Annotated in this window: 38 protein-coding genes, 1 tRNA gene and 1 other RNA gene (1 of these 40 running past the window's edge); 5 read left to right on the top strand and 35 right to left on the bottom strand. The window is 41.1% G+C overall.

The window, feature by feature from the left end; translation table 11 throughout:
• The 4 genes from QZ574_RS13625 to QZ574_RS13610 all read right to left on the bottom strand — a co-directional run.
• Positions 1–1,086: the 5' portion of an FGGY family carbohydrate kinase gene (locus QZ574_RS13625; RefSeq protein ID WP_297090410.1), read on the bottom strand. It extends 276 nt beyond the left edge of the window; the window shows 1,086 of its 1,362 coding nt (coding positions 1–1,086); it begins with the start codon at positions 1,084–1,086; the stop codon falls past the left edge of the window.
• Positions 1,087–1,177: 91 nt separating this feature from the next.
• On the bottom strand, positions 1,178–2,446 hold the full coding sequence (locus QZ574_RS13620) for an L-rhamnose isomerase (protein ID WP_297090408.1): 1,269 nt from the start codon (positions 2,444–2,446) through the stop codon (positions 1,178–1,180).
• 118 nt (positions 2,447–2,564) lie between these two features.
• Complete coding sequence (gene rhaM / locus QZ574_RS13615; protein ID WP_297090406.1) at positions 2,565–2,879, bottom strand: L-rhamnose mutarotase; 315 nt, start codon at positions 2,877–2,879, stop codon at positions 2,565–2,567.
• A 25-nt stretch (positions 2,880–2,904) separates the two neighbouring features.
• Positions 2,905–4,011 carry an L-rhamnose/proton symporter RhaT gene (locus tag QZ574_RS13610; RefSeq protein ID WP_297090404.1) on the bottom strand — a complete coding sequence of 369 codons (1,107 nt, stop codon included), beginning with the start codon at positions 4,009–4,011 and terminating at the stop codon, positions 2,905–2,907.
• A 113-nt stretch (positions 4,012–4,124) separates the two neighbouring features.
• Between QZ574_RS13610 and QZ574_RS13605 the strand changes: the two genes are divergently transcribed.
• Positions 4,125–4,997, top strand: coding sequence for an AraC family transcriptional regulator (locus QZ574_RS13605; RefSeq protein WP_297090402.1), 873 nt, complete (start codon positions 4,125–4,127; stop codon positions 4,995–4,997).
• 255 nt (positions 4,998–5,252) lie between these two features.
• Here the strand turns inward: QZ574_RS13605 and QZ574_RS13600 are convergent, their stop codons facing one another.
• From QZ574_RS13600 to QZ574_RS13465, 29 genes are all read right to left on the bottom strand, one after another.
• The gene (locus tag QZ574_RS13600) at positions 5,253–5,717 is read right to left on the bottom strand and encodes a helix-turn-helix domain-containing protein (RefSeq protein WP_297090400.1); all 465 of its coding nucleotides are present in this window, start codon (positions 5,715–5,717) and stop codon (positions 5,253–5,255) included.
• The gene (locus tag QZ574_RS13595; RefSeq protein WP_297090398.1) at positions 5,707–6,018 is read right to left on the bottom strand and encodes a type II toxin-antitoxin system HigB family toxin; all 312 of its coding nucleotides are present in this window, start codon (positions 6,016–6,018) and stop codon (positions 5,707–5,709) included. Before QZ574_RS13595 ends, QZ574_RS13600 begins: the two co-directional genes overlap by 11 nt.
• A 1,361-nt stretch (positions 6,019–7,379) precedes the next feature.
• Positions 7,380–8,951: an arylsulfatase gene (locus QZ574_RS13590; protein ID WP_297090396.1), complete on the bottom strand. Its 1,572-nt coding sequence runs from the start codon at positions 8,949–8,951 to the stop codon at positions 7,380–7,382.
• Between the two features lie 50 nt (positions 8,952–9,001).
• Positions 9,002–10,219, bottom strand: a complete 1,218-nt coding sequence (locus QZ574_RS13585) for a glycoside hydrolase family 27 protein (RefSeq protein ID WP_297090394.1) — start codon at positions 10,217–10,219, stop codon at positions 9,002–9,004.
• A 2-nt stretch (positions 10,220–10,221) separates the two neighbouring features.
• A complete protein-coding gene (locus QZ574_RS13580; RefSeq protein WP_297090392.1) occupies positions 10,222–12,561 on the bottom strand; it encodes a glycoside hydrolase family 2 TIM barrel-domain containing protein in 2,340 nt (779 codons plus the stop codon).
• Positions 12,562–12,613: 52 nt separating this feature from the next.
• Complete coding sequence (locus tag QZ574_RS13575; protein WP_297090390.1) at positions 12,614–13,963, bottom strand: sulfatase; 1,350 nt, start codon at positions 13,961–13,963, stop codon at positions 12,614–12,616.
• 56 nt (positions 13,964–14,019) lie between these two features.
• The gene (locus QZ574_RS13570) at positions 14,020–15,600 is read right to left on the bottom strand and encodes a sulfatase-like hydrolase/transferase (RefSeq protein WP_297090389.1); all 1,581 of its coding nucleotides are present in this window, start codon (positions 15,598–15,600) and stop codon (positions 14,020–14,022) included.
• Between the two features lie 11 nt (positions 15,601–15,611).
• Positions 15,612–16,874, bottom strand: a complete 1,263-nt coding sequence (locus QZ574_RS13565; RefSeq protein WP_297090387.1) for an MFS transporter — start codon at positions 16,872–16,874, stop codon at positions 15,612–15,614.
• A 10-nt stretch (positions 16,875–16,884) separates the two neighbouring features.
• Positions 16,885–18,345, bottom strand: coding sequence for a sulfatase-like hydrolase/transferase (locus tag QZ574_RS13560; protein ID WP_297090385.1), 1,461 nt, complete (start codon positions 18,343–18,345; stop codon positions 16,885–16,887).
• 177 nt (positions 18,346–18,522) lie between these two features.
• Positions 18,523–20,598, bottom strand: coding sequence for a beta-L-arabinofuranosidase domain-containing protein (locus QZ574_RS13555; protein WP_297090383.1), 2,076 nt, complete (start codon positions 20,596–20,598; stop codon positions 18,523–18,525).
• Positions 20,599–20,883: 285 nt separating this feature from the next.
• A complete protein-coding gene (locus tag QZ574_RS13550; RefSeq protein WP_297090381.1) occupies positions 20,884–22,278 on the bottom strand; it encodes a sulfatase-like hydrolase/transferase in 1,395 nt (464 codons plus the stop codon).
• 352 nt (positions 22,279–22,630) lie between these two features.
• Positions 22,631–23,761 (bottom strand): hypothetical protein, encoded by a 1,131-nt coding sequence (locus QZ574_RS13545; protein ID WP_297090378.1) that lies wholly within the window; start codon positions 23,759–23,761, stop codon positions 22,631–22,633.
• A complete protein-coding gene (locus tag QZ574_RS13540; protein WP_297090376.1) occupies positions 23,761–25,689 on the bottom strand; it encodes an FAD-dependent oxidoreductase in 1,929 nt (642 codons plus the stop codon). The genes QZ574_RS13545 and QZ574_RS13540 overlap by 1 nt, the downstream gene beginning before the upstream one ends.
• An 81-nt stretch (positions 25,690–25,770) precedes the next feature.
• Positions 25,771–27,183 carry a sulfatase gene (locus tag QZ574_RS13535; protein WP_297090374.1) on the bottom strand — a complete coding sequence of 471 codons (1,413 nt, stop codon included), beginning with the start codon at positions 27,181–27,183 and terminating at the stop codon, positions 25,771–25,773.
• Between the two features lie 55 nt (positions 27,184–27,238).
• Entirely contained in the window at positions 27,239–27,358 is a 120-nt protein-coding gene (locus tag QZ574_RS19470; protein WP_363314180.1) for a hypothetical protein, read from the bottom strand.
• Positions 27,359–27,384: 26 nt separating this feature from the next.
• Positions 27,385–29,427, bottom strand: a complete 2,043-nt coding sequence (locus QZ574_RS13530) for a family 16 glycosylhydrolase (protein WP_297090372.1) — start codon at positions 29,425–29,427, stop codon at positions 27,385–27,387.
• 132 nt (positions 29,428–29,559) lie between these two features.
• On the bottom strand, positions 29,560–31,260 hold the full coding sequence (locus tag QZ574_RS13525; RefSeq protein WP_297090370.1) for a T9SS type A sorting domain-containing protein: 1,701 nt from the start codon (positions 31,258–31,260) through the stop codon (positions 29,560–29,562).
• A 124-nt stretch (positions 31,261–31,384) separates the two neighbouring features.
• A complete protein-coding gene (locus QZ574_RS13520) occupies positions 31,385–32,824 on the bottom strand; it encodes a hypothetical protein (RefSeq protein ID WP_297090368.1) in 1,440 nt (479 codons plus the stop codon).
• A 36-nt stretch (positions 32,825–32,860) separates the two neighbouring features.
• Entirely contained in the window at positions 32,861–34,573 is a 1,713-nt protein-coding gene (locus QZ574_RS13515; protein WP_297090366.1) for a RagB/SusD family nutrient uptake outer membrane protein, read from the bottom strand.
• Positions 34,574–34,597: 24 nt separating this feature from the next.
• Entirely contained in the window at positions 34,598–37,639 is a 3,042-nt protein-coding gene (locus tag QZ574_RS13510; protein WP_297090364.1) for a TonB-dependent receptor, read from the bottom strand.
• A gap of 574 nt (positions 37,640–38,213) precedes the next feature.
• Complete coding sequence (locus tag QZ574_RS13505) at positions 38,214–39,071, bottom strand: AraC family transcriptional regulator (RefSeq protein WP_297090362.1); 858 nt, start codon at positions 39,069–39,071, stop codon at positions 38,214–38,216.
• 90 nt (positions 39,072–39,161) lie between these two features.
• Complete coding sequence (locus tag QZ574_RS13500; RefSeq protein ID WP_297090360.1) at positions 39,162–42,392, bottom strand: glycoside hydrolase family 2 TIM barrel-domain containing protein; 3,231 nt, start codon at positions 42,390–42,392, stop codon at positions 39,162–39,164.
• A 166-nt stretch (positions 42,393–42,558) separates the two neighbouring features.
• Positions 42,559–43,650: a sugar kinase gene (locus QZ574_RS13495; protein ID WP_297090359.1), complete on the bottom strand. Its 1,092-nt coding sequence runs from the start codon at positions 43,648–43,650 to the stop codon at positions 42,559–42,561.
• Between the two features lie 99 nt (positions 43,651–43,749).
• Positions 43,750–44,424 (bottom strand): bifunctional 4-hydroxy-2-oxoglutarate aldolase/2-dehydro-3-deoxy-phosphogluconate aldolase, encoded by a 675-nt coding sequence (gene eda / locus QZ574_RS13490; RefSeq protein WP_297090357.1) that lies wholly within the window; start codon positions 44,422–44,424, stop codon positions 43,750–43,752.
• A 3-nt stretch (positions 44,425–44,427) separates the two neighbouring features.
• Positions 44,428–45,864 carry an NAD-dependent succinate-semialdehyde dehydrogenase gene (locus tag QZ574_RS13485; protein ID WP_297090355.1) on the bottom strand — a complete coding sequence of 479 codons (1,437 nt, stop codon included), beginning with the start codon at positions 45,862–45,864 and terminating at the stop codon, positions 44,428–44,430.
• 3 nt (positions 45,865–45,867) lie between these two features.
• Positions 45,868–47,001: a mandelate racemase/muconate lactonizing enzyme family protein gene (locus QZ574_RS13480; RefSeq protein WP_297090353.1), complete on the bottom strand. Its 1,134-nt coding sequence runs from the start codon at positions 46,999–47,001 to the stop codon at positions 45,868–45,870.
• 6 nt (positions 47,002–47,007) lie between these two features.
• Entirely contained in the window at positions 47,008–48,021 is a 1,014-nt protein-coding gene (locus tag QZ574_RS13475; protein ID WP_297090352.1) for an L-rhamnose/proton symporter RhaT, read from the bottom strand.
• Positions 48,022–48,200: 179 nt separating this feature from the next.
• Complete coding sequence (locus QZ574_RS13470; RefSeq protein ID WP_297090350.1) at positions 48,201–49,400, bottom strand: site-specific integrase; 1,200 nt, start codon at positions 49,398–49,400, stop codon at positions 48,201–48,203.
• A gap of 284 nt (positions 49,401–49,684) precedes the next feature.
• Positions 49,685–49,760: transfer RNA gene (locus tag QZ574_RS13465), tRNA-Lys, on the bottom strand.
• 321 nt (positions 49,761–50,081) lie between these two features.
• Between QZ574_RS13465 and QZ574_RS13460 the strand changes: the two genes are divergently transcribed.
• The 4 genes from QZ574_RS13460 (at position 50,082) to QZ574_RS13445 (ending at position 56,233) form a co-directional block, all read left to right on the top strand.
• Positions 50,082–51,890 (top strand): SLC13 family permease, encoded by a 1,809-nt coding sequence (locus tag QZ574_RS13460; RefSeq protein WP_297090348.1) that lies wholly within the window; start codon positions 50,082–50,084, stop codon positions 51,888–51,890.
• 346 nt (positions 51,891–52,236) lie between these two features.
• Positions 52,237–53,145 (top strand): sulfate adenylyltransferase subunit CysD, encoded by a 909-nt coding sequence (gene cysD / locus QZ574_RS13455; RefSeq protein WP_297090346.1) that lies wholly within the window; start codon positions 52,237–52,239, stop codon positions 53,143–53,145.
• A gap of 140 nt (positions 53,146–53,285) precedes the next feature.
• Complete coding sequence (cysN, locus tag QZ574_RS13450) at positions 53,286–55,205, top strand: sulfate adenylyltransferase subunit CysN (RefSeq protein WP_297090344.1); 1,920 nt, start codon at positions 53,286–53,288, stop codon at positions 55,203–55,205.
• A gap of 11 nt (positions 55,206–55,216) precedes the next feature.
• Positions 55,217–56,233 (top strand): NAD-dependent epimerase, encoded by a 1,017-nt coding sequence (locus QZ574_RS13445; protein WP_297090342.1) that lies wholly within the window; start codon positions 55,217–55,219, stop codon positions 56,231–56,233.
• A 5-nt stretch (positions 56,234–56,238) separates the two neighbouring features.
• Here the strand turns inward: QZ574_RS13445 and QZ574_RS13440 are convergent, their stop codons facing one another.
• Entirely contained in the window at positions 56,239–57,087 is an 849-nt protein-coding gene (locus QZ574_RS13440) for a thioredoxin family protein (protein ID WP_297090340.1), read from the bottom strand.
• 274 nt (positions 57,088–57,361) lie between these two features.
• An RNA gene (gene rnpB / locus QZ574_RS13435) (RNase P RNA component class A) lies at positions 57,362–57,671 on the bottom strand; the annotation flags it as partial.

Genomic DNA, 57,671 nt, shown 5'->3' with positions numbered 1-57,671 from the left:
TTTGTAACTTTCAAACTTGCTCAAATACACCGTTTCCAAGCCCTCTTCAAAACTCTCTTTTCCATTCGGGAAATAAACCGGGTTGGGGTACTTTTCTAACAGGCTGTTTAACCGTACATCATCCTTTTTTACTGTTTTAAAGGCATCATTTTCCACGCCGAAATATTTTGCCAGTTTTGCGGCCCAAACCTCGTGAAAATGGCCCATAAACAAACGCGAAGATTTTACCTGCTCTTTATTTGGGGTAAGAAAACACAAACAATCCTGTGCCAACTGGCTTTCGGTTAAAGGTTCGGTGTTGTATGGATTCATATTTATGCACCAGGTACCGGTAGAAACCAAAATAAATTTTGCAGGGCTGGCCTTTAAATAAGGTGCCAACGAGGCCGAGCTGTCGTGAATTCCGATACCAACCTTTACTTTTTCGCCATAAATTTTTACCGGAAAAACCGCATCGTTCGAAATGGGTTCGGGCAACGAAATGCCATTGTCGCCAAGCCATTGATGGTATTCCATTTTATCGAAATCCCACATAAAAGTATGGCATCCGATGGAGGTGGGTTCCGAGGTAACTTTTTTAGTAAGCGAATACGACAGGTATTGCGGAAGGTGCAGAATTGACTTTGCCTTACCAAACACTTCCGGTTTTTCTTTTTTCAACCATAAAGTTTGAATTCCTGAGTTCAGCAAAAGACCTAAGGCCGGGCTTGCCGTTTTTCGGCAAAATTCGCTTTTACCGTCGTATCTGGCAAAAAGGTCTTCCGAAATCGAATCAGGAATTTCTTTCAGATAATTGTAAACAGGTGTAAGCTGCTTGCCGTTTTCGTCCAGAAACATTAATGAAGCACCGTAAGTCGAGAAATTTACACCCACAAGCTTAAACTCCTGCTTTCTGGTAGTAATTTCGGCCAGTGTTTTTGAAATCCAGGTGTAAATTAAGTCAATATCATCACATTCAAAACCATCATCATCTAAAACCACCGGAAATTTCTCTTCGTGCTGATAAACAACCTTAAATTTATTATCAAACAACAGTATTTTTTTGTTGGTTTTTCCGATATCGAAAACAGCAATTACTTCAGTCATCTCTTTAATTTTAAAAGATTAGCCTCTCTTGCCACTTAAAACACTAACGCATTAACACCAACAAGAGAGGCCTGATCAAACTATATTTTTTTTACTGAGCTCTTTTTGAAAGAACCTCGGTTTCGTATTTCTGAATTTCGGCAATGTAATCCATACCGGTTGCAACACCTTCCTGTAAACAGTAGTAATCCCAAACTGCGGCAAACGGCATTGTTTTCAGTTCTTCGAGCATGGCCAGACGTTCGAAGTTTTTACCGGCTTCTTCCAAAGCAACCATATCTTTTGTAGGCTCAAGAGCTGCAATTAAGAAAGCTTTCATGGCCGCACGCGTACCCGTTACGTAGGCTCCAATGCGGTTAATTGAGGCATCAAAAAAGTCTAAACCAATTTTAACCCGACTAAGGAAATCGTTACGCATAATTTCGGAGGCAATCAACTGCACATCTTCATTTAATGTTACCACGTGGTCTGAGTCCCAGCGAATTGGGCGTGTGACGTGTAACAATACTTCGTCGATAAACTGAAGACAGGAAGAAATTTTATCGCCAACCTGCTCGGTTGGGTGGAAGTGTCCATTGTCTAAACAAATCATTTTGTTGCGGCTAATGGCATATCCAAGGTAGAAATCGTGCGAACCAACCGTCATCGATTCTGCGCCAATTCCAAATAATTTACTTTCAACAGCATCTTTCATGTGTTCGGTAGGGTAGTCAACGTCCATAGCCTCATCCAACGATTTTTTCAAGATTGCCCTCAATCCGTTACGGTCAATCGGCACGTCTTTCGAGCCATCCGGAATCCAGGTATTGTGTACACAAGGCGTACCCAATTGTTTACCCATTTCAGCAGAAATGGCACGACAACGTTTCAGGTGTTCTACCCAAAATTTACGGTTTTCTTCGTTTTTGCTTGAAAGTGTAAATCCATCGGCAGCGCGGTCGTGCGAGAAACACGAGGCGTTAAAATCCATTCCAATACCCTGGGTTTTACACCAGTCAATCCAGCTTTGGAAGTGTTTTACTTCAATTTGGTCGCGATCTACTTTTTCGCCCTTAAAATCGCCATAAATAGCATGAAGGTTTAAGCGCTGTGTACCCGGTAAAAGCGAAAGTACTTTTTCAAGGTCGGTACGCATTTCGGCAATCGAACGTGCTTTGCCGGGGTAGTTACCTGTAGTTTGAATACCACCACCCGAAAGCTCGGCATCAGGCGTCTCAAAACCACCTACATCATCGGTTTGCCAACAGTGCAACGAAATGTTTACATCTTTCATTTTTGCAATTGCAGCATCGGTGTCAACGCCAATTGCGGCGTATTGTTCTTTGGCTATTTCGTACGCCTTTTTAATTAATTCACTCATTTTTATAATTTTATAATTGTTGTTTTTTGATTGATTATCTGATGCTGGATCACAGATACCAGTTTCTGGAATTGCTTATTCATATTTAATAACATCCTAATTCTACAACATTCTATCTCTACTCCATATAAAATACTTCTTCCAACGGCACTGAGACCGGCGAATTATCAGGATTGGCTTTCATCACATCTTTCATAAAAGCCCACCATTTTTGCACAATTTCGGTTTGTCCTAAATCTTGCGAACCTCCTTCGCCACTCACCTTTTGAAAAGCAAAGAGAATGTTGGTTTCTTCGTCTAAAAAGATGGAATATTCGCTTACTCCGGCATCTTTTAGAAGCTGTTTAAGCTCGGGCCAAATTTCATCGTGGCGTTTTTTATATTCTGCTTTTTGCCCTTCGTTGAGGTACATTTTAAATGCTAATCGTTGCATGCCTTTTCAATTATTGATAAAGTTGTTAAAGCGTATTCACAAAATCACTTTTGGCAATACCCATAATTATTACCGACAGCAAAATCAAACCAATTCCCCAGTAAATAGTAGCTTTTGTTTTATTAGAAACACCTGACCATTCTTTACGCCAGAATCCCCAAAAGTTTGCAGTAAGAATAATGGTTGACATATGCAGAATCCACGAACTCGCTCCATTGCCAATTTTGGTTTCTCCCATTCCGTAGAAAAAGAATTGTAAAAACCAGGTAGTTCCGGCCAGTGCACAGAAAAGGTAATTCTTTAAAAGTGGAGTTTTGGCATCAACAAAATCACGCCCTGTTTTATTTTTAAGGATTAAGGCAACCGACCAAATTAGGTTGGTGGTTAATCCTCCCCACAGAATTACCAGGAATATGATGTTGTTTTCGAACAAATATTTGCCATCGCTAACAAAAGCGAAATTATTAGTAACCGCAATTTCGCGCACTGCCTCGCCCATTTCTTTTCCTGCATCAATTCCGAAGCTAAAGAATGCACTTAAAACTCCGGAGATTACGGCAATTACTAAACCTTTTGTTAGTTTAAACTCAGTATTTACGCCTTCTTTTACATCCGCTAACTCTTTGTCTTTCATCAGTCCTGCCTTGCCACAAAGCACAATTCCCACCATCAGTACCAAAATACCAAACAAGATTATTCGCCCACTGGTAGTTGCCAGCATATCGGTAAATGAATCTCCTACAGGTAAAACTTCGCCCAAATTGCCAATATTACGTAAAATGGGCAGCCCCAGAGACCCCACCAACGATGTAATTCCGAGCAAAACAGAATTCCCCAGCGACATTCCAAGATATCGAATTCCAAGGCCGTAGGTTAAACCACCAATTCCCCACATTAACCCAAGAAAGTAGGTTAAACGTACGGTTGACGAATCGGTTTCTGATAAAATATCCTGCCATCCCGGAGAGGTTAACACAGTTGCGATGTATGGCATAATCAGCCACGAGAATAACCCTCCTACTATCCAATATATTTCCCAGCGCCACTTTCGTACCAAATTATAAGGCATGTACCAACTTCCTGATGATGCACCGCCTAAGGAGTGAAAAAGAATTCCAAGAATTGCATTCATAATGCTAGTTTTTAAGTTTTATTGATTTAAAATTAGACTTCAAAAGTATTTGTAAAACAAGAGCTAAACAATAGCTGTTTTGGCAGTTTTTTTATATATATTGGCACTAATTTATGAAAGACTACTTTAAATACCTCACAACCGCCGATGAGGATATTGACTGGGGCTTATACCTGAATGTTGCAGGCACTTCAGGCATTGCCCCCAAAACACTGTACCCTCCGCAGGAACACCCTTCAGAATACTTTTTCAGCTGGGAAACAGGCCGTATATTACAAGAATACCAATTAAATTACATTACTAAAGGCACTGGTATATACGAAAATAAACACGGCAAATTCCAGGTAAAACCCGGAAGTATTATGCTTATATTTCCGAATGAGTGGCACCGCTACCGGCCAATTAGAACCAGCGGCTGGACCGAAAACTATGTTGGTTTTAATGGGCGGATCGCTAACGAATTATTAAAACATAAAATCTTTAATCCGAAACAACCGGTTATCAATTGTGGCATAAAAGAAGAAATAATTGACACCTATTTAAAGATTTATGATTTGGTGGAAAAAGAACGCCCCGGATTTCAACAGGTGGCTTCCGGAATGGTGGTAAAATTGTTCGGTTATATTGTTTCGTTTGAAAAACGAAAAGAGTTTTCAGGAAAACCCATTGCCAAAGTAATTGAACAGGTAAGGTTTTTAATGCGCCAAAACATTGAAACCGAATACAACATGGAAGAGCTGGCGCGCGTACACCATGTTGGGTACTCGTATTTTCGCAAAATGTTTAAGAAATATACCGGAGTTTCGCCGGCGCAATACCACCTTCAGTTGCGCATTATCCGGGCAAAAGAGCTTCTGGTTTCTACCGATAAAAACATTTCAGAAATTGGTATCCAACTGGGTTTCCAGAATGTTTATCACTTTAGCATGCTTTTTAAAAAGAAAACAGGAATGAGTCCTTCGGAATTTCGAAAAAGGTTGAATTAAAGCCAAGCCAATGGCTATTTTGGGCAATTGCAGCAGCACATTAGTTTCTTTTACAAAACTACGAATGGATAGAAAACAAAAAAGCTCCGAATTTCTTCGAAGCTTTTTGCGGTGTGACTCAGCTGGGGGCAGAATCCCCTCCGTACTGAGCTGATTGCCAACATTTTAAAAACACATAAATCTTTAGGTCTCCTATGGGTCTCTCTCCGAATATTCGTTACAATCTCATTTTATATTTCACACTAATATTTAAAATTAAACCACCGCCGCTCTTCCTGAGCTCAAATATTCCTTAATGGAAGATATATGAAGAAGCTTTTCCTTCTTATCATCATCCAACTTAATTTCTTTATTCCCACTCATTAAAGATTCCAATGGAATACCCAGGTATCTGTTTAATAAGGTTATCATCTTCAGGGTTAGATTTCGTTTACCATTTAATACTTCAGAAACTCTTGTTTTCCCTCCAAAAAGTGGAGCCACATCCACTTGTTTCAAGTTCATTTGTTCCATTCTGAACTTAATAGCTTCTATAGGCGATGGAGCGTCCATCTGATGATTTTCATGCTCGTATTTCTCAACCAATAATGAAAGCAACTCCAATTCTTCACCTTCCGGGCTGTTTGGTTCAACTGCATCCTCAGAAGCATTAATAAGTGAATAAATTCTTTCACATGCTTTATTATATTCTTCCTCTGTTTTTAGTATTTTAGTTTTCATAACTTACTGTTTTTGCATTAATTTTGTCATATTCTTTATGTGTGCCAAACCACACAATAAAAACAATCTTGAGTTTATATTCAATATCCACAATCAACCTATAATCATTTCCTTTTATATTAAACACAACCCGCTTTGAACTTATAATGCTGGCGTTCCTATATTTCGCCTTTAGCTCACTTGCATTATCCCAAACAGAAAATTTAACCTCGTAAATCCATGCCTTTAATGATTCCTCCGCATTTTTGTACTTACTTGATTTGCAATAATCCGCCAGAGTTCTTTCTTTGATAATTCTCATTATTGCAAAGATGCAAAAAAGTTACCACATATGGTAACTTTCGGTTATCTCTTTTTCTAAAACCCTATTTTGATTTTTTATTACTCAAATCATTTTTAGTTTTTTCTATTGAACCAAAATTAATAAGAGCTGCAAGGACACAACCTAATATACTGTATTAATGACACATACAAACCTGGAGGAAATTAAAAACTGGAAGTACCATTAGCAGTAGAATCAGAATCTCATGGAAAGCGAAGTTGATTTACTTTTCTTCTTTTTGGAAACTGCATAATAGATGTAGGATTGGAATCCTGATGATTCAAAATATAATCAACATCTTTCTGAGCCCAACCGGAAGCCATTACGAATTATTTCTTTTGTGAGTAATTATCATATCCTGAGAATAAATTAGTTGGATATTATCTCATGTGTCTGTTTTCTTATATTAGATAATAAGTTTTAACTGAAAAGACCTTAATTCGAAGAATTAATCAAGCTTTTAATCGCCAGATTAAAAGTCCCTGCCGGACAGGCACAGGCGATTTTTGTGAAACAAAATCACATCTTGCCAACCCCTCCCCCACCAGCTAAAGCATTGCCTTGGTATTAAGAATATAAGAACAGGCTCTATTGATTCTGTTTTGTAAAATAAAATATCCTCAAAAGAGAAGAAAAAAAGAAAAGAAAGTAACAGACTTGCCATCCGGGATTAAATACAAGGCTGCCCTGAAAACTCATAGTTCTTAAATTCAGCTTTTAATTTATAATATCAGGGCATTTACTTTGGCCTTGTATTTAAATCTGGTAGGATTATGGGTAGGATGGCTAACTTTGGCTTTCTTTTTTTGTTTTCCACCTTTCAAATTTATATAACTACAATAACACTCAAGGCGTGCAGGCGAAAGGGAAGTACAGTCCTGCCGTGAAACAAAGGGGCTGTTCTTTCCTTGTGATGCCTAAGGCTTTTCACATGTAAAGACAAAACAACACCGGTTCCATGGAGTATAAACGAATGTAGGTGAATTGAAGACGACGAATGTGATATGCCGTGGCATAGGGAAATCTAATAAACTTTTAATAGCTCTTTTTTTCGTGTATAGAAAGATTCACTTCGTTATTTACCATCGCATTTCCTGTATTGGTTCCTGTCGCACTTCCGGTATCAAATCTGATACAGGAAACTTCCTTGCTGATATAACTATTTACCATCACGAAAAATTATAAATCCTCCGTATAACTATCCTATTAAATTACTTGTATAACTAATTGTTACAAGCACAAAGTCTTGTAACCAGTTTTTTCATAGAGATCCTAATTTAGTTAGGTGAGAAAACATCCCTGCTGAACCAGGGGTGTTTCTTTTTATTCTGGCATATATTCTATTTTAACTCCAGCTGTTCAACCTCAGAATTAAACTCCCCCACAATTGACTCATATTGATCAAGCATTACTTCTAGCTGTTCGGAATTTATTTTTGCTAAATTATTCTGCTGCCCCAAATCCTCATCCAGATTATAAAGTTGAAAATCAGAAGAATTTCCTAATTCAACATTTACTTTTTCTGCAACTGCCGGTCCATTGTAAGGCGGAATCATCAACCAATTATCTTTGCGCAATGCGGTTCGTGAAGATGCCTCTAAAACGAGGTCTTCCCTACCTTTATCCGATGTTCCCATCAGCACTTCTAACAATTCCTGGCTGTCTGTTGAATCGACTTCGGCATTCGTTAGTTTAGCTACTGATGCCAGAATATCCAACTGGCTAATCAACGCATCAGATCGTTTAGGTTCAATCTGTCCTTCCCAGTATGCAATAAACGGGACTCGTGCACCGGCTTCAAACAAACTATACTTTCCTCCTCTCAATCCTCCATTCTGATCATGATTGCCAATTCGATCAACAGCATCGTCGTAATAACCATCATTCAGTACCGCGCCATTGTCGCTCGAAAAGATAATTAGTGTATTTTCCAGAATACCTTCTTCTTCCAACGTTTTCATAAATTCACCAATACACCAATCGGCCTCCACAATCACGTCGCCTCGTGGCCCAAGATCGGTACTGCCTACAAATCGTGGATTTGGTGTACGTGGAACATGAGGTTGCTGCAAGGCATAGTACAAAAAGAATGGTTCGTTCTTGTGCTCTTTTACAAAGGTCTGTGCTTTTCCCAGGAAATGGTCTGCCATATCCACATCACTCCATTTTGCCTTATCTCCACCTTTCATAAAACCAATTCGTGGAATACCATTTACTATTGAATTGTTATGTCCGTGATGCCATTTCATAGTCAGCAGTTCAGGATTATCTTTCCCTGTTGGTTCTCCTTCAAAATTATTTTCGTAATCAATCTCGATCGGATCATTGGGATCAAGTCCTTCCACTAATCCATTTTCAAGATACACCGTTGGAACCCTGTCCTGTGTGGCTGCCATGATATACGAATAATCGAATCCCACTTCATTAGGCCCCGGCGAAACATGTTGATTCCAGTCTACCTGACCAGTTCCAAGCCCGAGATGCCATTTGCCAACAACTCCTGTGTGATACCCTCTATTTTTTAGCATTTTCGGAATGGTGATTTGTGCTGTATCGATGATCAATGGTGCTGTACCCGGTAATATTTTAGCATCCTTGTTTCGCCAAGGATAAACACCTGTTAGTAGTGCGTACCGACTCGGTGTACAGGTCGAAGATGAAGCGTGTCCATCGGTAAACATGACACCTCCATTTGCCAGACGATCAATATTCGGTGTTTGAATTTCAGTAGCACCGTAGGCACTAACATCGCCATATCCCAGATCATCCAGGTAAATAATAACAACATTTGGTAACATATTTAGGCTTTCGATGTTCTCTGGTTGCTTTGTTTGACAACCTGCAAGAACACCTAAAAACAACACAAAACAAATAAAGATTAAACTTCCTACTGCTACTTTTAAATCATTCATTATTGGGTAGATTTTTTTTTAGTATCAATGTAATGCTCACACAAGAGGTATTAGATCTCAGACTCGATTAAAAGAAATTTTCCTGAATGAACACCTACCTCACAAGAAACAGCGTTTGAAACTTTTCCCAGTTCTTTATCTTCATAAACATCTAACATTTTATATTTTCCTGTTAACCCAAGATCTATTAATGAAATTTCAACTTTTTTAGTTTTTTTAGCGTCCCGGTTAAGGAGTAAAACTGCCATGTTGCCATCACTCAGTTTTTTAGCCCAGACCTCAGTTTTGCCATCCACTTTAATCCGTTTACCCTGTTCCGATGGATCTTGATTTATCGATATTGCCAATTCGTTTGTAATAATCTCTTTTTCTTCCGGAGTCATGTTTCTTGGATCGTTTCCTAGAAAAAGTGGCGAAGACATTATACACCATAAAGCAAAATGTGATTTTTGTTCTTCCAACGTTAGTCCGGGATTCCCGATTACCATCATATCAGGATCGTTCCAATAACCATCTCCGGCGTACTCAGCTACCTCATCATTAACCTCTGCTACTTCCATTACACTTAAAAAATTCTTTTCATTTTCAGCATAGTCAAAGTGGGCACCTTTATTTGCCTTAGCACCAATATCAAATGTGGTACGAGCCATCTGGCATACTTCAGGATACCAATCGCGGTATTTATAGGCACTGATATTCAGAACAACATCCCTTTCAGATTTATCAAGAATATTCCGCCATTTTTCATACGTCTCTTTTACAAGTTCCTCATCCCATTCAGGCTTGTATATACATTTATCGAGCTTAATAAAATCAAGTCCCCAATCAATAAATTGCTGAATTTGGATTTCTTCGTTCCCAAATCCGCCGACCTGGTCACCGGCACAATCATGTGTTCCGGGAACCGTGTGTAAGCCAAATTTTAATCCAAGCGAATGCGCATAATCGGCCAGTGGTTTAATACCATTTGGAAATTTAACCGGGTGTGCCAGTAATTCACCTCTTGGGCCTAACTTGGTATCACGCCAACCGCCATCAATTACAAAATACTCGTAACCTGCATCCAGTAAACCTTCTGCAACCATGGCGTCCATACATTCTTTTATCACCTGCTCGTTTATATTCTTCTTTCCAAACCAATTCCAGCTGTTCCAGCCCATTGGCGGTGTGGGTGCTAAATTTTTATTGGTTTGAGATAATCCATTAAGACTTAAAACAAGGATGGATAAAATGATTACGTATGATTTCTTATAGTTCATATTCTTCATAATTACTGGTTTTGTACATTTAAAGCAATATTCACATTGGAGAGCCCGCTTGCTGATGCAATTACAGTTACTTCCCCGGTTTGATCACCAATTTGAATTAAAGCTGTGGCAATACCGGCTTCGGCCTTTATTGGATCTGAATTCACAATCGTAGCCTCTCCTTCTATTTTTAAATCAATAAGTTCTGAATAACCTGGAATCACAGTTCCGTTTACATCAACAGCTGCTATATAGACAAATAACACATCATTACAACCTGACACAGGAGCTTTACCGCTTTCGTCGATCCAAAGTTTTAAAGCAGTGGCTTTTTGAGGCGTTTTTACAATACCTTCAGTTGCCTTCTCACCCTTTATAAAGCCGATTGCTTTTAACTCTCCGGCTTCAAACTTCTCAATATTGAATGTGAATGGAGGGTGTGCCAGATTATTAGATATTTTATTCTGGTCCGGCTTTTGACGTCCCAACGATCTTCCGTTTAAGAAAAGTTCAATTTCATCGCAATTACTATACACACTAACGCCAAGCGGCGATTCTTCTGTCCAATAAGTTGCCAGTTGGCAAACAATACCATCTTCAGGAGCACGCTGGCTTTGGTAGAAATAATAAGCAAACTTTGGTAATCGGTATATATCCATTAAGCCTGACAATTCCAGGTCATCGTGATACCCCCGATTGTAATCATACATTACCCAATAGCTGTCGGAATAGGCTGGTGTATTTAAATTATCGTTGTGTGCTTCCTGAACATTTGTTGCCTGCTGCAATAAACGGGCTTCGCCAAAACCACGTGCCTGACGGCTACTGGTCTCGTAACGTGTTTGTTTATCGAAATGATGCTGATTTAATCCGGCATTGCTTGAATAATATTCCCAGTCTCCGTATTCCGAGACTGAATATGGTTTAGGATAGTCGTGAGGCGGATGTAAAAGGCGGTGCTGACGTGCCTGCAAATAAATATCGTATACCTCAGGTTTCCATCCACAGGTATAAGCATCAGGTCTTGGATCTTCGGCATGTGCTCTTTTATGAATTTCCTCCATAAAAAAAAGCGGCATTTGTGTTTCATTTAACGAAACTTCCCAGGCTAATACCGACGGATGATTACGATCACGACGGATTAACTGTTCTGCTGAACGATAACAATAGTTTCTGAAATCGTCACTGTCGTTATAATATTGCCAGCCCGAAATAGCATCGATTACCACCAGTCCCAGCTCATCGCAGGCATCCATAAATGCAGAAGAATGAGGGTAGTGCGACAAACGGATGTAGTCAAATCCTCCATCCTTTATCTTTTTGGCATCACGATATTGTGCATTATCGGATAAAGCATAACCAATAAATGGATATTCCTGGTGGCGGTTAACTCCACGCAAAAATGTTTTCTTCCCATTTATATACAACTGGTTTTCTTTAAACTTAAAACTCCGAATACCGAAACGAGTTAGTTCACTATCAACTTCTTCCCCATCGGCAATAACCAAAGTTTTCAGATGATACAGAGCCGGAGAATCTGGCGACCACAAGGCTGCGTCATTCACCTCCAGATTAGTTTTAAAATCAAAATCACTCCCAGGTTCAATTTTAACTTCCTTTGATACAACTTCAGCAACCTGCTCTTCTTTAAACAGAATAGTTTGCTGAACCTTTACCGATTTTACCTGAATACTTTCATTGAGTATGTGTGTTTTTACATGAACGTCAGATTGCTTATTTTCGACCGTGGGTGTTGTAATAAAAATACCTCCACCGGCAACTTTTTCAGCCAAATTGGGATGTGTAATATGAACCTTGTTTTTAGTAATAAGCCACGCATTACGGTATAATCCTCCATAGGTATTGTAGTCAAGAATTCTTAGTGGTTTTGGGCCCGTTATTGGGTTGTCGGTGTTATCTAAACGAACTGCAATCAAATTTTCTTCTCCAGGATGCATATACTCCGAAATATCCATTACAACAGGCAGGTACCCCCCCATGTGCTCTGTTACCAATTTTCCGTTTATACAAAATCCGGAAGTGTTCATGGCAGCCTCAAATTCGAGAAATACCTTCTTATCTTTATATGAAGCAGGTAGTTTAAAAACCTTCCGATACCAACACACTCCCTGCCACTGGTCGTTTACAACAAGCGGTTCGATATGTGCTGAATGCGGTAAACTTACACTACTCCATTCTGTGGCATCAAATGAAATTTCGGAATAAATTTTATCCACCTCATTCTCATCAAGCAACTTAAACTTCCAATCTTGATTAAAATTTTGCTTATCTGACGTTTGTGCAAAAAGAAAAAATGAGGACAGTACCAGTAAAATGCTTATATAGAAACTCTTTTGATTCATTTAAACTACATTTAAATGTATTGCCAGAAAACGACGGGCAATCTCTAATCTTTTAATTTTTTTGCTCAACTATTGGAGGAACCGCTTCGACTTCCCAATTTTTTAGCCGCTCCTCCAGTTCTTTCGCAATGCCTGGCTTATTGTAAATCAAATTACTTACCTCGCCCATGTCTTTCGTAACATTATAGAGCTGCGATGGTCCTGTATGATATTTAATCAATTTCCACTCGCCGGAGATGATAGCAGCATATTGATTTTCATACGACCGAAAAAAGAACAGGTCGCGTTCCGGAAATTCTTCACCTCTTACCAAAGGCATCAAACTCTTACCCTGTATCTGATTATCTGTACACTCATTACCTGAGGCAATCTCAACCAGTGTTGGATACACATCGATGGTTTGAATTGGAGTGTCGCATTTTTCTCCTGCTTTGGTTACCCCAGGATAATACATGATAAAAGGCACACGTGCACCGCCTTCACCCAGGGTATTGCCACCATTCTTTTTTCCACGTAATGGGAAATTGGTAAAATATCCGCCCTGATCGGAAGTAAACAAAATCACTGTATTTTCAGCGATTCCTTTTTGTTCAAGCGCTTTTCGCACTCTTCCCACCGACTCATCCATGGCGCTTACCATTGCTCCGTACTGGGCATAACGTTCTTCCCATCCCAAATCCCGATAATGCTGAATTAAATCCTTTCGTCCGATATGTGGTCCGTGAACATTGTAATACCACAACGATAAGGTAAAAGGTTGATCTTTGTCGTATTTTTTTATAAAATCCTCTGCCTTATTGGTCAAAATATCTGTTAGATATTCTCCATCTTCAGCTTCATCTTTTAAAGGATTTGGATTGTTTAGAAAAGGATAGTAATAATTTTTTGGATGCCCAAAATTACTGGTACCGTATTGCTCATCAAATCCCTGGTGAATCGGATGATAGGGCTCGTGTCCCAAATGCCATTTACCAATAAACATATTGTAATAACCCAATTCTTTTAAGCGTTCGGCATAAGTTATTTCATCAAGCGGTAGCCAGTTTATTGAATTGCGATTTACCGGATCATTCGGCCAATAGTTGTATTTCTCTGTATTTCGCCCTTCTTCATCCTCATGTGTAATATGCCGTGGCATTTCCATTCGGATAGATTCTTTACCGGTTAAAATGGATGCACGACTGGGGCTGCAGGTTGGTGTGCAAATATAAGCCCGTGTAAAATCCACTCCTTCCTTACATAGTTTGTCAATATTGGGTGTGTAAAATTCGTTGTTGCGATAACCCAAATCGGCCCATCCATAATCGTCAACAAATATGATCACAATATTAGGTTTTTCCTTTGCTTTGCTTATTCCAATAAACAGTGACAAACAAACAGTAAGAAACAGATACTTTTTCATCTCGATATTTTTAAACTAAGGCGTTATGATTTATGTGCAAATTCTTCAATGCTGTTTTATTGAGCCAGATCTGAATCATAATCGCTTGGATTTACCCATTTTGCATCAACTTTTTCACCAGACATAAAACGGTTGTAATAATTCCGAACTACTCCGGAGTATTCATAGTTTTCAAAAATATCTCCATTGCCCAAAATTCTGGGATCCTCCTGTTCTTTTAATCTTTCAATCATTTCTTGCTCCAGGTTTTGTTTCATATCTGCAAGGTTTTCATCAGAGGCAAGATTCTTCATACAAAACGGATCATCTTTGACATTGTACAACTCTTCGGAAACACGTTTCCCGAAATTGAGCTGCCAGTATTCCAATAGTCCCTTATCCCTTCGTGTATTAAGGATATATGATTTTGTGGGGCTTCCATCACAGTTTAAATAACCTGTTTCAGGATTACCGGCTGGCCAGCGCTCGGGTTTGAAATTACGGATGTATAGGTAATCACCTCGAATGATTCCTCTTATTGGATAACCTTCATCGTTAGGACGACCAACATCGTGGCGTTCTTTACCGATCACTACAAAATCACGTTCCGGATTAATTTGTCCTTCTTTTTCAGAATAAAATAAATCGGTAAGACTTTTTCCTGTTACCGGCTGCATGCCGCTCTCTTCAGCCGTTACTCCTGCTAATTCGAGATAAGTTGGAACAAAATCAATAAAATTTACAAAATCGTCAATTACACGTCCGGGATTTTTTATGCCCTTGGGCCAACTTATCGCTAAAGGCAAATGGTTGGAGTACTCGTATTCCTGTCCTTTAATACGCGGGAAAGGCATTCCGTTGTCGGCAGTTACAATTACGATAGTATTGTTTAATTCGCCAATGTCCTCCAACTTTTGCAACATTTTTTGCAGATGAGCATCGAAATATTCGATTTCAAAAGCATAATCGAGCATGTCTGCCCGCACGGTATCAACATCAGGCCAAAAAACAGGGACTTCATCTATATCATCTGTACTCTTATTACCTTTTTCTATGCCTGATCTGAACTCATAAAGCCTGTGAGGTTCATAACAACCATACCAAAAGCAAAAAGGTTGGTCTTTCGGACGTGCGTCCAGAAATGCCCCGAAGTTGGCCGCATAATCATTGTCTGAGATACCAATAGTGGGAGGTGTGGTTTTTAGTAGGTCGAACTTAATACCGGCCAGTTCACGTTTTTTCCCATTAATTTCACCGGGATTTCCAGGAGACCAGCCTTTGCCTACACTACCTACAAAATATCCATTTTCGCCCAGTGCTTCTGCATAAGTTTTAAATTTTGCAGGAAAATATGGTGAGTGGTTACAAGCTTCCTCCAACTGCCAGCTGTTGCGTCCAGTAAGTATGCACGAACGAGACGGAGCACATTTTGCATTTGGAGTATAAGCCCTGGTAAATAATATTCCATTTTCGGCTACCTGATCGAAACCGGGTGTTTTTACCCAATCGCAACCGTACGCACCAAAATGTGCCCAGGAGGCATCATCAGCAATGGCAAATAAGATATTTGGTCGTCGATCTTCTTCTTTTACCTTCTCACAAGAAACTACAAAAAGACAAATAATAATTCCGACGATATAAGTAACAGAAAACTTCATATAACTTGATTTTAGCTCTTCTGGAATGTCTCTCTCAGCAACAATGCACAGATTATTGCCACAACAAAAGCAATGGGCATTACCCATATAGAAACCTGAAATGCATTTTGGAGCTGCTCAATTGATGCGTCTGCACCACCTCCAAATAAGGCTACCAACTGACCAAATAAAGGTTGACCAATTGCTGCAATTCCCATTAGTACCACTGCAGAAAGTCCATTGGCAGTTCCTAATACTTTATCCTCATTTGATTCTGCAATTACAGCATATCCAATACTTTGAGCAGCCGTAATTAAACCAAGCAATAAAAACAAAACATAGAAGAATGCGGCATTTGATAGAGGTGGGAAAATAATAAGAAGCATAATTATTAACGATAGAACACCTCCTCCAATCATTGCCTTTTTGCGTGATTTTAGTTTATCCGAAATTAAACCACTTAATGGAGAGCCAATAATTGTTCCAATAAAAATCATACCGATAATTCCGGTATATGTAGATTCCGAAAATTCAGGATTTACAATCTTAAGATAAGTAGTTCCCCACATTGCACCAAGCAATAAAACGGCAAGATTTAGCAATCCAATAAAAAGACCGGCCAGCCAGTTTTGTTTATTTTTTGCAGCCAACTTTAAGCCATCCATGAGAGAAATTTCAGCTTTAGTTTCTCCTTTGTCTTTATATCCTTGTGGAAAATCTTTCAGAAAAAGCAATGCAGCAGCCAGAATAATAAAACCTAAACCACCATTGATCAACATCGCTGTTTTTCCGCCAAATGAGGTAATTAAGCTCAACATCGGAGCACCTGAAACCCATCCGCCAAATACAGCGAATGCAACAAGCAAACCGGAAACCAAAGCCAAGTGTTTAGATGCAAACCATCTTGGAGCCATACGAAAAGGAGCCATAAAAGCGATACAGTGTGCCACCCCCATTATAAATCGTAAAACAGAGGCGATAAGAAGATTTGAAGTAAACGCCAATGCGAATACACATATCACATCCAGCAGGATCATTGCAATAATGATTTTTCGTACCGAAAATTTATCAAGTAATAAGCCGGCAGGAATCAGGAAAATTACTGTTCCGTATAAAAATGTTCCGGCAAAATTTCCAAAACCAGCAGTATCGTTTATCGACAATAACTGCATAAAAAACGCTTTCATAGCTTCTGTGCTAAACAGCGTCATTTGAATAAAGCTGTAAAAAAAGAATGCTCCGGCAGTAAAAATTACCAGTGCCGAACGCGACGATTTAGCTGAATGATTAGTCATTGTTTAGATTTTAGTTATTTGTAATATTAAATACTTTCCGGTAATTGGGCAACACTCCTTTGTCCCACATAAGTTGGTCTTCGGGTGTGTAGCACCACAATGGTTTAACATGTCCTTTGGTCCACTCATACATGTCAGCCTTTAGCTCCTGCAGTTTTTCAGGATATTCTGTACTCACATCGTTTGCTTCGCCAAGGTCTTCATTTATTTTGAAAAGTTTCCAGTCTTCGTTGTACATTTTCGTCAGTTTCCAGTCCCCCATTCGCGTACCGGCATCCACATAATCTTCGCGATAGCGGCATACATAAACCGGGCGATCTTTTAAATCCTCTTTTCCTTCCAGAATATCATCCATAATTGCCGTTCCGTCCAGTATTTTTCCTTTGGGTATTTTGGCTCCGGCAAGTTCGGCAAATGTGGGGTAAAAGTCGAGAGCCGATACTGGAATATCAAAGGTTGAATTGGGTTTAATTTTTTCGGGATAATGAAAAAACATGGGAGTCCTGAACCCGCCCTCCCAGGCATCGCCTTTGCGGCCCTGTAGTGGTGCGTTATTGGCTCCACGGTCGGTATTCCCGCCGTTATCGCTTAAAAATACAATCAGCGTATTTTCAAATTGTCCATTTTCTTTTAGCGTATTTATAATATCGCCAACACCGCGGTCAACGGCATATACCATTCCGGCATAGGTTTTCCGATCTTTGTCTTCAATCTCCGGAAATTGAGCCATATCTTCTTCTTTGGCCTGCAAAGGAACATGAGGCGCATTGTAAGCCAGGTAAATAAAAAAGGGCTTTTGGCGCTCCGAAGTTTCGTTGATAATACGAATTGTTTCGCGTGACAATGCATCGGTTATGTATTCTTTTTCTTCTACTTCGGTAGTATCGTGCACCAACGGTTTCAGGTATTCCCAAATGTGATCAACACCGGCTTCTTTTTGCTTTTGATATTTCGCGCTGAAACGCTCGGGAAAGTAATCGTGTCCGCCACTCAAAAATCCATAAAATTCATCAAACCCGCGATTATTGGGTTGAAAGCGGGGCGAAAACCCCAGATGCCATTTCCCAACAGCGGCGGTATAATATCCGGCATCCTGTAAAACATTGCTGATAAAGGTTTCGCTTACCGGAACACCGTCATCTGTTCTTCCTTTCTCTTCGTATAAATTGTAAGGGGTGCCAATGTTTTGGGCATAGCGTCCGGTCATTATAGAAGCACGGCTGGGGCCACAAAACGGATGGGTAACATAAGCCGATGAAAAAATCATTCCGTTGGTGGCCAGTTGATCGAGATTTGGTGTTTTAATATCCGGCGAACCATTAAAGCCTACATCGGCGTATCCAAGATCGTCACATAAAACCACAAGTATATTTGGCTGTTTGCTACTTGCTTCTTTACTGGTATTGCCAGGTTTATTGCTACACCCAACAAATACTCCGGCAAACATTAATACGGCGAGTATTCTATTCATCTTTAAATTGATTGATTATTGACTGATTATCAGATTACTAACTAAGCACATATAATGAAAATATAATTATTAATTATTAGTTCGTTATTGCACTTTTTTACCTTTAAAACAAAAGATGGCAATCCTTCCTGAGAGGGCTGCCATCCATTCTTTCTAACTAAACGATATTTATATGAATTATTCCCAAATTATAGGCATAAAAACGGTCATCCCTGCTTTTCCTCTATTACTCCATGCATAGTACGGTACCAACTGGCTTTTGTAACTTTTAAAAGTTGGTTTTGAAACCGTGTTATACATGGTTTCGTTGTTATTATTTGTACGTAAGGATAAAGTAGTTTCAATTGCTGTAACTCCATCCAAAAGGTCTTTTTTGAATTTAGGGTTCATCGAAGTACCACTTTTTAAATACACATCAGTAATAATGGTGTTTTCAGGAAGATCTGGTGTTTCCACACAATAAACAACAGGCCCGCGTTTAACAGCTACCTGGTTTCGTACCTCTTCAATTTTAGTATTTCCTTCAACAAGCGTAACTGGCATTGGCATATCAATAGATATTTTGTCCCCTGCTTTCCAGGTGCGGTTAATTGTAGCAAATTCGCCTGGTTTTGCAATAACTCCGGCATTTCTACCATTTACTTTAATTTCAGTTCCTTTTGCCCAGCGTGGAACACGAAGCATTACGTCAAAAGCATCCGATTTACATTTATCAACTGTAATTTCCACGTTTCCTTCCCATGGATATTTTGTAACCTGGTTTAAAGCAAGTTCTGAACCATCCAATAAGGTTGTATTTAATTTATTACCCCCATATAGGTTTACTGCTATTCCATTTGGTGCTTTACTATATGCCCAACCTGAAATTTTTATCACATTACGAACTAAATTTGGAGGACAACAAAAACACTCCAAATAAGGTTGGCGTTCTTCAAAATCATTTACTAATTTATTGTAGTCGCGAGCACCTTGAATAACACGCAGGTTATTGGCGTAGTAGTAGTCTTTTCCTTCAAGGCTGATTCCAGACAAACCTGAATTATACATTACCAGTTCCATAATATCAGCGTATTTTGCCTCACCATGAATTCCAAGCATCCGGTGGCTGAACATTGCGTTACATAGATTCGCACAGGTTTCGTTATAAGATGTCAGGTTTGGCATCATGTACTCATCGATAAAACCTTCTTCTATTTTATCCCGGTTTGTAGATGCTCCGTAATGAGTTTGTCCGACTGCACCTGTTACGTACATTTTTTGCTCGGTAACATTATACCATAATCTGTCTAAAGCATCAATAAGCGCTTTCTCACCGGTTTCGGCATATACATCGGCAGCACCGGCATAATAATATAATGCCAAAACAGCATGTCCAACTGCCTCACTCGATTCTCTGAGTGGAGTACGCTCCTGTACCATGTCTCCAATTGGATAACCCATTGTAGTTACGTGATCCTCTACCGGGTATTTTCCCCGGTTATTAATAAATTTCTCCGCAAGTTTAAGGTAGCGTTCATCTCCAACCGTGCGATACAATTCAACCAATCCCATTATTTGCGTTTGGTTAAATCCAAAACGTCCGTAGTAATCGTCATCTGGTGCAAAATACCGATATAATAGATCAGCTTGCTTAATCGCAATATCCAAAAAATTGCGTTTTCCGGTTACCCTGTAATGAATACAGGCACTGGTAAACAGATGACCATGATTGTACATCTCATGAAACTTACGATTTGAATAACGGTTGGCATCACCCACGTTACGAGGTGCAGTTTTTTTAATGTCCTCTTTTGTGAAATTACCTTTTTTATTGATAGTGGTATGCGTTTGCAAGTAGCCATCTTCTTCCTGTGCTTCGCCAATAATTTTTATATAGCCATCCAGTTCTTCCAAAATTTTTGGATCTTTATTTTGGGCATACATATAGGCTTTTGCTTCCATAAACTTATAGAAATCACCATCGTGCCAGTACCAGCCATTAAACGTCCCGTGTTGATGGCCTGCTGCACATTTAAAGTTATTTAAGGCATGACCAACATCACCAGTCAGAACTTCTTCCATGTAAGGAAGCATATTTTTTTCAGCCACTTTAAAACGTTCGGCCCAAAAGCCTTCGGTCCAGATACAATCACCTAAATCAATACTCTTTAATTTAACATGAGGACTTTTGGCATTATTAATAATCCCGTGTTCCTGTGCAAAGGAAGCTTGCAGAAAGAATGCACAAATTGCGAATAAAATAAATCGTTTCATTATCTGATAGTTTTACTGTTATAATCGTTTTTAAACGCGAATACAAGGTATTCACTTCTTATCACTTACAAAAAAACAACAAACAGAATTATTCCGGTTTATAAAATTTATCTGGTAATGGTACTATTTTACCCTTGCCATGTTTTTGTGCCACGCTTTAGCCTGGCATTTATATAATTGAAAAGAAAAAAGGCTTTAGCCATTAATCTTAAACATTAACGGCTAAAGCCCATTCTAATTTCTAGCGTCTACAACCGCCCGGAGCCACGGTATAAAACTCATTTTTTAATATTCTCCGGGCACTTCGCGGTACTGGTTCATTCGGTCAACATCCACTTTTTCATATTTACGTTGCAACAACCATGATGGGCGCTTCAAGGTCATTTCCCATTCGTAAAGTTCTTTGAACATTTCTTTTACCATCTCCGGATGTTCGTTTGCCAGGTTGTTTCGTTCCGAGATATCTTCGGCGATATTGTACAGTTCTGCAGGCCGGTCGATATGACGCATCAATTTCCAATCGCCTTTGCGAATGACAGCGCGTACCTCTTTCTTCCAAAAAAGCACTTCGTGTGGTCGTTCCTGTTTTTCACCTTTAACGAAAGGAAGTATATCAACACCATCCAAATCACTTAAGGCATTCGCATTTCCGCCTGCCGCTGCAACAAAAGTTGGTATTAGGTCGAGCGAAATAATTGGATAATCATATTCGGTTCCAGCTTTAATTTGACCGGCCCATTTCATAACAAACGGAACACGTATGCCGCCCTCCAATTGGTTTGATTTTGTTCCTGCCAATGGATAATTACAAGAGCCGTTTTTATCGCTTGGCCCTCCATTGTCGTTGGTAAATACAACGATAGTATTGTCGTCAATTCCCAGTTCTTCCAACTTGGCCATTACTTTGCCGCAAGCACGGTCGAGCCCCGAGGTCATTGCCGCAACTTGCTGACGCAGCCCTGAAAGCTCGGGATAAAGTTTCATATCATCATCGGTTGCATCCATGGGTGTATGTACCGCATTAAAAGCCAAAACGGCAAGAAATGGCTGGTCTTTGTGGCGTTCGATAAAATCGCAGGCCTCGTCGGCCAAATCATCGGTTAAATATTTTGTTGGTTCTTTGTAGTTGCCAAAACCTTTTTCCAGCCAGTTCATTTTATAATTATAATCCTCGGGGTAAGCCCAATAACTACGGGCACCACCACGGAAACCATAAAACTCGTCCCAGCCACGTTTGGTTGGGTGAAAACGGTCGGCACCGCCTAAATGCCACTTGCCGTAATAAGCGGTTGCGTAGCCTAATTCCTTTAGGTATTGCCCCATCATTTTTTCGCTGAGGGGCACCCCCATTTCATACCCGTCTAAAGCCGAATTTTCGGCCATAAAACCATCAACGTTATTTTCCTCGAAACCAAAACGCTGCTGGTATTTTCCGGTAAATAAACCTGCGCGCGACGGCCCACAAGTAGAACCCGACATGTACCCCTGGGTGAATCGAACACCTTGTTGGCAAAGTTTATCGAGGTTTGGCGTAAGCATTATTTTACTTCCCTGAAAACCGAAATCGGCATATCCGGCATCATCGGAGTACAAAAGAACAATGTTGGGTTGTTTTTGTGCGAAAGAAACGCTAATCACCAAAAACAATAAAAATGTAAATGAGTATTTTAAGTTTTTCATAGTTAAAATTTGACAGATGATTCACCTCTTCTTATAAATCGGAATATTCTCTAAAAAGCAGGAGACGCTCTATCGAGAGCCAATTCCCTAAATTACACCAAATTGGCCATATAATGCCGCATATAAGTATTGTCTTTTCAATTTCTACTTCATTAAAATTTTTAACCGTAGCGTTGGCTATGCTCTGCAAATTTTAATTTGTCCAAATTGAAAATACAAGAACATCCAATACGGCATTTTATAATCAAATTGGTAATAACAATTCACCTACAAAGAAAGTGTGTTTTGAATAATTATTAGGGGCAAAAATTATCCATATATGGTATTTATTTACCCACCTTTATACCTCCGTCTAAAAATATTCTGAATTTTCCAGCCGATATTCCTCCAACGTTTTTCGTTGATTTAAAGTCAGGTTCCGTTCTATTAAAAACCAATACGCTCTGCGCCCGATAATAATATTTTCACGGTTAAGCAAAAGAAGAACTTCGTCGACAATTTCAGTATGGTCGCATTTACTTTTCTCAAAAATAGTAAGCAGCAAATTTAGTTCGGGGTAGAATTCCAAAACAGAAAACAGCTTGCTTAACTGCACACATTCGGTTTCAGAAAGGTCTCTCATTAATTTTAAAATGGAAGTAAGGCCATCGTATTGCATCTGCCTGTTATTGACCACCAGTTCTAATAACGATGAAAAACGAATACTGTCCGGGGCATTTTCAAGGTACTTTAGAAGCAGTTTTGTTTCCTGCCGACTAAAGGTATTTGCCTGCTGCTGTATGCAACTCAAAAGTTCGGATTGGTATTTTGAAAGGCGCTCTATTTGCTCCAGGGCGAAAAGTCGGTTTATTTGATTATCGCTCTTCAGCAAAGTAACAAAAGCAGGAACAGTTGTCTCCTCCCCGGTTTTATTTCTAATAATTTGAACCAGTTCGCCATTTGCCCAATGCCACAAGGTATAGCAGGTCCAAACGGCACCTTTTACATACGATTTATCGGGCAGTAAAGGTGTTGTTGCGCCCGAGATCGCATCAACCCCGTCAAGATCTGTTTGCTTTTTTACCAACTGTTCTTTATCAACCCGTGCCAGTTCCGAATCCTGCTTTTTTAAAATTGCATTCAGTTTTTGGTAATCGGCTTTCCGAAATCGTTTCCCCTTTGTTTTTTCCAAACGCACACCTCGCCCAAACTCCAGTTTTTCAAAAAATCCCAGCTTATTAAAATACATCCGAACCGGAACCACATGGCATTGATTGTCGCCACACGAAACAGATTCTACTTCAATATAAAACCGGTTTTTACTGGTGCCGTTTTGTTGGTAAAGGTTCACATCCGTTTTTTCGACAGGATGTAGCGCCGGATGAAAAACCTTTACCTGCTGACTTGTTGACCCGTAATTTTGGGCAAAAACAAAAGTTGCCGAACCAGTAATTAACCAGCCCAGCAAAATTGTTATCGTAAGTATTTTTACTGAATTATTCATTATGCCTCGTAACAACGAACTTCGAACAATTTGGCGTTTTTTGCGCCATACGTTTCGTTGATTGTTATCTTAACGGCTGTTACTTTTAGTTGATTAAACTGAAATTTAATGAGTCGCGTTCTGTTGTTGTCCAACGCGCCTAACTTTATCCATTTCCCATTAACGCGTGCCTCCAGCTGTAATGCTTTTAACAGCTCTTCGGGAACCGTGTTGGTATGTCGTTCGTCGTTTAACGATTCTTTTAACATCATTATGCAACGCTTCAGGTTGGTATCACACTTAATTTCCACTTTTGAGAGCGCTACCGGCTTTTCCCATTCCAGTTGCAAAGTAGCCGGTAATGCTTCCGATTGCCAATGATTTATTTCGCCATTAATATCGCGCGACACGCCATTGGTAAGGTTTTTAGCATCACCCGAAAGTGTGGAAGAGCCAAAAACCTGGCTTGCCATACGAGCCAGATCACTTGCATCTTTAGCCGGCCGGTTGGGAATAAAAGCATCGTCGCGCAACAGGTTTTCCTGCAATTCGTTGATATGAAATTTGTAAATATCACGCGGGTGCACTCCATTTTTTACACATAAACTAGCTGCCGTTCCAACTGCCTGACCTTCGAGCGCACAGGTTCCCATCACGCGCGAAGACGAAAGTGCAATATGTGTTTGGCTAATGTTTCTTCCGGCAAATAACAGGTTTGATATATTTTTTGAATAAAGCGAACGATAAGGTATTTCGTAAATCTTATGAAAATGAAGGTGGAAATAACTTGGTGGGTCCTCCAGGTTTTCGATCCCTGCCCAGCAATGCTCATCGAGCGACCAGCCACCATAAGCCACTGCATCATCAAAATGACGGTGTTCGGTCAAATCCTTTTCTGAAAGAATGTAGTCGCCAATAAAACGGCGCGATTCTCTACGGCCCGGAAGGGACTGCACCCAATCCAATGCCAGGTTTTCTGCTTCGGGGAAATTGCCTGAATTTTTAATATAATCCCAAACACCATACAGGTAGCCCATCAGTTTATCTCGGTTCTTCTCGGCATCGGCAATTATATCGTCGTCGCTGCCAATTTCAATCCACCAAATCCCGTTTTGAAAATTTGCAAATTTCCGTCCCGGATGAGATTTCTCGGCTTCGTATTTTATGGCAAAAGGCGGGGCAATAAATGGCGTTGCTTTGCCCATATCTTTGGCCTGCAGCAAAAGTGTGGCGCCCATTTGCCAGCCATCCGCCTGGTCGGGAGCAAATGTTTCGTCAAATTCAGCTTTTCCCTCGCGGCCTGTTCGATACAAAGCACCTGCTGTGGCAGCCAAAAGTCCGTCGCCCGAGCAATCGATAAACATTTTCCCCTGAAACATTAACTCTTTTTCAGTAGTAGATTGCCAACAACGGGCAGCCTTAATTTCCGTTCCATCCATTATCGCTTCAACAGCCTGTGTATTTAGTATTAAATCAAGGTTTTCCTCACGTTTTACGAAGTCGTAAAGAATGTGATCCCAAACCGGAAACGATTCCTGCGGATTGAAAAAACGATTGTGCAGCAAGAGTTCTTCCAAAACACCCGTTTCGCGTTCGGGTTTGTTATCGGGACGTAAGCGTGTTACGCCATGCACATGCACCCGCATTTCGCTTGAACTGTTACCGCCTAAAACCGGACGGTCTTGCACCAAAACAGTTTTAGAGCCGTTACGGGCTGCCGACACTGCAGCGCAAATACCTGCCAGTCCGCCACCAACCACCACTACATCATAATGGTGTGTTTCTTTCCGGTTAGGAATTTCTTTTTTGCCTTTACCCAAATGCAACCAATGGTCGTTTTCTCGCTCACCCAAATCGGGAGTATTTGAGGAAGCTGTTGATGACAGGGGAATGATACTTGCGGCAACTGCTCCGGCTGTTCCTTTTTTGAAGAAATCTCTGCGTTTCATTTTAAATAAGTTAGACGACGGAAGAAATTCCGTCAATTATAAGATGCAGACGAAAGATTTTAGCTCTCGACCTACAAATTTTTAATGTGCCTTTCCCCATATGGCTTTCCCAATTTCATGTTCGCGGGTAGGGTCGAAATCAGGATTAGGTATTGGCATTTTTGCACCCATTTCATTTCGCCACTTGTGCAAATCATTTAGCAGGTCGCGGGCAATTTCCGGTTTTACAGTTGTAAGGTTAATGGTTTCGCCAATATCGTTTGCCAGGTTGAATAGCTCAACACGTCCGGTTTCCATATCCTCTACTAATTTATAATCACCTTTAATAATGGCGCCCTGTGGCGAGCGTGTCCATTGCGACGAGGGGAAATGCCAGTACAGCGCATCGCGGCCAAGGGTTTGTTTCTGGCCGGTAACCAACGGAACAATGCTTAGACCATCGCAAGCCTGATTGTCGGACACCTTAGCGCCACCAAGTTCCAGGAAGGTAGAAAAGAGGTCCATGGTCATCACTTTTTCGGCACAGCTTGTTCCGGGTTCAACTTTTCCGGGCCATCTTACAATTAATGGCACACGAATTCCGCCTTCGTACAAACCACCTTTTTGGCCGCGCAAGGGCAGGTTGCTGGTAGCTAATGATACATTTGGTATAGCATCCGAAATCAGGCCTCCATTATCGGAATAAAATATGACAACGGTATTTTTTTCGAGTCCTAACTTGTTCAGTTCTGCCAACACAACACCTACAGCTTCATCAACCATTTCAGTCATTGCTGCATAGTCGGGATTAACATTTTTAATTCCGGTTTTATGAATTTTTTTACGGTATTTCGTTCTTAAATCCTCTCGTGCCAATATGGGTACGTGCACTGCCTTGTGGTGCAGGTTCATAATAAATGGCCCCTTTTTGTTTTCGCGCATAAACTCTATTGCCTTTGCGGTAAGTTCGCCAACTTTCCATTCGCTGTTGTTTTTAGCATATTCCACCAGAGCAGGATCTTTAATCCCTATTGAATCCAGGCTAACAAAGCCCTCTTCGTCGGGGGTGCGGCCGGCATGCCATTTACCCGCATGAGCTACTGCGTAGCCTTGTTTTTGCAAAATATCGCCATAGGTCTCAATGCGTTCAGGTATGGAAAGCGCCTTTTCGGGCGAAAGCATCAGTCCGTAGGGTTTATCGACTACACCGGGAGCATCTTCACCAATAACTTCCCAAACATTGGTGCGCACCGAGTTCTGCCCCGATATTAAACTGGCTCTTGTTGGTGTACAAACCGGATAGGCATAGGCTTGTGTAAAACGCATGCCTTCGCTTGCCAACTTATCAATATTTGGTGTTTCGGTTAAAGTGGTTCCGTAACACCCCAGGTCTTTGTAACCTAAATCATCGATAAAAATAAACAGGATATTTGGTTTTTCATTCTGTGCGAAGGTAGATTGAGCTGCAACTAAAAGCAGCATAATCAGGCTTAGTGTTTTGATTGTAGTTCTCATATTTTTACACTCTCTGTGTTTTCAAATCAGGTATGTATGAATATTTTAAAAATAATTAATAGCTCATTGGCAACCAAACGGTCATTTCGGTTTCACCACGGTTGTTCAAGGCGTAGTAGGGAATAAACTGCACATCAATTTCTTTTAATTCTTCCTTTTTAATACTTGTGTACAAGCGTTTATCCCCGTCTTGTTTTGGTTTTAGTCTATGACCTGCAACTTTCTATTCACGGTTCCTTTTCCCGACTTTACACTTACAACATAAATCCCCTCAGCCACATCGGCCAGGTCCACAACATGTGGTTCAAAAAGTTTCGCCTCTTGCTTTATCAAAACTCCAAGCACATTATAAATTAAAATTTCAGTGGCATCTGCCGATGAAATACTTACCTGGTTTAAGGCCGGATTTGGGTAAACTTTTACATCCGGTGCCTGATTCAGTTCCGAAACGCTAACCAGGTTACCGGTAATTTGTACAGGAATTGTTTCTTGTGCCAGAACAACTTCTGTTCCTTCGTTAAACGACGATTTAAAAACAGGTTTTAATACATAATAATGTCCTTCGTCGAGGGCAGAACTTGGGTTTAAAGAGCTGATATCAATTGACAGCTTTGCTTTACCCGATTCGTTGCCGATGGTAGTTGCATCAGCAGCCATTATTTCGGTTACAACAGCACCGTTCTCATCCAGTTCCTGTACCAAACAAGTTAGCCCGTTAAGGTCAGTCTCGTCAAGCACCGTTTCACCATTCCCGGCAAAATACCGGCATTCAAATTCAAGGCTGTTCCTATTTAAAAACTCCTTGTTTTTATAATCGTCTACTTCTGCAAATAACTGAGGCGAAGTATTATAAGCCCTTACATAGTCACAATACATTTCGGTTGGGAAGCCCGGTTCCGGATTGCTTTCGGGATAAGGCATAACGGTTCTTACGCCGTCGATGTATTTTTCGTATGGTGTGCGTAAGCCCATTGAAACGGTAAGGTGCATGGGCAAATGCCAGTAGTAATTCTTTTTGGCGCCACGTTGAATACCATCGACATACCAGAAAATTGAATCGAGGCGGTTCCACACCGCATACGTGTGGTATTCGTCGCGGGGGTCCCAGGGGGCATCCCACGAATTGTGGGTTAACTCGGTATCGCCTTGTCCCGGCCGTTTCCAAGTTAATTCACCATTTTCAATTATTCGTGTATGCAGGTTCATTTCCAGTGTTTTTAATTGATTGGGAATTTGGAATATTTCAATGGCGTCAATCTCACAATACTGTACCCCACCTTCCTCGGTTGGAGTTGGTTGCCCAACGCTGTATAACCAAAATGCCGGGCAGGTGCCCTGACCTTTATCACTTGCTTTTATGCGGGCTTCAAAATATCCGTAGGTAATGGTTTCCTTTATTTGCGCAATTCCCGAAGTGAAATAATAGTCGTTTCCACCACGCGTATGTTGTTTTTGCTGCATTTTTAAAGCCAAAACGGTATCGGGGCTCGTTGCATTTTCCGGCTCCCACGACCAGGTTCCCCAGTCGTTTACATCAATGTTCCATTTTTCGGCATCTATTCCGGTACTGTTAAATTCATCCGAATAGGCGGGGTTTAATCCCCAGCTATTACCAGCATCTAAAATGGGCGAATAGACAGTATCTTCGGGCTCCACTACTTCCTGCACCAAAGCCATTTGGTCGATATAAACCGTTGATGCACCCGATAAACCAATATAATCGACACCGCGCATACGTATCCCGGTTTTCATTTGCGGAATATCCTCAACAAAGGCAACAGGTATTGAAATGGTTTGCCAGCTTCCTGTGCTGACATCGGCAAGAGGAAGGATTAAATTTATTCCATCGGTAATTACCTGCGATTGCTCGGTAAGGTAGAAAAGTATATTTGCCGGCACTGTTCCTTCAACAAATATTTTGGCACTAAACACATAATCGCCCCGGGTAACGGCTATGTTACCCGACTGGTAATCGGGATTGGTACCTCCAAGAACAACCGTTGCATGACCGCCTGTGGGTACTGCTGCATCGGGGCAATTGAATTTTACCGAACGGGTACCATCAAAAACAGGGTCGTTTGCAATGCTTACGGAATAAGATTCGGCAGGCTGCGTGCTGCTTCCATACCAAAAATCGATTTCCAGACCTGAAATACTATCGGGGTAAAGGTTGTTTTGGGCACTTGTATACACACTGTGAATCAATTGAAATACAAGCAATACGAATACAAGATATGACTTCATTTTATTGGATATTAATTTGCAGTATAAAGAACGGGAACTTGTAGCAGAATGTATTTTTAGTATTTACCTGTTTATGGCACTATTTTATCTTTATGTAGCACTGGTAAAAACAGCAATCGCTTTCCGATGGTTTTACCTACTCACCTGCAGCTTTTTATTTATGATGGTATTGTTGGATTGAACACTGACAATGTACATTCCTGTTGGCAAGCTGCTTAAATCAACAAGCTGCGGTTCAGTACGCTTTACTTCCTGTTTAACCACCACGCCTTGTAAATTAAAAATAGAAAATTTGGTGGCATTTGCCGAGCGAATATTTACCCTATTTTTTGCAGGATTTGGATATAGTTCAATTTCGGAATTTTGCCTGATAATCTCACTTGAAGTGGGTGGATCGCTAACATTGTTGTCTTTATCAAATCCCATATCATCGATATACAGTGTATTTTCCACACCGCTAACATCAGCACTTTTTATCTGAATTTCAAGGCGGTCAGCATCTCCGGTAAACAAGGAAGCCCCACGGTTAAAATCAACAGAAAGCTCCACCCACTTTCCGGTTTCAATGCTTGAAATATCTTTCTGAAATTCAAGGTAAGGGTTGCGAAGAATAAAATTAATCTTGTCAATATTTGTCCCCGGTTCCTTCCACACTTTAAAACGGAGCTTATTATTACCCGCCGGCAGGTTGAGCGTTCCGTAAGGCGCATAAATGGTTTGGTTGGTATTAATAGTGGTAGTTTGCTTATATGCCAGGCAACCATCGCCGCTGGCTGCCTTTTCGTCGGTTAATAAAAAAGGGCTGCTGTTTGGAGCCCACCAATTCTGACTGCGTTTGTGCTCCATATCTCCGTATTTGTAGTAGAAAGGCCCTTCAAAACCCAAGGCATAAAACTCGGGGCCGGCAATTTCTTTTTGCCAAATACGGATATAATCGTAACGATGGTCTGCCGGTTCTGCCAAATCAGCGGCTTCGGGCAGGCCATACCATGAAAATACTTCGGCATCCATCCACAGTTCCATGGCATGTTTTATTACCCATTGGTTATGGAATTTCCCTGTTGCGTATTCCCAGCTTTCCAGCTCCTGGCGGGTAATGCTTTGCACCAGTTCGCCATTAAAATAAGTTTTAATGTAGTCTTTATCCCATTCAAAACCGAACACATGGTAATCTTCAGCCAAACGCACACCCATGTCTTTATACACCTTCCAGTTTTTGTGGTCGGCTGGTAGATTCGGTTCCCAACTAATAATGTTTGTTCTGAAAAGTCTTTCTAAACTCTCGGGTTTATTGGCAGGATTTGCAATTGGGCGCTTCCCAAAGTTTTCGGTCATATCAATTTCGGAGCGGTACCCAGTTGTCCAAAATGCGTTTGTTACCGGAGCATCAGCTGCTTTGTAGCGTGCCTCGATATAACCGTACTTAAACATCCCTTCGCTAAGAATGCACGCTTGCGTAATGGGGTAACTGTTATCGGCAGCAGTTTCTGTTCCCCCATAATAAACATTGTTATTTTTCTCTTTAACAAATGAAAACTCGGGTTCCCACTGCGAACGCAACACCAGTTCGCCGTCTTCCATAAAAACATTATGGCCAACAAACTGCCCCGGCGCACGGCCTTTCCATTTGTTTCGGTATTCCCGGGTTCCGTTTACTTCTTCACCCAAAATCCACCATTTCTCACGGTCGAGTTCGGTGCCGTTAAACTCATCGCTCATGTGTTCATTCAGTATCCAGCCACCGGTGTTGTTGGGATCAGATAGCGGGTAGTTTTGAGCGAGCGTAAAGAGTGGGCTGCATACAAGCAGCAAAACCAGTTTTATGTTTTTCATTACTGTTAAAATTTATCGGTACTAAAAACCTGCAATTAAAAAAAAGCGGGGGCATATACCCCCGCTTATTGGTCTAACTAACTAAACTATGCGAAAACTAAACTTATCTAATTTCATCGTCAGCTTAAGGTCGTGCAGGAATATCAACCTGTCTCATTCCCATATCATCAAGGTATAAAGTTTGAGCTCCGGCAACCCCCGGATTAAGGTCTGGTTCTATGTAATAAGAATACCTAACTTTACTATTGTTATCAACTTCTTTAGTTGCCACAGGAACATATACAATTTTTTTAATTGTAACCCATTCTCCCCTGGCAATATTTTCAACATTCCAAACTATTGATAAATCATCAGCCCAACCATTAGTTTGTCTGGCAACTGCTGTACGCATTGCTTTTACGCTTGAACCAGGCTCAATGTATATTTTGTGTGAAATTTCAAATGCTCCTGGTTGAGTATCCACATTGGCACCAAATTTCATTCCCCATAATGCTATTCCATTGACACTTCCGGTATATTTCATACTTGCATCTCCCGAAGCAGCCATATCCATAGTTCGTTGCCATGGTTCAGCAGTACCAACCCAGTATCCTGCAGCACCAGCAGCATTGGCACCACCACCGGCTTCAAAACCAGCCCATGAGTTGCCGGCGAGAATATTATCGCCACTCACAGGAATTGCTACCTGTTGTGCATCGAAAGAAAGCATTGGTTGGTCGTCGGTTGAAACGATTCCGCTTGCATCCTGATTAAAAGAGACAGAAATTACATCGTCAGAATAAATAGCTTCGTCAAGCGTAAGCTCTATTCGGGTTGCATCTGCCGGATCAAGGCTTACTCCTGCTATTACAAAATCTCTATCTACAAATTTACCTGCATTTACCACCTGTACGGTAAATCCTGCTTCTGGACTGTCTCCCAAACTTCCTACTTCACCATCTACATTAAATGCAAATGAATTTTCGTTAATATACATCGCGCTATTGGCAACATATTTTAACGGCACAACATCTCTTACATTAATCATTACGCTTTTTGATGTAGGTTGATGGGTTATTACACTTGGTGTAAAATCAACTCTGAGCTCCTGGTTTTCGCCTAAGGGCAAAACTGTTCCAACCGGAGGAGTATACATAAAGGTACCGGGTACATCTGCTGTAGCATTCAATTGTTCGGCACTTAACGGAGTTCCTACTGCTAATACTGCAGGTTCGGGCCAGGTAATAACCGGAATTAATTTATCCACTACTTTTACTGTAACTGTTTTTGATAGTGACGGATATTTACCGGCATCGCGTGGTGTAAATTCAGCAGTTAATGTATGGTCTCCCTTTGGTAAAACTGTTCCCATAGCAGGAGTAAAAGTCATGGTTCCGGGTACGTTTGCAGTTGCACTCAATTCGGTTTCTGATAAGGCAACACCATCAATTACATCGGCCGGATTTTCCCAGGTTATCAGTACTTCCTTTATTGAAAAGAGTTCATCATCTTCGCAGCTGGTGATTATTGCTGCAGTGAAGCCCATAATGATGAAACTTAAAAAATATATTAATCTTTTTTTCATTTTCTCAGTTTTTGAAATAAAACAAATATCTACTGTTTAATAATCGTAGTTTTGAGCCATTGCAGGAGCTTTTTCAACTTCCGAAGCCGGTATTGGTAAATAATAATGTTTGTCCCACCAAGGTCGTGTTACTACGGTATATTCCTCAAATACAAGACTACCATCGGCCTTTTTAGTCCAGGTTAAACCTCTTACGTCAAAACCTAAATGGTCCTCTTCCATCCATCTTCTTTCGTCGTAGTAGTTATGCATTTCAAATGCCAACTCAACTCTTCTTTCTCTTTTTATAGCTTCATATAGGTCGGCACCTTCAGCTGTAATTTCAGGTTGCAAGGCACGCGTAGAGACTTTATTTAAGAAAGTGCGAGCTTCATCTTCATTTCCCAAGTGGTACTGAGCTTCGGCATAATTCAGGTAAATCTCTGCCAAGCGATATAAAATAAACGGGCGGTTTGGAGAAATACCTCCTGAAACGGCTACGCTTTCATCTTGAAACTTACGAATGTTATAACCTGTTTTTGATGAATGTAAGGTATTTCCGCCTCCTTGTGGAGAATCTAAACCGTGTGGAGTCTCAGGGCTTGGATTTTGAGCCAGCGCATAATCAACCGGACGTCCGCGGAAATCTGCCCCCTGGAATAAAAGGTTGGCATAGTAACGCATTTCGCGGTTGGCATTAGGGTTTGCGGCGTCAAAAGTTCCCTCGCTGGTGGTTGTACCATCGGTCATATTGTATTGCAGCGCGTAGTTATGTGAAGGCGATGAAAGTGCCCATCCGCCATAACCATTCGGGCTCTGCGTTTGGTCCCAAAGTGAGTTGGCATCGGTTCCAAACTCGTAATACTGTGAACCGTATGGGCGTGCAAATAAAATATCCTGGTTAGGCGACAAAAATAGCTTTTGGTAAGCATCGGCATCAGCAACAGCAATAAGGTCGCGGGCACCAACCAAATCAATTACCGCTTTAGCTGCATCGGAAGCATCCTGCCATTTTGTTGCTTTTGAATAGGTGTACAAAGCATCGCTACTGGGAGCGTAAGCCGGATCATGTAATTTACTAGCAGCATAAAGTAATATTCGTGACTTTACAGCTAAAGCTGAAAGCTTTGTCGCCCTTCCAAATTCATCGTCAGGACGTGTTTCAGGCAGCATAGCCGCTGCTTCATCCAATTCGCTAACAATAAAATCAACACAAGCTTCGTAACTATCGCGTGGTAAATTAAAATCGTCATCCAAACCTAAAGCGTTTTCCATAATGGGTACACCGCCGTGTAGGTTTACAAGTTTGGCATAAAGGTTGGCCCGAAGGAATTTCATTTCTGCTTTTAACACATTCACTTTGTCCGGATTTTCTGCCATTGCCGGGCTATCGTCAATACGGTCCAGGAATTCGTTGGTTAAGCGCACATAGTCCCAGTAGTTTCCCCATTTACCACCCCACATTCCTAAATTACTGGGTGTTAAACCTCCGCGCATACGGTACTGGTCTAAATCTTTAAAATTAAATTTTGCTTCAAACGAAGCGCCCTCGATATTAAATCTTCGGCCCCACCACTGAAAACGATTGAAACTCCAGCTTTCAGTACTGTTGTAGGCAGTGAACACCAAACGTTCAACCTGGTCAGGATTACTGTAAATTAAATCCTCTGCAAATGCATCTTTTGCTTCTGTCTCTAACACATCCTCGCAACTGTTGAATGCAAGCATGGCAAACAGAATTAATATGTATGATAATTTTATTTTCTTCATTTTATTAAGCTTTTAATCTGTTTGTTAGAAATTCAAGTTTAATCCAACACTATAAGTCTTCATCGCCGGATAACGCGATCCTCTAAAGTCGATAATCTCACTTGATTCAGGATCAAATCCAAGGTCGTAAATATCTGAGAACATAGTTAACAGGTTATTACCTCTTACAAAAAGCTTCAAATCGCCAAACCCAATAACTTCTTTTGATAGGGTGTACCCCAATTCCAATTCTTTAAGTCGAACGAAAGAAGCATCGTGCAACCATAGGTCAGCTCCCTGAAAATTGTCGGGTGTTCCGAGATTTGCACTATATCCATCGCCGGCAACAAATGCGCGAGGGTATTTGGCGGTAGGATTTTCAGGCGTCCATCTTTCGGTAAACAAGAAGTCCGGACGGGCACCGTGCGACTCGAAGTAAACAATCGTCTGTGCTTTCGCCTGTCCCTGGAACAGGAAGTTTAAATTAATGTTCTTAAACTCAACTCCACCAAAAATACCGTATTGTATTTCAGGAACATTTGAAGTATAGGAACGAACTCTGTCATTCGCATCAATCTTTCCATTTCCATCAACATCAACATAAGCAGGCTCGCCAGCAACCGTTCCGGGGATTTTTGCCGTCATACTGTTTACTTCATCTTCGCTTTGGAACAGGCCAAAAGTTGGATAAACAATGTATGAATCCATTGGGTGGCCTTCACGCTTTCTCCATTCAGGAACATCAGCGGCTTCATCTAAATAAACCACCTCGTTTTTCGCCTGTGTGAAGTTTACTCCAAAGTTGTAATTTACTTCACCTATTTTGTCGTTCCATCCAAGTTGCAACTCCCAACCATAATTATCTACTTTACCAAGGTTTTCCTGTGGTAAGGTTACCCCGGCAACATCAGGAATCGAAGCATTTCGTGTAATCAGAATGTCTTCACGTTTTTGGTAGAAATAGTTTACATCTCCCGATAAGCGATTATCGAACATCATAAAACTAAGACCAATGTTTTTCATATCAGCTGTTTCCCAGGTAATATCGGGGTTAGGTGTGGTAGAAGGATCGTATCCGTTGTAACGCGTACCGTTAGTTCCAAATATATACCAGTTAGGCTGCGCAGCATCGGTTGCACCACCATAGTTGTAGCGTGTTAAATACTGGAAAGACGCAATTCGGTCGTTACCCATAATTGCCCACGATGTGCGAAGCTTTAAGGCATTTAACCAACTATCCGACCAATCCATAAATTTTTCGTTACCGATAGCCCATGAAAGACCAACACCCGGAAAAGTACCAAAGCGGTTTCCGTCTCCGAAGTTACTCGAACCATCATGGCGCAGAGTCAGATCGATAAAATATTTCTTTGCATAATCGTATGACAATGAACCAAAATAATTTACACGCCCCCATTCAGCTGATGTACCTGACGATCCCTGGCCATCATCGCCACCGGCAAATAGTTCCGGGTGATCAGGACTTGGGAAATCTTTGCGCTCGGCCCAAAAGTTACGCTGTTCTGAAGAAAACTGCTCAACACCGGCAAAGCCTCTGATTGTGTGATCGTCAAAAGTACGGTCGTAGTGTACGGTTGCATTTAGCATCAGCTCGTCGTATTTCCAAAAACTTTCGCGCAAAATACGCTGGTTCCCATCTTGCGAGTAACCCTGTACTTCGCGGTAATCATCGTTACTTACATCGTATTGATAAACGGTCCAGGGTGTATACCAGCTTTTAACGTCGTTACTCATTTTACGTATGCCGGCAAATCCTTTCATTCTTAAACCTTCTGTAACTCCATCCAGGTTCCAGTCGAATGAGAATTTACTGCGTAAATCGTTGTCGGTAGTTTTAACAAAACCGGCTTCATCGCTTGACATAATAACCGGGTTCGATCCGTTTTCACCACCCCATGCTGGCAATCCGTTAGGATAAATACCAACTTCTGTTGGGAAGTTTACATAGATATGCTTGTATATATAGCTTTCATTTACACCTGGTTGGTTTCGCTTACCAAATCGTCCTGAAAGGTCAATACCTACACTTAATTTTTCGTGTAATTTAATATCCAAATTAGAGCGTACCTGATATTGTTCGAAATTTAAGTCGCCCGAATCATATAATCCGGTTTGGTTCATGTAGTCGCCACTAACGAAATATTTTACGTTATCGCTACCTCCACTAACCGAGAAAGTTACACGTGCCTCTGGAGAATAATCGGCAAAAGTAAGGTCTTGCCAATCGGTATTCGGGAAATTTATTGGATCTTCTCCCGATGCATACTTTGCAATATCTTCCTGCGAATAAGGCAACTGACTTCCTTGTCTTGCTGCAATTTCGTTGTTATAAATAGCAAATTGTTCAGACGACATCAACTTTGGTTTTACAGCAAAAGTTGACATACTGTACGAAGTGCTTAATTTAAACTTAGGTGCACCACTTTTACCACGTTTTGTTGTTACAAGAATTACACCGTTTGCAGCACGTGCACCGTATATTGCTGCAGCACCATCCTTCAACACGGTTAACGACTCAATATCTTCGGGAGATAAATTAGCCATACCGCTTGTTCCTGCAGTAATCCCGTCAATAAGAATAAGAGGCGCGTTGTTGTTTAAGGTTGATTTACCACGAATCAATAGAGTCATGTCGTTGTCACCAGGATAACCACCGCGGTCGTTAACAATTAAACCAGGTACTTTTCCCGATAAAGATTTTGCCACATCCTTACTGGCAGTACGCTCCAGTGTTTCAGAGCTTACTGTTGCTACCGAACCGGTAACTTCACCTTTTTTACGAACGGTATAACCAATGGCCACAACTTCTTCCAGTCCAATTGCATCGGCTTCCAAAACCACGTTGAAACTGGTCTGATCGCCAACAGTAATTTCCTGTGTTTTCATACCAACAAACGAAATCAGCAATACCGCATCAGCAGGTACTCCTGTTAGTGTAAATTCGCCATCAATGTTGGTTGATGTACCCTGTGTTGTTCCTTTTACAACAACGGTTACTCCGGGTAGTGGTTCTCCATCAGCATCTTTTACAGTACCTGAAATGGTACTTTGTTGAACACTTCCCATCTGCAAATCAGTTTTTGCAGCCCAAACTTCTCCAAAGCTTAAGCACAAGCACAAAACTGAAAAACAGAAGAATTTGAAAAGATTTTTTAAGACCGGACTGTCAATTTTTGCATTATTGACAAATGTCTTCAATTCTCGTAATTTTTTCATAAGTTTACGATATTAGAGTGATTATTAATATTGATTTCTATCTCGCTCTGCACTATGGGAAGGCGGCTCCAATGCTTTCCCATTTTACATTTTTCTTTATTTCCTTCTAAAATCTCAGGTCAAATATCTGCTACTTCCTGCAAAAAAAGCCCGATAACCTAAACCATCAAAAACGAGCTTATTTTACGATAAAGCAAAACACAGCAATACTTTACACCAACAAAGTAACGATTTCCCCGAATGTTAATATTTGTATAAATTACCAACTCATGGCACTATTTTACCCCGAGCTCATTTTTCAATCGGTTGCATTAATTCGGTGCACTTATAAAAGTAATTTTAGGGCTAGTACAGAAGAATAATGAAGTAATGGATGGATTAAACCATTTATTGTGATGAACAGAGAAAGCGATAAGCGTGGAACTTAAATCGTACTCCGGTAATCTTTTGGGGTAATTCCGGTTATTTTTTTAAACTGGCGGTTAAAATTGGTAACGGAATTGTATCCCACCGAATAGCAGATTTCAGAAACCTGCGTATCCTCCTGGGCCAACAACCGGGATGCATTTCGGATGCGGACTTCATTTAAAAATTCGGTAAAGGATTTATTGGTCATTTTTTTAAAAAAACGGCAAAACGAATTGGTGGTCATACAGGCTTGTTCCGACACATCCTCAAGACTAATCGGATTGGCATAATTATTTGAAATGTATTTGATTACGGTATCAATTCGCTGCGAATTATCGGTGGTGTATTGCCGCATGTCGGTTGAGGAAAGTATCGTTTTATCTTCAGTTAGCGATAGTTGATACAACATATCCAGTAATTTAATGGCTTGTGCGGCCGCCGGCAAATCGATAATTCCGATTAAGTCGTCGTGAAATTTGCGGCTCACCTCACTGCCAAAAAACACACCAAATTTCGACTGGTCTAATAAATCATTTACCCCATGAAATTCGGGTAAATTAAAAGTACCATCGCCAATAAACTCTTTCGTAAATTTAAGCACAATAGTTTTTACTTTGTTGGTATCTTCTTCTTTGTAAAACGAAGGGTCGTTGCGCCAAAGATGGGGTAAATAAGGTCCAACCAAAACCAATTCGCCGGGTGCAAACTGAGAAACGCTGTCGCCAACAAACCGGATGCCGTGACTTTGAGAGATGTACAAAAGTTCGTACTGCGCATGATAATGCCACGAAGAATCAAGACAAGGAATTTCTTTCTTGGTAATATCGAGGCGCTCTTTTAAGGGGCTATCCGAATTTTTTAAAACCAGTTTCATATTACAATTTTACAAAACAAATACCTTCAAAAAAATATAGCACTACTTAAAAATAAACACCCGAGCTGAATTAAAGTTTTTTAAAGCCGACTATTTCAATGTACTTATTGTAAACTCTAAACTATATTTTCGTGCATTTAATTCGTATTCAGGTAAAATATTTGAGAGTGTTCCTCCTAAACCAGCTTGCGTTAAATGAATGTTTAAGGTATAAAATCCTTGCTTTTTCAGCTCAAACGGATGTTTGGCCTTATCAATATTACCGGCAGCATAGGGCCATATCGAAAAGCCAAATTCCGGATTCCCGTTCACTTCGATACCATGCTTTTTATCGTCGCCAAACACTTTTAGCCAGCGAGTTTCGGTGCGGTTGCCATTTTCCTGAGGCTGCGCATAACTGTTAAACAGGTTATAGGTTTTAAAATTGTAAACGCCAAGTTCAGCGGCACTTTTTCTGTCGGGATAATTCTCGAAAGGACCATTCCCATAAAAACTGGCATTTTTTAACTTATACGGAATTCCCATAGTCATGCCAAAGCGAATAAGATCGGGAACATCCGGGCTTGTTTCCAATTCGGATTTTACTTTTATGGTTCCATCATTAAAAATGATGTAATTTATATTTAAACCCACATTTTCTCCGGTTTCCACATCGATATTAATAATCACCTTGTCGGTTTCTTGCACAATCTTAATGTTTTCTGCTTTTCGGACCTTGAGTCGTTGTGTCCAGAAAGCTTTGCTTTTAGCAATGTAATTCGTGCTGGCCCCCCGCACGTCGTTATCGGCTGCCGGGCGCGTAAAGTTTGGTTGCAAAGGAGCCATCAACAGCTCTTCGCCATCCTTTTTAAACGAAAAAAGATCGCCAGTCCTTTTCGAGATGCTTACGGAAAAATCCCGGGCGGCAACTACAATTTCGGTGTCGTTTTCCTTTAATTCAATGGTATTTTTACTTTCAGAGCTGTATTCTTTCATAGCAGGAATAGTTGTAAGTGGCAATTGCTGCTTCGCCACTTCGAAACCGGCGTTACACCATAAACGCTTGTTTTTTTCGTGCAGGCTTAGGCGCAAAATATTTTCTGCATTGGTTTTTAAATCAGCATTTTTGAAAGGCACCTGCAAAACAGCACTCTCACCTGCTGCAATATCATATTCAGGCAACGCGCCACTTTCGATAATTTTTCCGTTTTCGGCAATGCTATATCGTATTTCGTAGTTTCTGAGATTGGTAAACGAAAAGCGGTTGATTATACGCACCAAACCAGCGCTGGCATCAACAGCCTCAAAAACAACGGGTTGAAAAACATATTTACATTCCCAGGCATGGGGATTTGGAGTACGATTGCTGGCAAAAACGCCATTCATGCAAAAGTTCTGGTCGTTTGGAATATCTCCAAAATCGCCGCCATAGGCATAAAAAAGTTGCCCGTTGGGACCTTCTTTTTCCAGCCCCTGGTCAATCATATCCCAAATGTAGCCGCCAATTAGGTTGGGGCGCTCATTTATTTCGTTCCACCAATCGTTTAATCCGCCAATTGAATTTCCCATGGCATGGAGGTATTCGCACATAATTACCGGCCTGTTAATATGGGCATTTTCCGACATGTTAATAAGCTGGCTTAAATCGGGGTACATGCGACTTAGCACATCAACATACTGGGGATCGGTTGGATTGGCAAAGGTTGGCGACGAAGTTGTTTTGTAGCCCCAGTTTTCTTTAAAAAGCGGATGAGTAGGATCGCCCTGGGCGCCTTCGTAATGTATAAATCGCGAGGGGTCGAAATCGCGCACCCAGGCTGCTGCTGCAGCAAATGCTGGCCCTGTTCCCGATTCGTTACCCAGCGACCAGGAAATAATACAGGGTTCGTTTTTGTCGCGCTCTACCATGCGGTAAACCCTGCTCATTAACGCGGCAGTCCAGTTTGGACTTTGCGGAATAAATCCACCCAAGTGATGCGTTTCAATGTTGGCCTCATCCATTACATACAAGCCGTATTGGTTACAAAGCTCTAGAAAATACGGATCGTTGGGATAATGCGAAGTACGCACCGCATTAAAGTTAAACTGTTTGAGCAGTTCTACATCCTTGCGCATTTCGTCGCGCGTTAGTGCTTTACCGTTTGTTGCACTATGGTCGTGTCGGTTTACGCCCATAATTTTTACAGGTTTTCCGTTAACCAACAGCGCATTATCTTTACTAAACTCAATCTTTCGGAAACCAATTTTCTGCGTACGCGCTTCTATCACTTCGCCATCCGGATTTTTAACTTCAAACAGCAAAGTGTATAAATGTGGTGTTTCTGCCGTCCATTTTTTAGGTGCCCGAACATCGGCTTTCATAAAAGCAAAAGTGGTAATATCGCGTGCAGGCCAGCGTTCAAAGTATACGTCTTTTACAGCGCATGAAAGTTCGTTGTCCAAAACCGGATTATTTGTCTCATCAAAAAGTTGAGCTGTAATTTTCCAACCATCCAGGTTAACATCATTGCTTTGCACCCAAACCCGGGGGCGAATTTCCAATTTTGCATTACGGTAGTTGGCATCAAATGAGGTGCGCACATAAAAATCGTTTAAGGCAATTTTGGGCTGGGCCAGTAACAGTACTTCCCGGTGTATTCCACTCAGGCGCCACATGTCCTGGTCTTCCAGGTAACTTCCGTCGCTCCATTTAAAAACCTGCACGGCCACGCGGTTTTTGCCGGGTTTCACAAACGCGGTAATATCAAACTCTGCTGCCAGGCAGCTACCCTGGCTATAACCAACTTCCCGGCCATTTATCCACAGGTAAAAAGCAGAAGTAACGCCACCAAAGTGTAAAATTATACTTTCATTTTGCCACTCATCAGGCACCTCAAAATCGCGAAAATAGCTACCTACCGGGTTATCGCGATAGATTGTTGGCGGCATTGGCGGTTGTGGCCCCTTCCAGTCGAATTGCAAGGTAGTATCTAAAATATTTGGTGTAAACGGATACACAATGTTGGTATAAATGGGTTGGCCGTATCCTTTGAGTTCCCAGTTTGAAGGCACCTCAATATCATCCCAATTGCTGCCTGCAAAATCTTTCTCCATAAAATCAAGTGGCCGTTGCTCGTCGTCTTCCACAAATCGAAACTTCCATGTACCATTTAAGGATTTCATTCGCGAATTTTCACGTTTCCCTTCCAAAGCATCATCTGCATTTAAATAGGAATACGATGCTACACGGGCTTTCAATTTGTTGCGTTCAAAAAAGGCCTCGTTTTCCCAGTCTTTTTGTGCAAAAAGGAATGTTGAACTGCATAAAAGCAGAAGTCCGACAAGAAAAAGTTTTTGTTTCATGGTTCAAAATTTTGCATACTACCCCATTTCGGAAGCACTGTTAAAGCAGTTTTACCCCCAAAATGGGCAGGCATTTATTTTCGATTTAAAAATACAAACCCCGCTCAGTTTTGAACGGGGCTAAAAAATATCTAAAAAGGGTGTTTTTCGATAACTGTTTAAAACCTTAACGAACCACCCGCCCCGAACCCGAGCCGCCCATAAGCGCTTCTACCTCGTCACGCGAAGAGTAGTTAAAATCGCCGTTAATGGAGTGGCAAAGGCATGAACCGGCCACCGCAAAGCGTATAGCTTTTTCAGAATCGGCCAGTTCGGGCGTGTTAAGAGCAAACACCAGGGCTGCCCCAAATGAATCGCCACCACCTACACGGTCAACAATATTTTTTATTTCATAAGGACGGTATTCTCCGTTTTCCATAGGAGCAAAATATGAATAGTCGGTTTCCACATCGTAAAGCATGGCGCCCCAGTTGTTATGGGTTGCCGAAAGGCTTTCGCGCAAAGTAATGGCTACTTTCTTCACATTCGGAAACTGCTTTACAATTTCTTTGGCCACGTCAGTATACTTATCCACGTCAAGCTGTCCGCTCTCGATGTCAGTATTTTCAGCGGCAATTCCCAGTACATCATGAGCATCTTCTTCGTTGGCTATAACAACATCAACATAAGGCAAAATGGCTTTCATTGTTTTTTTAGCCAGTTCGTTTGCCGGTGTTCCGTTTTGCCATTGCCACAGTTTTTTGCGGAAATTAAGGTCGCACGAAACGGTTAATCCTTTTTCTTTGGCAGTGCGCACGGCCACCTCGGTAGCTTCGGCTGAAACTTCAGACAAAGCAGGAGTAATTCCGGTTGTATGTAACCAGCCGGCATTATCCATAATTTTACACCAGTCGTATGAGTCGCCGTGAGTCATTGATACCGATGAGTATTCGCGGTCGTACATTACACAGCTGGGACGTTGGTTAGCCCCGCGTTCAACAAAGTACAAACCAAAGCGGCCTTGTTTTACCTTCTGAATGCACGAAACATCCACTTCAATTCCTTTTAAAACCGTAAGGCAGGCCTCCGTCATTTCATTGTCGGGTAAAGCTGTTACAAAGCGGGCTTTTCCGCCCAACATTGCAATTGATGCTGCCACATTGGCTTCTGCTCCGGCAAAGGTGATGTCCAGTTTTCCGGGCATGCTCTGGCGGAAGCGTTGAAAATTTTCAGGACATAAACGTCCCATTATCTCTCCGAAAGTTACTATGGTTTTCATATTCTATGACTATTAGATTTAAAGATAGGAGTAATGAGCTTATTTGCAGTGAAACTTTCCTTTTCTCAGTACCTTGTACTATCTACTCACTACTATCTACTATTTACTTCTTATTTCACTAATTAAGCTTGTAATTTCTTTTGCATTCGCAGTAATTGCGTCCCAGTTTTCGGCTTGTATCAAGGGCCGTTTGGCGAGCCACGATCCTCCAATGGCGGTAATCAGGTCTGATTTGATATAACCTGCTGCATTATCCATATTTACGCCACCCAGTGGAATAAACTTTAAGCCCAGGTACTGATACGGAGCCACCATATTGCTGAGGTAGTTCATCCCTCCGATGGGCTCGGCAGGAAAGTATTTCAGTATGCGACAGCCTTGTTCAACAGCACCTTCCAACTCTGATGCGGTAGTAACACCCGGAGCAAAAGAAACACCGTATTTCTGTGCTGCTTCAACTACCCGTGGATTATACCCGGGAGCCACAGCAAAATCAACTCCCAGACTGGCAATGGCTTTAACCTGCTCTACGGTTAAAACGGTTCCTATTCCCAAATTAATTTCGGGGCAGTTCTTTTTTATGGTTTCAGCTGCCTCAAGTGCTGCCGGTGTTCGCAGGGTAAGCTCAATGGCATTTACACCTCCTTTTAAAAAGGCATTGGCAAGTGGCACCGCATGTTTTACCTCATCAATAACCAGTACGGCTATTATTCCCGATTCATCAATCTTTTTAATGATTTCGGGTTTCATTGCTTTTTGTTCTATGGGTAACATAGCTTAAACTCTTACAGTAATTCTTTTCTTTTCTAAATAATCATCAAGCGCCAGGTGCGAGCAATCGTGCCCCAAACCACTTTCTTTTACTCCTCCGTGCGGCAAATAAATGGCATACTTAAATCCGTTTACATGTACTTCGCCCACTTCAAGTTCTGCTGAAAATTTCTGAATTCGGCTAATATTATTTGAATACACATAGCTCGATAAACCTACTTCGCAGTCGTTGGCCATTTCCAACACCTCATCATCGCCTGAGAATTTATAAATAGCAGCAAGCGGACCAAAAATTTCTTCACGGAATATGGTCATGTTGCGATTTACGTTGGTAAAAACTGTAGGCTCAAAAAAGTAACCCTTTTCCATTCCTTCCGGAATTTTGCCACCACATTCCAGTTTTGCCCCTTCGGCCAGCGTTGTTTCAGCCAGTTTCATTACGCGGTTGCGTGAGCGCTCATCAACAATAGGGCCCATATCTATTTTCGAATCGGTACCAAAACCAAGCTGTAATTTTTTTGCTTTGGCAACAAAACGTTCCACAAATTCATCGTAAACATCTTCGTGCACAAATATTCGGTTTGGCGAAACACAAACCTGTCCGCAATTACCAAATTTAAGAGCCGCCAAATCGTTAACAGCCTGTGTTACATTGGCATCGTCACAAACAATAGCCGGTGCATTTCCACCAAGCTCCATGCTAAAATGCTTGATTGAAGTTGCTGCCTGCTGCATGGCAATACGGCCGGAAACAGATGAACCAATCATAGTTATCACTCTTGGTATTTTACTTGAAGACAGGCTTAATGCCAGCTCTTCGTTTGATCCGGCTACTACGTTTACCACCCCTTTTGGGAAATCAATACTTTCCATAATTTCGCCAATCAGATAGGCCGAAATTGGCGCATTGGCCGATGGTTTTAAAATAAGTGTACAACCTGCAGCCAGCGCCGGACCAATTTTAAAGCCAAGGTTTAAAAGCGGGAAATTCCAGGCAAGGTAACCCACTGCCACACCTGCCGGTTGTGCTATAATCTGGTGGGCATGGGTGCCATCCGGATCGGGAATAATCTCATCTCTGCGATGCAGCATTTCCTGCGGATACCACTCCAGTGCATTTACTACCGTTTCGTAATCTTCAACGGCCTGATTATAAGTTTTTCCCATTTCATACATCACCGCTTCACGAATGTCGTGTTCGCGCTCGATAACTGCATCACGCAATTTATCCATCCACTTTTTTCGCGTATTAATGCTCATTTTCGACCACTTTTTAAAAGCAGCCGCTGCGGCGTTCAGAGCCAATTCGGCATCGTCTTTTCCACCCCAGGCAATTTGGGCAATAACCTCGCCTGTACCCGGACAAATTACGGGTTCTTTTTCTCCTGAAACGGCATCAACCAGTTTGCCGTTTATATACATTTTTTTATATCCGTAGTCCATGATTTATTTTTTTAAAGCATATTTTTCTAAAGCATCTTCATGTAATTCAAATCCCAGGCCGGGTTTGTCGCTAATCTTAATCTCACCATTAACGGCTATCATATCTGTGGTTGTCAATTCTTCGCGCAAACCGTTTTCAGTTCTGTCATACTCAATTAAACAATTTGGGGTACGCAAACGCCCCGGCATCACATCTAAGTTAGCAACAAAATGTAAAGCTGCCGAAATTGCAATTCCCGTTCCCCAGGTATGAGGCACCAATTCCACGCCGTAAACCGAAGCTAAAGTTGCTATCCGTTTGGCTTCTGTAAGGCCACCGGTTGCACAAATATCGGGTTGAATAATATCAACCGAATTTGATTTTAACAAGGTCTGAAAACCAAAACGTGTATACTCGCACTCTCCGCCTGCAATTGGAATACTTGTTTTTGTGCGCAACTCGGCGTATTGTTCATAGTATTCGGGTGAAATTGGTTCTTCAAACCACCCGATATTGTACTCTTCAATTGCTAGTGAAAGCTGCACCGCCTCTCGTAAATTATAGGCATGGTTCGAATCTACCATTAATTCGATATCGGGGCCGATTGCTTTGCGCACTTTTGCAACGTATTCAATATCTTCGCGAATACCTAGCCCCACCTTCATTTTCATTGCTTTATAACCTAAGCGGGCATACTCTTCGGCTTCCTTTGCCAGTTTATCGCCCAGATTGCGGCAATTTGTGTAGTACATGCCTGTTGCGTAAGGAATTATCTTATCCCGTTTTTTACCTCCAAGCAAGAGGTGAACAGGTTGTTCCAGAATCTTTCCTTTCAAATCCCACAGAGCCACATCGATGGCACTCATTGCCGAAACCAGGATTCCGCGCCGGGCAAAGTCGAGCGTGCGACGGTACATTATGCTCCAAATGGTCTCATTTTCAAGAGGATTTTGTCCAATTACATATGGAGTTAAGTGTTCTATCCCTGATTTTACCAGTGCGGCGGGGCCATATCCTTCGCCCCAACCAACATGGCCCGTATCGCTTGTTATCTTAACAATGCAAATTCTCCTTTCAGAATATTCCCATTGCGAAAAATAGAAGGCTTCCTTCAGTTTATCAGTCAGTATAAAACTTTCGATTGATTTTATTTTCATGAGGTTCTAATTTAATCCGTTTGAATATCCGAGAACTATACAGGCGATTATGATTGTTGTTAGTCCGGCCAGCATTATTCGGAATGGCACTTTAACATTTTTCCATTCGCCTTCGCGATAAGCCCAGATGTTACTTATTATTAACGACAAGCCCAGCAGCATAGGCCATCCAATCACCGGACCGATGCTTCCCATCAGTGCAGCTCCCTGACCATAAATTCCAAGTGCCGCAAACCAAAAAAGTCCGGCTAAAACCGACCAACGAAAGGCTTTGGTTCCGAAAGCACCTTTGTAGGTATGAAATGATTTGTTTTTTATCAGTAATGAAATGGCATACAAGGCATTCATCAGGAAAGCACCCCATAATACCACAACCCATGCAGCCAAACTTGAATTGTTTGTTTTTGAACCTGCGTCAACAGCTGCTTCGGCCACAGGCCCTGCATTTGCAAAGCCAACGTTTAACAAAGCTGAGAGCACACCACTTAAAATAGCTATCAACAAGCCCATTTGAAAAGCTTTTCCTGTTGGAATTCCGGTGTCGGCATTGTTGAGTTTATCGCGTCGGATTCCGGCATAGGCAACAATTACAACACCAATTACAATTATTATTACGCCTAAAAGAATAAAGGGAAATGCAGGTTGTGAAGATGCATTTTCAATTTGAAATAATGGAACGATAGAACCAACGGCGGAAGCCAGCCCCATAACAATTCCATAAGTTAAGGATACGCCAACTTTTCCAACACTTTTCCCGAATAAGATACCGCCAATTCCCCACAAAAAGCCAAACAACATAGCTTTAAACAATATTGCACCATCAGTAGAAAATATGACAGAAAATAGATCAGGTACAGCAATAAATGCCCAGGTCATCGGAAACAGTATCATTGCAATAAACGCATGAACTAACCACCATGCCTCCCAGGCAAGTGGCTTTATAAATTTCATTCCTAATCCGAACGTGCCCTGAAAGAAACTGGCAAATACAACAAGAAGAAAAGGTAATATTAGTTCCATGGTAATAATTTTTACACAAAGGAACTACAAATCAGGCAACGGGAATTTGTTAAAATTAACAGGTAATGGCATTATTTTACCCTTGTTTGTTTGTGGTACTCCATTTAAATATGGTATAATCATACTCTAATTCAACTCCCCTTAATCTTGAACGTCATACGAATATTTAGATTTATCCTTTACAATATAGCCTTCAATTTCTTCATATCATCCGATATCTTCTTATCAACAATTCTAGCATATACTTGTGTTGTTTTTAAAGAATTATGTCCCAACATTTTTGATACGGTCTCTATCGGTATTCCATTTGAGAGCGTTACTGATGTTGCAAATGAATGCCTGGCCACATGCATTGATAAATTCTTTTTAATACCACAGATGGTTGCTAGCTCTTTAAGATAAGCGTTCATTTTTTGGTTTGAACGAACCGGCAATAATAAGCCTTGCGATTCATTCCATGCATAATCTTTATACTTTCTCAAAATTTTTAAAGCATTCGGAAGTAAAGGAATACGACATCGGTTCTTTGTTTTGTTCCGATCTATAATAATCCAATCTTCACCGTCATCACCTTTATGAATGTGATGGTAGCTCAATTTTGCAATGTCAGAATACGATAAACCGGTGTAACACGCAAAAACAAAAACATCCCGTACAATGGCAAGCCTATCAATCTGAATACGTTTTTTCTCTATTTTTTTTATTTCTTTTAGTGTAAGAAAGTCCCGATTTGCATCACCTCTTTTTACCTTGAAATTTTCATATGGATTGCGAACAATTAATCCCATGGAAACCGCATCATTCAAGACCTTCTTAATATGCCGATGATATCCCCACACTGTATTTGTTCCAATATTGTGTTTGGATTTAAGGTAAATGTTAAAAGCACTCAGAAAAGTATAATCAACTTTTTTAATCTCAACATCTTTCCGAAAATAAAATTCCTTTACAAAATCCTTCAATCTGGTGAGAGAAGTACGATAGTGCTTTAAAGTTCCTTTGGAGTAACCTTTTCCTAACTTTTTCTCAATCGAATCGATAACTGACTCAAATAGCTCAATAAAATAATCTTTCGAACTTGTACCCGTAATTTTTTCTTTGATGGTGTAAATATCAAAATCATCTCTGCCCGCTTCCAACTGATTATAGATATCATAAATACCAGATACAAATTTCAATAAGCGATTATTTAGAATTCTAACTTCATGAGAACTTCCGGCAATTTCCTGCCTTGTTTTATCCCAATTATCTACATCCACTAAAATTGACGTTGACAGCTCAATTCTTCGTCCATCCATTACGCAACGCGCATAAACAGGGCATTTACCGCTGTTTTTACTCTTTGATTTCTTTAACAGAAGACTAATTCTGATTCTCATAACTCCTAAATTTTTAAGTTTTAGGGTCTCTATAGGTCTCTTTTTGGGTAAAATTACCCTAAAAAGTGCCGTCTCACAACAGCAAAAGAGACCAATTCAGACCAAATTAAATTATGAATATCAGAGAGTTACAAAAAAGAGACCTATTTTTTAGCCAAAAATAGATGGGTCTCGATTTAGTCCCCTTTTTTTGGTGTTTTTTGACTTATTATGAATTACCGCAAAAGAAAAAAGCGCTGTAAATCAACGATTTAAGCGCTTTTGGTTCGGAATGATTTCCGACTTGGTGACTCAGCTGGGGTTCGAACCCAGGACCCCATCCTTAAAAGGGATGTGCTCTACCAACTGAGCTACTGAGTCATCCTTTGTTGTTCCTTTGTTTCTCAAAGGCGGGTGCAAAAGTAATTATTATTTTTTTTCACACAAATCATCTGGCATTTTTTTTCAAAAAAAATTGAAACATTACTTCTCTGATTTACTATCTCCGCTTTCGACTCGTTGACAATTCTCAATCGCAACTCACACAAAAAAGCCAAATAAACAACAACTTACAACACCTTACCGCCTTGAACATTTTTATTTCACACAAATAATTTGAAGAGCAAAAATTTTAATAGTAGTTTTGATTTTTTCAAGAACATTTTGAATTGAAAAGGGAGAACTTAATAATACAAATTCAACTTGATTAGTACCGAAGGATATATTGTACTTGCAATTGTACTGTTAACGATTATTGCCCTGGCAAAAGAATTGATGCGCCCGGGTTTAATTTTTTTCTCTGCCGCAATAATTTTAATGGCTACAGGTTCCATAACCGACAAAGAGATGCTGGCAGGTTTTTCCAATAAAGGAATGATAACAATTGGCATTCTTTTTATTGTTAGCGAAGGTATCAGACAATCGGGCATATTAAACCGCCTGGCACAAACCTATCTTCCCCGCAAACGTCGGAAAATGGTTTCATTAATACCACAAATAATGTTGCCAGTATCGGTATTATCAGCTTTTCTAAACAATACTCCGGTTGTAATTATTTTTGCTCCTATCATCAAAAAATGGTCTGAAAACCTCAACCTGTCGTCTAAAAAATTTCTGATTCCCTTATCGTACGCCACAATTTTTGGCGGCATGTGCACCTTAATCGGCACATCAACCAACCTGGTTGTTCATGGCTTAATTCTGGAAAACGGCCACGAGGGCTTTAGCATGTTTGAACTGGGAAAAATTGGAGGCTTTATTGCAGTTACCGGCACCATTTACATGACAGTTTTCAGTAACAGGTTTTTGCCCGGTGAGAAGATTTTTTTCAATGCTAAAAGTTCTACCGAATACAAAGACTATCATTACGATATTATTATCACCGAAAACAGTAATTTAATAGGCCTTGAAATTAGAAATGGCCGTATGAAAGAGCTTAAAGGCCTGATTATACAAACCATTAACCGCGAAGGAAATATTATTGAAACCCGAAAGGGGATATTTAAAATTCTTGAAAACGACAAACTGCTGGTTGCCGGAAAATCTGATCGTTTAAATTATATATTGGCCAACCAAAACGTTAAGCTTAGCGGAATAGATTTAATAAAAGATGTTCCGAAAGAAAACCTGAAACAATACGAAGCTGTTTTATCGCCAAGATTTCCGGCCATTGGAAAAACAATTCATGAGTTTAACTTTTACGACCATTACCAGGCTGTTGTACTTGCAGTACACCGAAACGGAGAACGGATAACCAGCCACAAAGACCAGCTAAAATTAAAAACCGGCGATAATTTGGTGCTACTCACTACCGAAAAATTTATTGAGAACTGGGGCGACTCCAAAATTTTTCTGCTCACATCATACATTCGCGATTACCGTTCAACCGGAACCTTTTGGAAAAAATGGATCGCTTTTATTATTCTGCTGGCTATGGTAATTGGCACAACCATTGGCAAGTTTATTGCCTCACCCGATGGCATTACTTTAGACATGTTCTTTTTCTCATCTATCGCGGCAATGTTGCTTATTTGGTTAAAAATAATGCCTCATCAAAAATACACCAAAGCTATTAGTTGGGATGTTTTAATTACCATTGCCTGTGCTTTTGCCATAAGTAAAGCCATGCAAAATTCAGGTGCAGCAGAAGCTATCGCACGCACCACCATAAACTTCTCGAAAGGTTTTGGCCCCATTGGCGTAATGGCCGCACTCTATATCATAACTGCAATTTTTACCGAAATAATTACCAATAATGCAGCAGCTGCCCTGGTGTTTCCAATAGCCCTGGCAGCCTCGCATCAGCTAAATCTCGATCCCAAACCTTTTTTTGTAACCATTGCCATTGCCGCATCAGCAAGTTTTTCAACACCCATTGGCTACCAAACCAACCTTATAATCCAGGCTATCGGAAACTATAAATTCCGCGATTATGTAAAGATTGGCTTACCTCTTAACTTAATTGCATTTATTCTGTCCATGCTCCTAATTCCGTATTTCTGGAGCTTCTAATTAAAGGAACTGCTGACCACAATTGCTGTAGTAACAAAGCCCAGAATCCATCTGCTATTTAAAATCATTCTTAAATAAAATTTCTCATCAGACACAAATGTCTTTTATCCCTAAGTCAACCAGAATAAAGTTCTATATTTGCAGTCGTTTTGTAAGAAGTAAATTGAATTTTATACAGCTACAGTGCAGTTTACCAAAGCAATTTTTTGTATGAAGCATTTTTGCTTGCTGCCCGGTTGTTAATATAAAATAACAGGTAACAAAAAACTTTCACCGGTAAATTCACAAGCTTAAGTTACCAGTGAATGTTTGGAGTTAGCTGTTGAAAACAAACAATTCTAGATATATGAATAACTATTCATTAACAAACCTGCGTGAACTGGAGGCCGAAGCCATCCACATCATCCGCGAGGTGGCAGCCGAATTCGAGAACCCGGTAATGCTTTATTCCATCGGAAAAGATTCTTCAGTAATGGTACGCCTGGCCGAAAAAGCTTTTTATCCCGGCAAAGTGCCATTCCCATTAATGCACATCGATTCGAAATGGAAATTCCAGGAAATGATTGAGTTTCGCGATAATTACGCTAAAGAAAAAGGCTGGGACCTGATTGTGCACCACAACAAAGAAGGCTTTGAAGGTGGCGTTGGACCATTCACACATGGAAGTAAGGTACATACCGATATCATGAAAACCCAGGCTTTGCTGGCCGGGCTAAACAAATATAAATTTGATGCCGCTTTTGGCGGTGCCCGTCGCGACGAAGAAAAATCGCGTGCCAAAGAACGTATTTTCTCCTTCCGCGATAAGTTTCACCAGTGGGACCCCAAAAACCAGCGTCCTGAATTGTGGAACATCTACAACAGCCGTGTGCAGAAAGGTGAGTCCATCCGGGTATTCCCAATCTCCAACTGGACAGAGCTGGACATCTGGCAGTACATCCGACTGGAGAATATCCCGATTGTACCCCTGTATTATGCCAAAGAACGTCCAGTTGTTGATATCGATGGCAGCCTGATTTTAGTAGACGACGAGCGTATGCCAAAAGAACTGCGCGAGAAAGCCGAAATGCGAAAGGTGCGTTTCCGTACTTTGGGGTGCTACCCGCTTACCGGAGCTATTGAGTCGGAAGCCGATACCATCGAAAAAATTGTGGAAGAAATGATGACTGTAACCGTTTCAGAACGTACAACACGGGTTATCGACTTCGACCAGGAAGCAAGTATGGAACAGAAAAAACGGGAGGGATATTTCTAAGAAGAGCAGTGAAAGGGCATGAGACCGCGTCGCCTTTGGCTCGCGGAACCGTGATTCAAAAAAAGTTTGTTGCAAGATTTCCCGAGGAGCACCGCGACGAAGGGAACTCATTCCAAAACCACTACAGCAAAAAAGAAAAAATGACAACAAAAAAATTAAACATACAAGAATTCTTAGATCAAGACCAAAAAAAGGATCTCCTAAGACTATTAACCGCTGGTTCAGTTGACGATGGCAAATCAACCCTGATTGGTCGTCTGATGGCCGACAGTAAAATGTTGTACGAAGATCAGCTGGAGGCCTTACACCGCGACAGCAAACGCGTGGGCCATGCCGGCGAGGAAATCGATTATGCCCTGTTGCTCGACGGACTGAAAGCTGAACGCGAACAGGGAATTACCATTGATGTGGCTTACCGTTACTTTTCTACTGCCAAACGAAAATTTATTATTGCCGATACACCGGGGCACGAGCAGTACACCCGAAATATGATTACCGGTGGATCAACTGCCAACCTGGCCATTATCCTGATTGATTCGCGCTACGGGGTAATTACCCAAACCAAACGCCACACCTACCTGGCCAGCCTTTTGGGTATAAAACACGTGGTGGTAGCTGTAAATAAAATGGATTTGGCCGATTATAAACAAGAACGTTTTGAGGAGATTAAGGCCGATTACGAAGCTTTTGTTACGCAACTGGATATTCCCGATGTAAACTTTATTCCGCTTTCGGCATTAAAAGGCGACAACGTGGTAGAAGCCGGCACCAACATGCCCTGGTACCACGGCCCTTGTCTGCTGGAATTTTTAGAGAATGTACACGTTAGCTCCGACCGTAACTTCGATGACCTGCGCTACCCGGTACAGTATGTTTTGCGCCCCGATATTAAGTTCCGCGGCTTCTCTACTTCGGTAGCATCGGGTATCATAAAAAAAGGCGACGAGGTAATGGTGCTGCCTTCGATGCTTAAATCGAAAGTGGAAAAAATTGTTACCTACGACGGTGAAAAAGACTATGCATTCCCGCCCGAATCGGTAACCGTAACGCTGGAAGACGAAATCGATATTTCGCGTGGCGATATGTTGGTACACCCCGACAACCTGCCGCGTGTGGAGCGCCAGTTCGAGGCCATGCTGGTATGGATGGAAGAAAGCGAAATGAACCTCAGTACACAGTTCTACATCAAACAGGCCAATAACAACACCAAGGCCCGTATCGACGAGATAAAATACAAGGTAGATGTGAACACGCTTGAAAAATCAAATATCGAAAAGTTCAGGCTCAACGAAATTGGCCGCGTGGCTATTACCACTACCAAACCGCTGTATTTCGATCCCTATAAAAAGAATAAACAAACCGGTTCGTTTATTTTGATCGACCCGGTTACGCACAATACCGTTGCAGTTGGTATGATTATCGACAAGCTGAATAGCAAAAACCTGACTTCGCGGATTACCGATGTAGACAAGGCCAAAATTGCCAAAGGCGAAGCGCTGATAAAAGCCGAAGAATACCAACAAAAGTACAACCAGAAGGGCGAAACCATTTGGATTACAGGCTTGCACGGATCGGGCAAAAACGAGCTGGCCTTTAGTCTCGAGAAAAAATTATTTGAAAACGGGGCAACGGCTGTGCTTATCGACGGTAGTTCGGTGCGTTCAGGCTTAAGCCGCGAGCTGGATTATTCTCCTGCCGACAGGGCCGAAAACCTGCGTAGGGTGGCACACATTTGCAAACTGCTGAACGACCAGGGTATTATAACCATTGCTTCGTTTATCAGCCGCAACGAAAGCCTGCGCCAACAGGTTGCCGAAATTATTGGCCCAGAGCGTTTCCACCTGTTTTATATGGATGCCGATGTGGATTATTGCAAGCAAAACAAGCCCGAATTATACGAATTACTGGAACAGGGTAAAACTTCTGGTCTTCCGGGAGTTGATTTGGAGTACGAAGCACCAACCAAGGCCAAACTGGTTTTTAATCCTGAAAATAATGAGGAAAACCTGGATGCTATTCTCGATTATCTGGTGCAAAACAAAGTATTTCCTAACCATTAGGAAGTTGAAAAATGAAAATTTTAGTTACAGGAGCCGCCGGGTTTATTGGATTTCACTTATGCAATAAATTATTGGAACAAGGAGCAACAGTTGTTGGAATCGATAACATTAATAACTACTACTCCTCCAACTTAAAGTATGCACGTTTGGCCCAGGCCGGCATCTCATCAGAAGCAAAAAACTGGCATCAGAAGGTGCTTAGCTCAACAAAACCGCGGTATACTTTTGTTCGGATAAATTTGGAAGATCGCGATCAAATGAATCAACTTTTTGAAAGCGAGAAATTTGATATGGTGTGCAACCTGGCCGCTCAGGCCGGTGTACGATACAGCATTGAAAATCCACATACTTATATAGAAAGTAATATTGTGGGCTTTATTAATATACTTGAAGCCTGCAGGCATAATAAAATTCAGCATTTGGTTTATGCCAGCTCTTCAAGTGTTTATGGCAATAGTGCCAAAATGCCTTTGTCGGTAAACGATTCGGTTGACAACCCGATTAGCTTATATGCGGCAACCAAAAAGAGCAATGAACTGATGGCACACACCTACAGTCATTTGTTTGGGTTGCCATCAACAGGCTTGCGTTTCTTTACGGTTTATGGCCCCTGGGGACGACCGGATATGGCCTACTTCTCATTCACAAAAAATATTTTGGAGGGAAATACGATAAAGGTATTTAACAACGGCGATCTGTACCGCGACTTCACCTATATTGATGATATTGTTGAGGGGATAGTAAAAATACTTCACAGTCCTCCTTCTAACGAATCGGACGCGCCTTACAAAGTGCACAATATTGGCAACTCCAACCCGGTTAAACTGATAGATTTTATTGAAACCATTGAAAAAGCGCTGGGTAAAAAAGCGCTAAAAGAATTTCACCCAATGCAACCCGGCGATGTATACAAAACTTTTGCCGATGTAAGTGCATTGGAGAAAGAGTTTGACTACAAACCCAGTACACCACTCGAAAAAGGTATTGGGGATTTTGTTGCCTGGTATAAGGAGTTTTTCAACGAATAAAACAATTAAAAGAAATCAGGGTACATAGAAGTTAGCTCTGCAAGGTATTCTTCGCTGTCTTTTTCAAGGGAAATTTTTTCGTAGATTAATTTTGCGTTTACAGCATCGTTTTCCGAAACATAGGCCGAACAGGCAATAAAGTATGCCAATGCCCTATTTTTTACGTGAAGTTGATCGAAACCACTTTTTTCAAAATCAGAAACGACTTTTTTTGCACGTCCGGCAAGAACAAGGTTATAGCTCTTTAACAATTCAATTTCTTCTTGCTTAACCGGTTCGTTCGCTTTTCCGAAGTATTTATTGGCTTTCACGAAATAATTTAAGCTGATACGTAAAAAAACCGATTGTCCCTTACCCTCTAAATCTTTACTCAGCTGCTGATAATACTTTCCTGTAAGCAAATTTAATTCGGCATCTTTAGAATTCTCCTGCAGGTTTTTTAACAAATTATTTAGTTCACCGGTTCCATTGGGCAAGGTTTCCAATATGGCCAGCATTTGCGAGGCACTTTTGTACCCTTTAAGCTCGTATAGCTCACCGCCCCAGGCATCTGCAATTAATACATCCGGAATGGCCTTTATACTGTACCTTGTGGCCAGCGACTTATGGTCATCAATATTCACTTTAACCGCAATCACCTTAGTCATTTCTGCTTTAATTGCATCCTGCGACCAGGTTTCACGATCCATTCGCTTGCAGGGCTCGCACCAATCGGCATAAAAATCTATTAACAATAACTTATTTTCATTTTGCGCCATTAGGCATGCCTGGTCAAAATCGTGCAACCACACTTGTGCATTCAACTGACTACAAACGAGAAATAATCCTAAAAATAAAACTTGTTTAGCTACCATAATATCAATGTGTTAGTTTCGAATTCTTCATGCGTGTTTTTTATGTTCGTTGTGCCGTTACGCAGTGATGAAATAAACATGAAAAACAAAGCTGCGTTTTTAATGCAACTCAGGGCATAACATAACAAATGCGTTGTTCAATTAATAAACAAATGTAAGAATCGTGTACAAATAATCAATACAAAATTGCTGGAAAGTTAGCTACCTGCCCGAATCTGTTGGTTATTAAAAAAAATTCGGCGGATAGTAAACACTGTTAACTATCCGCCGAATTAAAAAAGGCAAGCCTGTAAGCCGGGTTCTGTCATCCTGTTATTGTTAAAACAACATCAGGAGCTTTATCATTTATCTTGTCCCGACATCACTGTCGGGCTCCTGCAGCCTACCCCTCCAAAGTCTCTTGTGCGTTGAGAGCAAAACGGGCCGTTTTGCTGTACCGCAACAGCGGCAAACACTTTGGATATACATGGCTTTGCAACCCGTGAGACGTACGGCTGATGATGTTACCACCATCACCGGTGCGCTTTTACCGCACCTTTTCACCCTTTCCACTGACGATCCGTCAAAAGACGGATATCAGGGTG

Source organism: uncultured Draconibacterium sp. (assembly GCF_913063105.1).
GTDB lineage: Bacteria > Bacteroidota > Bacteroidia > Bacteroidales > Prolixibacteraceae > Draconibacterium.
Note: the sequence above shows the minus strand (reverse complement) of the source record. Positions and strands in the feature narration are given on the sequence as shown.

Bases quoted from the DNA above. Each gene is read 5' to 3' on its own strand.
- eda (WP_297090357.1), bottom strand. From the start codon at position 44,424: ATGTTACCCATAGAACAAAAAGCAATGAAACCCGAAATCATTAAAAAG.
- QZ574_RS13535 (WP_297090374.1), bottom strand. From the start codon at position 27,183: ATGAGAACTACAATCAAAACACTAAGCCTGATTATGCTGCTTTTAGTT.
- QZ574_RS13605 (WP_297090402.1), top strand. From the start codon at position 4,125: ATGAAAGACTACTTTAAATACCTCACAACCGCCGATGAGGATATTGAC.
- QZ574_RS13440 (WP_297090340.1), bottom strand. From the start codon at position 57,087: ATGGTAGCTAAACAAGTTTTATTTTTAGGATTATTTCTCGTTTGTAGT.
- QZ574_RS13505 (WP_297090362.1), bottom strand. From the start codon at position 39,071: ATGAAACTGGTTTTAAAAAATTCGGATAGCCCCTTAAAAGAGCGCCTC.
- QZ574_RS13530 (WP_297090372.1), bottom strand. From the start codon at position 29,427: ATGAAGTCATATCTTGTATTCGTATTGCTTGTATTTCAATTGATTCAC.
- QZ574_RS13565 (WP_297090387.1), bottom strand. From the start codon at position 16,874: ATGACTAATCATTCAGCTAAATCGTCGCGTTCGGCACTGGTAATTTTT.
- QZ574_RS13560 (WP_297090385.1), bottom strand. From the start codon at position 18,345: ATGAATAGAATACTCGCCGTATTAATGTTTGCCGGAGTATTTGTTGGG.
- QZ574_RS13470 (WP_297090350.1), bottom strand. From the start codon at position 49,400: ATGAGAATCAGAATTAGTCTTCTGTTAAAGAAATCAAAGAGTAAAAAC.
- QZ574_RS13525 (WP_297090370.1), bottom strand. From the start codon at position 31,260: ATGAAAAACATAAAACTGGTTTTGCTGCTTGTATGCAGCCCACTCTTT.
- QZ574_RS13445 (WP_297090342.1), top strand. From the start codon at position 55,217: ATGAAAATTTTAGTTACAGGAGCCGCCGGGTTTATTGGATTTCACTTA.
- QZ574_RS13590 (WP_297090396.1), bottom strand. From the start codon at position 8,951: ATGAATGATTTAAAAGTAGCAGTAGGAAGTTTAATCTTTATTTGTTTT.
- QZ574_RS13540 (WP_297090376.1), bottom strand. From the start codon at position 25,689: ATGAAACGCAGAGATTTCTTCAAAAAAGGAACAGCCGGAGCAGTTGCC.
- QZ574_RS13545 (WP_297090378.1), bottom strand. From the start codon at position 23,761: ATGAATAATTCAGTAAAAATACTTACGATAACAATTTTGCTGGGCTGG.
- QZ574_RS13600 (WP_297090400.1), bottom strand. From the start codon at position 5,717: ATGAAAACTAAAATACTAAAAACAGAGGAAGAATATAATAAAGCATGT.
- QZ574_RS13570 (WP_297090389.1), bottom strand. From the start codon at position 15,600: ATGAAGTTTTCTGTTACTTATATCGTCGGAATTATTATTTGTCTTTTT.
- QZ574_RS13480 (WP_297090353.1), bottom strand. From the start codon at position 47,001: ATGAAAATAAAATCAATCGAAAGTTTTATACTGACTGATAAACTGAAG.
- rhaM (WP_297090406.1), bottom strand. From the start codon at position 2,879: ATGCAACGATTAGCATTTAAAATGTACCTCAACGAAGGGCAAAAAGCA.
- QZ574_RS13475 (WP_297090352.1), bottom strand. From the start codon at position 48,021: ATGGAACTAATATTACCTTTTCTTCTTGTTGTATTTGCCAGTTTCTTT.
- QZ574_RS13575 (WP_297090390.1), bottom strand. From the start codon at position 13,963: ATGAAAAAGTATCTGTTTCTTACTGTTTGTTTGTCACTGTTTATTGGA.
- QZ574_RS13595 (WP_297090398.1), bottom strand. From the start codon at position 6,018: ATGAGAATTATCAAAGAAAGAACTCTGGCGGATTATTGCAAATCAAGT.
- QZ574_RS13610 (WP_297090404.1), bottom strand. From the start codon at position 4,011: ATGAATGCAATTCTTGGAATTCTTTTTCACTCCTTAGGCGGTGCATCA.
- QZ574_RS13495 (WP_297090359.1), bottom strand. From the start codon at position 43,650: ATGAAAACCATAGTAACTTTCGGAGAGATAATGGGACGTTTATGTCCT.
- QZ574_RS13510 (WP_297090364.1), bottom strand. From the start codon at position 37,639: ATGGGAAGTGTTCAACAAAGTACCATTTCAGGTACTGTAAAAGATGCT.
- QZ574_RS13585 (WP_297090394.1), bottom strand. From the start codon at position 10,219: ATGAAGAATATGAACTATAAGAAATCATACGTAATCATTTTATCCATC.
- QZ574_RS13520 (WP_297090368.1), bottom strand. From the start codon at position 32,824: ATGAAAAAAAGATTAATATATTTTTTAAGTTTCATCATTATGGGCTTC.
- QZ574_RS13500 (WP_297090360.1), bottom strand. From the start codon at position 42,392: ATGAAACAAAAACTTTTTCTTGTCGGACTTCTGCTTTTATGCAGTTCA.
- QZ574_RS13515 (WP_297090366.1), bottom strand. From the start codon at position 34,573: ATGAAGAAAATAAAATTATCATACATATTAATTCTGTTTGCCATGCTT.
- QZ574_RS13555 (WP_297090383.1), bottom strand. From the start codon at position 20,598: ATGAAACGATTTATTTTATTCGCAATTTGTGCATTCTTTCTGCAAGCT.
- QZ574_RS13550 (WP_297090381.1), bottom strand. From the start codon at position 22,278: ATGAAAAACTTAAAATACTCATTTACATTTTTATTGTTTTTGGTGATT.
- cysD (WP_297090346.1), top strand. From the start codon at position 52,237: ATGAATAACTATTCATTAACAAACCTGCGTGAACTGGAGGCCGAAGCC.
- QZ574_RS13485 (WP_297090355.1), bottom strand. From the start codon at position 45,864: ATGGACTACGGATATAAAAAAATGTATATAAACGGCAAACTGGTTGAT.
- QZ574_RS13620 (WP_297090408.1), bottom strand. From the start codon at position 2,446: ATGAGTGAATTAATTAAAAAGGCGTACGAAATAGCCAAAGAACAATAC.
- QZ574_RS13580 (WP_297090392.1), bottom strand. From the start codon at position 12,561: ATGAATCAAAAGAGTTTCTATATAAGCATTTTACTGGTACTGTCCTCA.
- cysN (WP_297090344.1), top strand. From the start codon at position 53,286: ATGACAACAAAAAAATTAAACATACAAGAATTCTTAGATCAAGACCAA.